At 42.6% G+C, this 53,342-nt stretch carries 44 protein-coding genes; 16 read left to right on the forward strand and 28 right to left on the reverse strand.

The genetic code is table 11. The features are described from left to right. Window positions 1-385: 385 nt before the first annotated feature. From OSCI_RS27365 to OSCI_RS27385, 5 genes are all read left to right on the forward strand, one after another. Window positions 386-1,411: an ABC transporter permease gene (locus OSCI_RS27365; RefSeq protein WP_007358494.1), complete on the forward strand. Its 1,026-nt coding sequence runs from the start codon at window positions 386-388 to the stop codon at window positions 1,409-1,411. 169 nt (window positions 1,412-1,580) lie between these two features. After that, on the forward strand, window positions 1,581-2,153 hold the full coding sequence (locus OSCI_RS27370; RefSeq protein ID WP_007358495.1) for a hypothetical protein: 573 nt from the start codon (window positions 1,581-1,583) through the stop codon (window positions 2,151-2,153). Between the two features lie 222 nt (window positions 2,154-2,375). Next, window positions 2,376-3,419 (forward strand): hypothetical protein, encoded by a 1,044-nt coding sequence (locus OSCI_RS27375; RefSeq protein WP_007358496.1) that lies wholly within the window; start codon window positions 2,376-2,378, stop codon window positions 3,417-3,419. Between the two features lie 195 nt (window positions 3,420-3,614). Further along, window positions 3,615-4,388, forward strand: coding sequence for an ABC transporter permease (locus tag OSCI_RS27380; RefSeq protein WP_026103712.1), 774 nt, complete (start codon window positions 3,615-3,617; stop codon window positions 4,386-4,388). Window positions 4,389-4,454: 66 nt separating this feature from the next. After that, the gene (locus tag OSCI_RS27385) at window positions 4,455-5,369 is read left to right on the forward strand and encodes an ABC transporter ATP-binding protein (protein WP_007358498.1); all 915 of its coding nucleotides are present in this window, start codon (window positions 4,455-4,457) and stop codon (window positions 5,367-5,369) included. A 143-nt stretch (window positions 5,370-5,512) separates the two neighbouring features. On the opposite strand, the gene OSCI_RS27390 is transcribed toward OSCI_RS27385, so the two are convergent. After that, the gene (locus tag OSCI_RS27390) at window positions 5,513-6,469 is read right to left on the reverse strand and encodes a GNAT family N-acetyltransferase (RefSeq protein ID WP_007358499.1); all 957 of its coding nucleotides are present in this window, start codon (window positions 6,467-6,469) and stop codon (window positions 5,513-5,515) included. 1,091 nt (window positions 6,470-7,560) lie between these two features. On the opposite strand from OSCI_RS27390, the gene pap reads away from it, so the two are divergent. Together pap and OSCI_RS27400 are read left to right on the forward strand one after the other, a co-directional pair. Next, window positions 7,561-9,048, forward strand: a complete 1,488-nt coding sequence (pap, locus tag OSCI_RS27395) for a polyphosphate:AMP phosphotransferase (protein WP_007358501.1) — start codon at window positions 7,561-7,563, stop codon at window positions 9,046-9,048. 68 nt (window positions 9,049-9,116) lie between these two features. Then, window positions 9,117-10,172, forward strand: a complete 1,056-nt coding sequence (locus OSCI_RS27400) for a YdcF family protein (RefSeq protein WP_007358502.1) — start codon at window positions 9,117-9,119, stop codon at window positions 10,170-10,172. 36 nt (window positions 10,173-10,208) lie between these two features. Here the strand turns inward: OSCI_RS27400 and OSCI_RS27405 are convergent, their stop codons facing one another. Beyond that, window positions 10,209-10,517 (reverse strand): hypothetical protein, encoded by a 309-nt coding sequence (locus OSCI_RS27405; RefSeq protein ID WP_007358503.1) that lies wholly within the window; start codon window positions 10,515-10,517, stop codon window positions 10,209-10,211. Window positions 10,518-10,792: 275 nt separating this feature from the next. On the opposite strand from OSCI_RS27405, the gene OSCI_RS27410 reads away from it, so the two are divergent. Next, entirely contained in the window at window positions 10,793-12,541 is a 1,749-nt protein-coding gene (locus OSCI_RS27410; RefSeq protein WP_007358504.1) for an ABC transporter ATP-binding protein, read from the forward strand. A 128-nt stretch (window positions 12,542-12,669) separates the two neighbouring features. Here the strand turns inward: OSCI_RS27410 and OSCI_RS27415 are convergent, their stop codons facing one another. From OSCI_RS27415 to OSCI_RS27425, 3 genes are all read right to left on the reverse strand, one after another. After that, window positions 12,670-13,647, reverse strand: coding sequence for an ABC transporter ATP-binding protein (locus OSCI_RS27415; RefSeq protein ID WP_007358505.1), 978 nt, complete (start codon window positions 13,645-13,647; stop codon window positions 12,670-12,672). 96 nt (window positions 13,648-13,743) lie between these two features. Then, a complete protein-coding gene (locus OSCI_RS27420) occupies window positions 13,744-14,115 on the reverse strand; it encodes a DUF5615 family PIN-like protein (RefSeq protein ID WP_007358506.1) in 372 nt (123 codons plus the stop codon). Next, window positions 14,112-14,405 carry a DUF433 domain-containing protein gene (locus tag OSCI_RS27425; protein WP_007358507.1) on the reverse strand — a complete coding sequence of 98 codons (294 nt, stop codon included), beginning with the start codon at window positions 14,403-14,405 and terminating at the stop codon, window positions 14,112-14,114. The genes OSCI_RS27420 and OSCI_RS27425 overlap by 4 nt, the downstream gene beginning before the upstream one ends. A 112-nt stretch (window positions 14,406-14,517) precedes the next feature. Here OSCI_RS27425 and OSCI_RS27430 point away from each other — a divergent pair, with 112 nt between their 5' ends. After that, window positions 14,518-14,688 (forward strand): hypothetical protein, encoded by a 171-nt coding sequence (locus tag OSCI_RS27430; RefSeq protein WP_007358508.1) that lies wholly within the window; start codon window positions 14,518-14,520, stop codon window positions 14,686-14,688. Further along, a complete protein-coding gene (locus tag OSCI_RS27435) occupies window positions 14,685-15,266 on the forward strand; it encodes an ARC6/PARC6 family protein (protein WP_007358509.1) in 582 nt (193 codons plus the stop codon). Before OSCI_RS27430 ends, OSCI_RS27435 begins: the two co-directional genes overlap by 4 nt. Window positions 15,267-15,769: 503 nt before the next feature. Here the strand turns inward: OSCI_RS27435 and OSCI_RS27440 are convergent. From OSCI_RS27440 to OSCI_RS27505, 16 genes are all read right to left on the reverse strand, one after another. Then, window positions 15,770-16,699: a phosphoribulokinase gene (locus OSCI_RS27440; RefSeq protein WP_007358510.1), complete on the reverse strand. Its 930-nt coding sequence runs from the start codon at window positions 16,697-16,699 to the stop codon at window positions 15,770-15,772. 414 nt (window positions 16,700-17,113) lie between these two features. After that, complete coding sequence (locus tag OSCI_RS27445) at window positions 17,114-17,995, reverse strand: GNAT family N-acetyltransferase (RefSeq protein ID WP_007358511.1); 882 nt, start codon at window positions 17,993-17,995, stop codon at window positions 17,114-17,116. A 373-nt stretch (window positions 17,996-18,368) separates the two neighbouring features. Continuing rightward, window positions 18,369-18,707, reverse strand: a complete 339-nt coding sequence (locus OSCI_RS27450) for an NHLP leader peptide family RiPP precursor (protein WP_007358513.1) — start codon at window positions 18,705-18,707, stop codon at window positions 18,369-18,371. 244 nt (window positions 18,708-18,951) lie between these two features. Beyond that, a complete protein-coding gene (locus OSCI_RS27455; RefSeq protein ID WP_007358514.1) occupies window positions 18,952-22,239 on the reverse strand; it encodes a type 2 lanthipeptide synthetase LanM family protein in 3,288 nt (1,095 codons plus the stop codon). A gap of 116 nt (window positions 22,240-22,355) precedes the next feature. After that, complete coding sequence (locus tag OSCI_RS27460) at window positions 22,356-23,279, reverse strand: UPF0489 family protein (RefSeq protein WP_007358515.1); 924 nt, start codon at window positions 23,277-23,279, stop codon at window positions 22,356-22,358. Between the two features lie 124 nt (window positions 23,280-23,403). Further along, entirely contained in the window at window positions 23,404-25,035 is a 1,632-nt protein-coding gene (locus OSCI_RS27465; protein WP_019487244.1) for a YcjF family protein, read from the reverse strand. 493 nt (window positions 25,036-25,528) lie between these two features. Beyond that, window positions 25,529-25,723, reverse strand: coding sequence for a hypothetical protein (locus OSCI_RS27470; RefSeq protein ID WP_007358517.1), 195 nt, complete (start codon window positions 25,721-25,723; stop codon window positions 25,529-25,531). 344 nt (window positions 25,724-26,067) lie between these two features. Continuing rightward, a complete protein-coding gene (locus OSCI_RS32180) occupies window positions 26,068-26,193 on the reverse strand; it encodes a hypothetical protein (RefSeq protein WP_007358518.1) in 126 nt (41 codons plus the stop codon). Window positions 26,194-26,690: 497 nt separating this feature from the next. Beyond that, window positions 26,691-26,858 (reverse strand): photosystem II assembly protein Psb34, encoded by a 168-nt coding sequence (gene psb34, locus OSCI_RS30500; protein ID WP_019487245.1) that lies wholly within the window; start codon window positions 26,856-26,858, stop codon window positions 26,691-26,693. A gap of 71 nt (window positions 26,859-26,929) precedes the next feature. Then, a complete protein-coding gene (locus tag OSCI_RS27475; RefSeq protein WP_019487246.1) occupies window positions 26,930-27,760 on the reverse strand; it encodes a thiazole synthase in 831 nt (276 codons plus the stop codon). A gap of 20 nt (window positions 27,761-27,780) precedes the next feature. After that, on the reverse strand, window positions 27,781-28,008 hold the full coding sequence (locus tag OSCI_RS27480; RefSeq protein ID WP_007358520.1) for a hypothetical protein: 228 nt from the start codon (window positions 28,006-28,008) through the stop codon (window positions 27,781-27,783). Then, entirely contained in the window at window positions 27,992-28,510 is a 519-nt protein-coding gene (locus tag OSCI_RS27485; protein ID WP_007358521.1) for a hypothetical protein, read from the reverse strand. Before OSCI_RS27485 ends, OSCI_RS27480 begins: the two co-directional genes overlap by 17 nt. 137 nt (window positions 28,511-28,647) lie before the next feature. Then, the gene (locus OSCI_RS27490; protein WP_007358522.1) at window positions 28,648-29,853 is read right to left on the reverse strand and encodes an adenylate/guanylate cyclase domain-containing protein; all 1,206 of its coding nucleotides are present in this window, start codon (window positions 29,851-29,853) and stop codon (window positions 28,648-28,650) included. A 21-nt stretch (window positions 29,854-29,874) separates the two neighbouring features. Next, on the reverse strand, window positions 29,875-30,417 hold the full coding sequence (locus tag OSCI_RS27495; RefSeq protein ID WP_007358523.1) for a carboxymuconolactone decarboxylase family protein: 543 nt from the start codon (window positions 30,415-30,417) through the stop codon (window positions 29,875-29,877). 130 nt (window positions 30,418-30,547) lie between these two features. After that, window positions 30,548-31,726, reverse strand: a complete 1,179-nt coding sequence (thiO, locus tag OSCI_RS27500; RefSeq protein WP_234708840.1) for a glycine oxidase ThiO — start codon at window positions 31,724-31,726, stop codon at window positions 30,548-30,550. A 182-nt stretch (window positions 31,727-31,908) separates the two neighbouring features. Next, a complete protein-coding gene (locus tag OSCI_RS27505) occupies window positions 31,909-32,247 on the reverse strand; it encodes a 2Fe-2S iron-sulfur cluster-binding protein (protein ID WP_007358524.1) in 339 nt (112 codons plus the stop codon). A gap of 277 nt (window positions 32,248-32,524) precedes the next feature. On the opposite strand from OSCI_RS27505, the gene cimA reads away from it, so the two are divergent. Further along, the gene (gene cimA / locus OSCI_RS27510; RefSeq protein ID WP_007358525.1) at window positions 32,525-34,162 is read left to right on the forward strand and encodes a citramalate synthase; all 1,638 of its coding nucleotides are present in this window, start codon (window positions 32,525-32,527) and stop codon (window positions 34,160-34,162) included. 427 nt (window positions 34,163-34,589) lie between these two features. Then, entirely contained in the window at window positions 34,590-37,433 is a 2,844-nt protein-coding gene (locus OSCI_RS27515) for a PAS domain S-box protein (protein ID WP_007358526.1), read from the forward strand. Between the two features lie 168 nt (window positions 37,434-37,601). Here the strand turns inward: OSCI_RS27515 and pipX are convergent, their stop codons facing one another. The 3 genes from pipX to der all read right to left on the reverse strand — a co-directional run bounded on the left by pipX (window position 37,602) and on the right by der (window position 41,105). Further along, window positions 37,602-37,871 carry a transcriptional coactivator PipX gene (gene pipX, locus OSCI_RS27520; RefSeq protein WP_007358527.1) on the reverse strand — a complete coding sequence of 90 codons (270 nt, stop codon included), beginning with the start codon at window positions 37,869-37,871 and terminating at the stop codon, window positions 37,602-37,604. 493 nt (window positions 37,872-38,364) lie between these two features. After that, window positions 38,365-39,360: an energy-coupling factor transporter transmembrane component T family protein gene (locus OSCI_RS27525; RefSeq protein WP_007358529.1), complete on the reverse strand. Its 996-nt coding sequence runs from the start codon at window positions 39,358-39,360 to the stop codon at window positions 38,365-38,367. A 380-nt stretch (window positions 39,361-39,740) separates the two neighbouring features. Beyond that, on the reverse strand, window positions 39,741-41,105 hold the full coding sequence (gene der, locus OSCI_RS27530; RefSeq protein WP_007358531.1) for a ribosome biogenesis GTPase Der: 1,365 nt from the start codon (window positions 41,103-41,105) through the stop codon (window positions 39,741-39,743). A 102-nt stretch (window positions 41,106-41,207) separates the two neighbouring features. Here der and OSCI_RS27535 point away from each other — a divergent pair, with 102 nt between their 5' ends. Further along, window positions 41,208-42,416 (forward strand): NupC/NupG family nucleoside CNT transporter, encoded by a 1,209-nt coding sequence (locus OSCI_RS27535; protein ID WP_007358532.1) that lies wholly within the window; start codon window positions 41,208-41,210, stop codon window positions 42,414-42,416. 393 nt (window positions 42,417-42,809) lie between these two features. Here the strand turns inward: OSCI_RS27535 and OSCI_RS27545 are convergent, their stop codons facing one another. Further along, the gene (locus OSCI_RS27545; protein ID WP_007358533.1) at window positions 42,810-43,046 is read right to left on the reverse strand and encodes a hypothetical protein; all 237 of its coding nucleotides are present in this window, start codon (window positions 43,044-43,046) and stop codon (window positions 42,810-42,812) included. Between the two features lie 57 nt (window positions 43,047-43,103). After that, on the reverse strand, window positions 43,104-43,319 hold the full coding sequence (locus OSCI_RS27550; protein ID WP_007358534.1) for a chlorophyll a/b-binding protein: 216 nt from the start codon (window positions 43,317-43,319) through the stop codon (window positions 43,104-43,106). A 500-nt stretch (window positions 43,320-43,819) separates the two neighbouring features. Between OSCI_RS27550 and OSCI_RS27555 the strand changes: the two genes are divergently transcribed. Further along, entirely contained in the window at window positions 43,820-45,691 is a 1,872-nt protein-coding gene (locus tag OSCI_RS27555; protein WP_007358535.1) for an ArsA family ATPase, read from the forward strand. A 171-nt stretch (window positions 45,692-45,862) separates the two neighbouring features. On the opposite strand, the gene OSCI_RS27560 is transcribed toward OSCI_RS27555, so the two are convergent. Both OSCI_RS27560 and OSCI_RS27565 read right to left on the reverse strand, forming a co-directional pair. Then, window positions 45,863-46,615, reverse strand: coding sequence for a class I SAM-dependent methyltransferase (locus OSCI_RS27560; RefSeq protein WP_007358536.1), 753 nt, complete (start codon window positions 46,613-46,615; stop codon window positions 45,863-45,865). 234 nt (window positions 46,616-46,849) lie between these two features. Continuing rightward, window positions 46,850-47,863, reverse strand: coding sequence for a S66 peptidase family protein (locus OSCI_RS27565; protein WP_007358537.1), 1,014 nt, complete (start codon window positions 47,861-47,863; stop codon window positions 46,850-46,852). 654 nt (window positions 47,864-48,517) lie between these two features. On the opposite strand from OSCI_RS27565, the gene OSCI_RS27570 reads away from it, so the two are divergent. Together OSCI_RS27570 and OSCI_RS27575 are read left to right on the forward strand one after the other, a co-directional pair. Further along, a complete protein-coding gene (locus tag OSCI_RS27570; RefSeq protein WP_007358538.1) occupies window positions 48,518-50,842 on the forward strand; it encodes a tetratricopeptide repeat protein in 2,325 nt (774 codons plus the stop codon). Between the two features lie 173 nt (window positions 50,843-51,015). After that, window positions 51,016-53,223 (forward strand): serine/threonine-protein kinase, encoded by a 2,208-nt coding sequence (locus OSCI_RS27575; protein ID WP_007358539.1) that lies wholly within the window; start codon window positions 51,016-51,018, stop codon window positions 53,221-53,223. Window positions 53,224-53,342: the final 119 nt, after the last annotated feature.

A 53,342-nucleotide genomic window follows, 5' to 3' on the forward strand; every position in this document is an offset into this window, starting at 1 on the left:
GAATCTTGGCCTAGAAACCGGGTTTTTGAGAGAATCTGTGGGTAACAACGAAGTATTTTCGTAAAAAACCCGGTTTCTTTGGTTAGGTGCGTAAGTCCTGTTAGTAAAAAAACCGGTTTCTTCGATCGCAGTAGTAAGTCCCATCCTAATTGCACCACCAACACCCAACTATGCAACTATGGGGAGAGGCATTAGGTTAAGGGAGATTGCTCTCGGCCTAACGGGTAGGCTACGCCAACGTTGCACTCGCAATGACAGATAATATATTATGTTCATCTACACTTAGCAATTAGCAATTAGCAATTAGCAATTACCAATTAGCAATTACCAATTACCAATTAGCAATTACCAATTACCAATTACCAATTACCAATTACCAAATATTATGTCCCGTTCTAAAGCCCTGCAATATTATATTTTCAGTCGTTTAATGCTGGCACCATTGATGCTGTGGACTATTACCACAGTAGTATTTTTACTGCTGCGAGCTACCCCCGGCGACCCAGTAGATGCAATTTTGGGGCCGCGAGCTCCGGCCAGCGTGAAAGAAGCTTTGCGATCGCAACTTGGTTTAGGCGACCCCCTGTGGCAACAATACCTCAACTACATGAAAGACTTACTAAGTTTTAACTTAGGAACCTCAATCACCAGTCGCGGCCAAACCGTGTGGCAAATTATCCAAGATAATTTCCCCGCAACAGTCGAACTAGCAGTATTTAGCATGGCCATAGCCGTAATAGTCGGTGTCACCGTCGGTTCCCTAGCAGCATCCCACCCCAACACCATCCTCGATGCCGGAGGCCGTTTATTTGGCATCATCACTTACTCCATACCCGCTTTTTGGGCAGGTATGGTATTACAATTAATTTTCGCAGTCCAGTTAGGTTGGTTTCCCTTGGGAACCAGATTTCCTGTCACTTTCCCCCCTCCACAAAACCTCACCGGACTATATGCTATTGACAGCCTTCTCAGCGGCAATATTAGCCAATTTTTCACAACTTTACACTATTTAGCACTCCCTAGCATGACGCTAGGAATTCTCCTCAGCGGCATTTTCGAGCGCATTGTGCGAGTTAACCTCAAGCAAACTTTGCAAGCGGATTATGTAGAAGCAGCTAGAGCTAGAGGTATTCCCGAATTACGGATTTTATGGTCTCATGCTCTGAAAAATGCCTTAATTCCAGTCATCACAGTTTTAGGATTAACTTTTGCCGCACTTTTAGGCGGTGCAATCTTAACAGAAGTAACATTTTCTTGGCCTGGGTTAGCCAATCGACTCTATCAGGCGATTTCAGATCGAGATTACCCAACAGTGCAGGGAATAGTCGTATTTTTTGCAGCAATTGTCGTGGTTGCTAGTATTGCGATCGATCTTTTAAATGCCTATATCGACCCGCGAATTAGGTACTAAAATCTATTGGTAGTACCGCCGTCTTGGTAGCATTCTTTATCACCAAGATGGCGGCGTTACGAAGGGTGATACGTCAATCTACTTACTTATCCGCTTTGAGAATGAGGACATCTTAATATTTTCTAGGTAATACTAGAAATAACAGATTTGAATTCTTGAGGAAATACTAATGAAAATATGGCATAGCATGGTGGCTTTATCGGCTGTCTTCACTCCATTTATGGCGGAGGCTGCTTTCAGCCAGCCTTTAAATTCCGAGTTTCCCAGAGTATCAAACCCGGAAGTTTACGTACCGATTTGCTATATCGAAACTACAAATGGCGCAACTCTGGATTTAAGAACCTTGTGCGGCTCCAATGCTGCCAGCACTAGGACTGCTCCCGTGAGTAACAATCGCAATAATTCAGACAATAGAACCAATCCAGGCAATCCCCAAACTAATCCAACGAATAACCCTAATACTCCTAATACTCCTGATACTAGCGAAAGAATAAGTGTCCCTACACCTAATAATCAGGGTAGGAATACAGGTGGCAATCCTAACCCCGGAAATATTGGAAACCCGACATTTGGTAATCCCAATGGCAGTCAATCTCCTGCTAATGGAACTAATACCGATGATGGCGTAGACTTTCCAGATAATACTGGGATTAATCTGCCAAGAGTTCCTTCGAGTGCTTTTGGGCCGGGAGGAACTGCACCAACTAGGGATAGTATTAACGGCCCTCAAAATCAGCAGTAATGAAAGTCTGTAGATGATATAGCGGTTTTCATTTGCATAAGAACAGGGTAATTGCTCATGGCTAATTGCTAATTCAGAGCAGTAGCTACACCATTGAAAACTGCTATATAAAACCCTCAAGGTTGGGATTTTAAAAAAAGTGTAATTCCTGTTGGCGTGTTGGCGGTGGAAGTGCCAAGATAAGTTAAGCCAAAACTTTATTGCTAGGAGCGAACAACTCTCATGTCAAACTTAGTTCAGCACTTAGACATCACCGCTCATCCCCGACTAGAGCAATCGTTAGGCTATCAAGGAGACAGCCGTTGGGTAGCTTGGCACTGGGAGCCGGAAATCCAACAGCTTATGTACTCTGATGGCAAAAACTTTGGAACTGGCAAGAATATGGCATGGCAGATTTTCTTGCAACATCGGCTCGTTAATCCTTCTATAAAAGACTATCAGTTAGTCGAAAGCGATCGCAACTGGTTGCTTTTAGACAGACAAAGCCGAAATATCTATGTCGGCGAAGGAAAAACCGTCCAAAGTTTGCTCGAACAGCCAGAAAGTTTAGCTTTACTTGCCTGTCTCGATGGTAATAACAATCCCATCAAAGAAACTGCTGAATCCGTACAACAGACACTAGGAAAATTTAGAACTTCAGACACTTTCCGCCATCTGACCAATTTTGTGCCCCTCGGCATTGCAGTGGGTTTAATAGTTGCTTTAGGTGCGGGAACTAAGTTGTGGGTAGTGCCAACTGTTCAACAACAATTAGCGGAAAAAATTCCTGTTTCGCCAGTTAGTCCAGATGCGAACTGTGGCATCGGCAGTTCTAATGATTTTTCTGCTTATGTGGCTTTTTCGACGGGAGATACTGAGCTTCATGTGATTGGTGTGTATGAAGCAGGAACAGATAATAGTAGTGGGAATCATCCCCCTGGCACGATTGATGTAAGAGTAGAACGTCAAAATAAGCGCATCGTTCTTGCACTTTCAGCTTACGAACCAGTCCGCTGGAATATTATCGCAGAACCAGGGGCAGAAATTGAAAAAATCATCGTCAATGGATACTACGAACAAACTATTTCTGGTGTTGGAGGAATTCCCATCGAACAGTATACCTATAACGGAAATGGAAGTTACCTCGGCAATTTTACTTACCAATGGGGTTCTCCTTCTGAAAGTATTAATACGCCGTCACTTGTCGATGTCCTCGAACAGCTCAATAACACAAATATAACTTCTTTTCAGGGATGCTACCGAGGCACAAGTTTTTCGATTAAATGAGGAGTATAGCTAGGGACTAGGGGCTAGGGACTAGGGACTAGGGACTATAGGAAAAGAGGGGTTAGGGGAAGAAGGGAAGAGAATCTATGGTGGCAGGAAATCAGAGTGTGTTAAATGCCTTGGCGGTTGCTATAAAATAGTAGAGTTGGCATGGCCAGCTCTACTGGATTTATCTCTTCCCAAATTTCCCCTTTTATGAAATACTGGCACGAAACGCTGGCAGTAGCGCAGCGCATTTTAACTGAATTATTGCGGCGGCGACGAAGCTTGGTTTTCTGGAGTATTTTTCCAATTTCTGTGTTACTTCTCAACGGATTTATTTTGGCAGAACGTGCTAAGCTCACAACTGCTAAAGCTTTTGAAAGTGCTGCTCCCGCAACTTTGGTAGGTGCGGCGCTATTTTTTAGTTGTTTAGGTGGTAGTGTGGCAACGGTGGTAGCAGAGCGAGAACAACAAACTCTTAAACGTTTGTTTATTTCACCCCTCAGTGGCACGTCTTACTTTTTAGGAATTTTTGTTGCTCACAGTTGTATTGGCATTGGTCAGACACTTTTAGTATATGCGATCGCGGCATTTTTAGGCGCACAATTTCAAGGTTCTATTCCTTTGGGATGTTTGATTATCTTATTAAGCATTATTTCTTATGTTGGCGTTGGCTTCATCCTGGGTACGCAATTTGCACGACGCACTGAAGATGTTAACTCGTTGGTAGCGGCTTTTGGCGTTCCTCTATTAATTTTAGGTGGTGCATTCTTGCCAGCTTCGCTATTTCCCAAAAATCTACTAGAACTTGCTAAATACAATCCGATTTATCACATGAATGAGGCCTTGATAGGTGTCTGGGCAAACGGTAAAGAGTTGTCTGATATTGGATATAACTTCTGGTTTTTATCTGTATTTGCTGTTTTAATGGTAGGAGGCGGTTGGCTGTCTTATCGGCGGATGTTGAGCGTAGAGAGAAGACTTTAAGGGAGTTTTAATTGCCCGTAACGCGGCCCTCTGGGAAGCGTTACGATAATTTGAGGTATAGAAAAAATGCTACAAATTGATAAGTTAAGTAAGTCTTATGGTAATCGTCCAGTGCTTGAAGATTTAACACTCCATATTCTAAGTGGAGAAATTTACGGTTTACTGGGGCCTAATGGTGCTGGCAAAACTACTACTATCAATATTTTATGCAATTTATTGAGAGCGGATAGCGGGAAAATTACAATCAATAATTTCCCTATCTCTGAGGCTACTAAATCTTTAATAGGCGTTGCACCGCAAGAAAATTTGCTTTACAAAAGCCTTAGTTGCGAAGAAAATTTAAATTTTTTTGCTCAAATTTATGGGCTAGATAGTAAGCTCCGTCGGTATCAGGTGCGGCAATGTTTAAAAGCCGTAAATTTGATCGACAGGGCAAATAGTTCAGTAGAAACTCTCAGCGGTGGAATGCAGCGAAGATTGAATATTGCTGTGGCTTTGGTACATCAACCTAAGTTGGTAATTTTAGATGAACCGACTACGGGTTTAGATATTGAAGCGCGTTATGAAATTTGGGATTTAATTCTACGTTTGAAAGCACAAGGAATTACTATCTTATTAACTACTCATTTGTTAGATGAAGCTGAGCGTCTTTGCGAGCGAATTGGGATTCTTAAAAATGGGAAAATTTTGGCTGAGGGCAGTTTGGAAGAGTTGCGAAAATTGATTCCAGCGCAAGAAGTAATCCTTGTCAAAACGCGGGAGGAAGAGAAAGCGATCGCGCGTGCTCGAGAATGCGGTTTCACCCCCCGCCGCTACGGTAGTGACTTAGCTTTTTGGTTGCCAGAACCTCTAGAATTAAAGGAGATTTTGTTGCGCTTTGACAGCATTTCTATTGACTCAATTGCCCGTCATCCGGTGCGGTTGGAGCATATTTATGTGGAGGTGACGCAACAAGAGGAAAGAGGAAAAACGCAAAAATAATACAAAATAATATCATGTCCGGCAAATTACTTACTATCTGTCATTGTTCGCTGTGCTCCGCAGATGATATAACAAAATAAAACGGGAAAGCAACTGATTACTTTCCCGCGATTTAAACTTTTACAAGCGATCAGAGTTAAGACTTACAATGGTTTTACCCAGGAAAGCCAAGTTTCCACAGGGCGGAAACCAACAGATGTGTACAACTTCGTTGCATTTGTTAAGCTTTCGGCATCGACACTGAGTTTAGCGGTATCTGCACCTGCGGCTTTTAAGTGATGCAATCCTGCGAGTAATACTGCTTTTCCTAAACCCATTTGTCGGAAACCGCGCCGCGTACCTAAAAACTCGATCCAGCCGTCGTTACTGCGGTTAAGGGCATTTTCTTCTGCTTTGATTTGGCAGTCGCAGAAAGCGGCAAAAGTACCATCGGGTGCGATCGCTACTAAGTCTAATTCTGGCTGATAACTGGTATCTTTCATCCACTGACGTACAGTTTCAACTGTTAAATCGTGGTGGTTCCAGTGATCGATAAATGACTCGTTGAACATCTCTACCCAAGGTTGAGCGTCTTTTTCGCCTGAGAGGTGAGATAATTTGAATTCTGCTGGAAATTCGGGTGTAGGAATTGCTTCCGATAGCGATCGCGCCATTGTTAAAAAGTAGCGATCGCTCGCGAAACCTTGTTTTTCTAACAAGCGGATTACTAAACTATTATTTTCGCGGGTGTAGGTACGCAATTTAACTGGCAATTTGCGCTCTATTCCTACTTCCTTCAACCGCTTTTCGCTCCAGTTAATTATGTCCTGTTCTAAACCTGCGTCACGCATTGAAGGATGGACATAAAACCAGAGATAACCGTCGATATCAATTTTTGATTCAGGGATATCTAACAGTGCTAAAGCTGTGAGTTTACCCCTAGTTTCCCACAATTGTACGTCGCGGGATTTGTCGAGGTAAGGTGCATTAAGTTTGAGTTTGAGTTCGCAAGCGGTTGCTTCTTCGTCTAATTGTTCGGCGGTTTGGCAAGCGTTTACTAAGTCTGCGATCGCCCGCCAGTCGCTTTCGCCCCTGTAGGAGCGCATGGTTAAAGTAGTCATAAAAAACTTGCAATCCGGTAATTCGGACTGTTCCTCTTAGTGGGTATTGCAAAATAAGTACAGCAGTACAGCGATTTAGGTCTGTGGTGTTATCGCAACCGCCAAGGCGGTTAGGGGTTAGGGGCTAGGGGCTAGGGGCTAGGGGCTAGGGGAAGAAGGAGAAGAAGAGAATTGAATCTGAATTCAGAACGTCCTAACCGACGAAAGCGGTTGCTATATCGCCAACAAACCTATTAATTCCTAATCAGGCAAATGTTAGATCTAGCGGTTTTCAGTTGTATGAGAATGGGCTAATTGCTAATTGCTAATTGCTAATTGCTAATTGGGAAAAAAGCTTCCCCTCCTCCAGAGATCCCCTGCTCCCCTCTCTTTCCCTAGCCCCTAGCCCCTAGCCCCTAGTCCCTTCTTTAATTTAGTTATGGAAAAATTGGGAATTTTTAACAGCCGCCTCGGAAGACAGCTATTAGTATTTGAGAATGTTCTTGATAAAGTCACGAAACCTCTTTTTGTCACTGAGGCTTTCATACTTTATCGAATTATGCACTCATAAAAAAATTTTGCCCTTTTGGGGTAGTTTGGTGTGTAATTTGTATGTCAGTATCAGGCTGGATTTACGCCCAATCTTCGTAGATGGCGTTTCAAACTGTCACCAAACCTGCTGTTTAAGTAACGGTGATTTGATTGTAAAGCTGCTCAGAAAAGCTAAGTAAAGAAATTTTTCACCCCCGGTGAAGTCTTTGGTTTTTACTTTTGCTCTGTTTTATATTACATCTTTTCTCAGGGATTTTCGCTTCCTCCCCTTGAGTGACCCGCTAGGGTGAGGGAGAAATCGAACTTGTTTAAAAGTACCCTAATATTACTATAACAGCAGCCACTTTTTTTGGCAAGTTTTTAGGTTGGGAAGTTATGGGTGGGGTGTGGACTGTGACAGATTGTGGGCCAGTTGCGATCGCACATAACTTTTTTGTGAAATTTTAGAGTTTAAACTTAGACAGGCGTTAGACTGGGGTTTTAATTTCCCATCCCGCAGAATCTCACCTACCACTCCTCAAAACTTCCGCCTGCGTTCCCTCATTCTCAAAAATAAGCTGATGTTAGACAACCTCGATTTGAATTTATCCCTGGATAAAGAAACCTACGATTCTAAGATCGAAGTTTTGATGAAGCAGTTGCGATCGCTGCAAAAAGCCTGCTGGGAAAAAAAATTACCCGTAATTCTCGTGCTCGAAGGTTGGGCCGCTGCGGGAAAAGGTGCCCTCGTCAAAAAAATGGTAGGATACATCGACCCGCGCGGGTTTACAGTTCATCCCATTTGGCCTGCAACAGATGAAGAGCGCAGCTATCCCTTCCTGTGGCGGTTTTGGCAGAAACTTCCCGCTCGCGGACAAATGAGTTTTTTCTATCACAGTTGGTACACCCACGTCTTAGAAGATCGATTATTTGAGCGCGTTTCCGATGCTCAAGTACCGATGGTAATGCGGCAAATTAACGCTTTTGAGCGACAAATGGTAGATGACGGCGCTGCGATCGCCAAATTCTGGATACACCTGAGCAAAAAAGAACTTAAAGGCCGACTCAAAAAATTAGAAAGCGACAAATTGCAAGCATGGCGCGTGCGGCCAGAAGATTGGCATCAAGCCAAAAATTACGACAAATATAGAACCTTTGCCGAAGAAATGGTCGTACAAACCAGCACGGGCCCCGCACCTTGGACATTAGTAGAAGGAGATTGTCAACGCTGGGCCAGAGTCAAAGTTTTAACCCAAATGGCCGCCACAATTACAGAAGCGCTCGATCGCCTCCATCTGCAAAGTCCTCCCCTAGCAGTGACAATTCAAAACCGCCTCGAACCCACAGAACCAGATTTTCTCGCCCAAGTTAATCTTTCTCAAGTATTAACATCTGAAGAATACAAACAAAAACTCCGTCAAGAACAGGTACGTCTCGGCAAATTGCAACAGAGTCTTCATCAACAAAAAATGTCAGTATTAATCTTATTTGAAGGCTGGGATGCTGCCGGAAAAGGAGGAGCAATTAAACGCTTAACCGACATTTTAGACCCTCGGAGTTATGTAGTAAATGCCTTTGCCGCACCAACAGATGAAGAAAAAGCCCATCACTACCTGTGGAGGTTCTGGCGCAAGTTACCAAATGCCGAAAAAATAGCAATTTTTGACCGGAGTTGGTATGGTCGAGTAATGGTTGAGCGCGTTGAAGGATTTGCTACGGAAACCGAATGGCGACGTGCTTATCAAGAGATTAATGAGTTTGAAGAACAATTGACTTCTGCCGGCTGCGTTTTAATTAAATTCTGGCTGCACATCAGCCAAGAAGAGCAATTAAAGCGGTTTACAGATCGCCAGGAAAATCCTTTTAAGCAATACAAACTCACCGATGAAGATTGGCGGAATCGAGAGAAGTGGCCGTTCTACGATGTAGCAGTAAATCAAATGATTCAGCGCACGAGTACACCTGCGGCTCCCTGGACTTTGATACCTGCTAATGACAAATATTATGCTCGCGTTAATGTAATTGAAACTGTGGTGCAAGCCATTCGGAATGAGTTAAAACGTAGATAATAGCTAGGGGAAGAAGGGGCTAGGGGCTAGGGGCTAGGGGCTAGGGTAAGAAGGGTAAGAAGAGGAAGATGGGGAGGGATTATTACCAATTACCAATTACCAATTACCAATTATCAATTACCAAAGATATTATGATTCGAGCAATTTTAATACTTTTAGTATTTATTTATATTATATATTCCAATATACTGGCTCCAATATTGCCGGACGAAAAGGATAAAAATAAGTACGAATCATTAGTCGTACTCTTAATGGTATCCCTAATCGTAACATTGGCAATAATAGGAATTTTTACACCTAATAGTCAGTTAGCATCGGCGGTGCGAAGCGGTTTGCTCGTTTTACTGACGACACCTCTAGGATTAGCAGTTTTACTTTTAATTTTCGCAACAACAGGCATAGTCAGCGGAGGTGTCAGAAACCCAGCCCCGAAAAGAATTATATCAGCTTTGCTACTATTAATTGTTGCTAGCAACCCATTAGTTGCTTTGTCACTAGCTGAGCAAGCAGAAAGAGAAGCTATACAACTAGTTCAAATTGAAACCTGCTGTCAAAATAAAGTAGGAGCAATAGTATTAGTTGGTCAGGGAACAACCGAGCCTAAAATCCCCTACCGCACTCAAATTCAACTAACTGATGCTGGCGATCGCATTGCCTATGCAGCTAGGTTATACCGACATGGTTTAGCCCCCTATCTGATTGTCAGCGCAGGTTATAGGCCGGATCTAGAGGGTCATGTTCTTGAAGCTGCTGATGTTAAGAGACTACTGGTAAAAATGGGTGTACTACCAGAAGATATTATCCTAGAAACCAAGTCCAAAAACTTGCATGAAAGTGCGATTCAAACTAGAATAATATTAAATAATAAAGGTCTTGGGGATAGAATCATCCTTGTGACCTCTGCAATTCAAATGGGCCGCGCTACCCGAACATTTATTAAGGAAAAAATGAGGGTTTCTCCGGCTCCCACAGATTTCTACACCTTTGAGCTAAATGCTAAACCCAGGCGTAGATTAATGGTAGTAGACTTTTTTCCGAGCGCCCAAGCACTATCTATTACTACGCGAATCATCCAGGAAGACTTCGCATATTTATACTATTTTGTGCGGGGCTGGTTGGGTTAGATTATTTCAAATTTAACCAACTTAAAGAAACCTCTCCTATTCGCGATCGCGAGTTGATTCTACCAAAGTACCCCGATCCAGAAAATTCTGACCATCCGATTCCTCTAACACTTGAGAGGCCTCTTCAGGAGAGCGAGAATCGCTAAATTCTCCCCTATTAACGATCAGAACATTAATCCCCAACGCTAACAGTAGTAAAATCACAAGAGAACCAAATCCAGATCCTTCTCCTCTCCGAAATTGCCCAGAATCAAGGTTAATCGTACCCTCAATCTCCTTTCCTTTCAAACGCCCATTCAGGCAAAAGCCGCGAAATCTGATTTGATTGTCTTCTAGTCTCGACATAATGATACCCCTATGTGGCAGATGCTAGTCCCCTGCTCTATTCGGCGGCGATCGCGCGTTTTCGGGAAAGATTGGCTGGGGTATTCTCCCCCTTTAGATAGAAAAATAAACAAGCTGAAGGTATTAGGTTAATATAGGAGAGGGGTAAGATGGGATGTAATTTGGGATTTTAGATGGCGGAATTGAAATTATTTCTGTATCCGAGCTTTATCCTGCTGCTGTACCGCACCTGACACCCAATTTAAAATTTCAATTCTAAATTCTAAACTCGATAGATGGCTGATTCTCGACGACTGCAAAAACTAATTGCCTACCTGCGCCCCCACTGGAAAAACGCATCCTGGGGCGTTTTATCTCTGTTGGTTGTTAATGCTGTAGGGGTTTACATTCCCTTGCTGATTCGCAATGGAATTGACGAGCTCCAAGTTGCGGTTAAATTCGACCGAATTTTACACTATTCGTTGCTAATTTTTGTGCTCGCTTCCATCATGTGGGCAATTCGGATGTTATCGCGGATCTTACTATTTGGGGTGGGTCGTCAGGTAGAATTTGACCTCAAACAAAAGATTTTTAATCGTCTTTTGACATTGGAACCATCCTATTTTGCTGGTAACACAGTTGGAGATTTAATTAATCGCGCTACTTCTGATGTGGAGAATATCCGCCGCTTAGTGGGTTTTGCGGTTTTGAGTTTAGCTAATACAGCATTTGCTTACGCCTTGACTTTACCTGTGATGTTAGGGATTAATGTGAAGTTAACTATCTTAGCCATTAGCGTTTATCCTTTAATGTTAGTTTTGGTGCAATTATTCAGCGATAAGCTTCGCATCCAGCAGTTAAATGTACAAGAGGAACTTTCCAGTATTAGCGATTTGATTCAGGAGGATATGAGCGGCATTTCTTTGATTAAGATTTACGCTCAAGAACAGAACGAAAGAAAAGCCTTTCGCGATTCTACTAAGCAGTTATTGGGGGCTAATTTAGAATTAGCTCAAACTCGGAATTTACTATTTCCTATACTCGGCGGTTTAGCCAGTTTAAGTTTGCTGGTAGTGCTCTCTGTAGGTGCTGGTGCGATCGCCAGTGGTGAAATCAGTATCGGTGATTTTGTTGCTCTACTTTTGTTCGTGGAACGTTTAGTTTTCCCGACTGCACTGCTGGGATTTACAATCACAGCTTACCAACGAGGAGAAGTCAGTATCGATCGCATTGAGTCAATTCTCATAGTTGAGCCAAAAATTAAAGATGCTGCTACTCCCGTCGAATTACCAAAACCAATCAAAGGTTGGCTAAGTGCACGTAACTTGAGCTATACTTACCCTGAAGCTAAAACGCCGGCTCTCAAGGATGTCAACTTCACAATTAAACCCGGAGAAACTGTTTCTATTGTCGGGCAAATTGGCTCTGGGAAGTCAACTTTAGCTAATGCTTTACCGCGTTTGTTAGATATTGGAATCGACCAATTGTTTTTAGATGGTAAAGATATTACACAACTGCGGTTAGTAGATTTGCGGGGCGCGATTGCCTACGTCCCTCAAGAAAGTTTCCTATTTAGTACCACCATCAAAAATAATATTCGCTACGGCAATCCTTTAGCAGAGCAACCAGAGATTGAAGAGGCGGCGAAACAAGCACAAATGCACTCGGAAATCCTGAATTTTCCCCAGCAATATAAAACAGTAGTTGGGGAACGTGGAATTATGCTATCAGGCGGACAGAGGCAGCGAATGGCATTAGCTAGAGCGTTGTTAATTGATGCACCAGTCTTGATTTTGGATGATGCTTTATCTAGTGTTGACAATCAAACTGCTACGGATATTTTAAAAAATTTGGCAACTGGAACTCAGCGCAAAACTGTGATTTTTATTTCTCATCAAATGTCAGCGGCTGCTACTGCTGACCGCATTTTTGTTATGGATAGCGGTGCAATTATCCAGACAGGAACTCATGGAGAACTTGTGCAGGAAAAAGGGCTTTACCAGTCCTTATGGAATCAGCAAAAGTTAGAGGAATTATTGCGTTAGGCAGGAGGCAGGAGGCAGGAGGCAGAACGAAGTATTTTCGTCAAAAAACCAGGTTTCTGTGGTTGGTTGCGTAAGTCCTGTAAGTGCTAACAATAAAATTGTCAAGAGTTATGATGGCGGTTCCCAGATCAACTACTGGAATGGATACCACGCTGTTGTAACTGCTGAAGAAAAAACTCTTCTAAACTAGGTCTAGCTAGGTTCATACCTATCAATTGTGCTCCCATCAGAGTGAGAGTAGCGATAAAATCTTGGGGACTAGCTTGCAAATGACCGTACCAGACCTCACCCTCCAGTTCTAAATCGGGTACCCATTTTTTAAGTACGTTTAAATGGCCACCTTTACCTTTAACATGGTAGGTTTCAGTTGTTCCCAACAGTTCATTAAGGTTGCCAATACAGATTAACTCGCCTTGGGCGAGGATACCGATGCGATCGCAGATTTGTTCCACATCTGAGAGGACGTGGCTATTAAAAAAAATTGTCTTCTTCTGGGCTTTGAGAGATAAAATAATCTCGCGCATTTGATAGCGTCCCATCGGATCGAGGCCCGACATCGGCTCATCGAGAAATACTAACACTGGATCGTTAATCAGTGCTTGAGCCATGCCAATCCTTTGCAGCATTCCTTTAGAATATTGGCGCAACTGTTTTTTGATTGCTGCTGACTTAGCTAGCCCCACCAAGTCTAACAAATCGGGAATGCGCTGGCGCTGCACGGAGGCTGGAATTTGGAACAATCCAGCGGTAAACTGTAAGAATTCCCAGCCAGTGAGATAATCGTAGAAATAGGGATTTTCTGGGAGGTAGCCGACTCGCTGTTTGACAGTGCGATCGCCCAATGGTTGACCCAAAAGCAGCCCCCACCCAGATGTAGGCCGCACGATACCTAGCAGCGTTTTCAGCAGGGTAGTTTTTCCCGCACCGTTTTGGCCCAAAAGTCCGAAAGTTTCCCCCTGAAAGACGGTCAGAGTGCAGCTTTTGAGAGATTCAATTTTTTGATTCATCCAAAAACCAGTGCGGTATAGCTTGCCAAGTTGAGAGGTTTCTACCGCTGGAGTTGGTTCTGGCTTGTTGATGGGGATTAAATCTACAGCAGTATCCATAGAGGGCGTTAGTCTGTGCTTTTAATACTGATTCTAATCTGGTTTGAGGCGCGATCGCTTGCGGCAAGCAGGGAAAATTCCCAATAGTTTACATTTCTAATCATCGCCCATATAATCCCTCAGAAACACCAGTTGACCGATCATTTCCTCTGCTGACTTTACAGCTATTAATCTCATGACCCCACGCAACTGAGTACCTACAGAGTATTGCTGTTGCGCTCCGATAATGATGCCTGCATGAGAGTTCTCTACTGCCATAAATGTACTGTGCAAACGGCAGAAATCTCCCACATTAAAAGTGTATATGACTCTGCCTAGCTCACTTGCTAATACCAGATGTATTTCATCGCTAGTCCCTGTTATTTCAAGCTCACCAACGGTAATCGCATCTACACCCCGCACCCGCAAAGCTTGGACGAGTTGCCGATCCATTGCATCCTCATCCATGTATAAACGAATCTGACTCATAGCTGCTTGCCAACTCCATAAATAGAGTGAAAATGCTCATAATCTGCTTGTTCGGCAGCTAGATACGCTTCTATTTCGTCTTTATTGGTGTGATAATAAGTGAGAGCTGCATAAATTTGTCCTAAAGTCAAATGTCCAATCCGGTTAGCGATTTCCTCTGCATTCCATCCCATTTTGTACCAACCTGCAATTCTCTGAACAGAAACCCTACTTCCCTCAATTCGGGGACGACCCCCGCAGGTTCCGGGCGTAGAAACAATCAGCGTCCCGATGTCAATAGCCGTTGACATATTTACCTCTGTTGTATATTATCTCTGATTCTAATCTGGTTCGAGGCGCGATCGCGAATCCTCCCAATTTGAGATAGTATAGACATATAGATGTGCCTACATATTGCTGGACATGGATCGATCGAAGATTATTGCTATTGTCACTGGTGCGATTTCTGTATTTTTAGCGATCGCCTACCTCATCCTCGTCCAACTATTAGACTTCCGAGGCGAAATGCTACCTGCACCCCAAAGTCAACTAACGCCATCAGTGGAAATTGCCTATTTTCCCGCACAAAAATGAAACTGAGAATTTTCGCGATCGCAGCATTCTTAATTCCTCTGAACTCAGTAACGCCAATTCAAGCTACTACCTTCCCCATTTTTAAGGAAAATTGGCCAACTCTCAACTCTCCTCTAATTAAGGAGAATCCAGAGATATCTTTGAGCACTGCTTCCCCAACAAAAGGTATAATTCTTACTCAAGCTAACACCAACAGTGCAGCCCTTACTTTAGGACAAGCTGCCGATATCATTAGTCGGTGGCTGGATGTCAAGCAAAAAGTATTTGCTCCCCCCTTCGATCGTGAAAGCCTTGCTAGCCTGACTACAGGTATTTTGTATGCCGACACTGTTAAAGCCATTGAGTATTTGAAAAATAACAAGGCTTACTATCGCTACGGCGTGCAAAAAGTTGAATCCGTCGAACGGTTTGCAGCATCGGGAAACAAAGCAACTATAGAAGTTAGAGTTACCGAAGATGTCACCCTTTATCAAAATGGTCAAGTCGAGAATAGTAGTTTTAATACCAAACTGGTTCGCTACAGTTTAGAGTATTGGGATGGCGTGTGGAAAATAGCTGATGCCCAAGTAATTTATTAAATGAAGGAAGAAGGAAGAAGGAAGAAGGAAGAGGGATGAAGGAAGAGGGATGAAGGGAGAGAAAAAATTAGCTATCTTAGAGATCGGAAAACTTTACTGTAACTTTATATAACTAGAAAACAACCTCGATTTTTTAAAGAGTTGGTAAAGTTCCCCTAAAACTCCTTGTGCTGTTAAGCACAACATCTTATCCTACTTAATGAAACCAATAAGAAATTATAGTAGCTTTTATTTGCATGAGGAACAATCTGCTAATTGTTAACTGTTAACTGCTAATTGTTAATTGTTAACTGTTAACTGTTAACTGTTAACTGTTAACTGTTAATTGGGGAAATTTTCTCCCCATCCTCCCCATCCTCCCCATCCTCCCCATCTCCCCATCTCCCTCTCCTTCTTCCCTAGCCCCTAGCCCCTAGCCCCTAGCCCCTTCTTCAAAAGCATAAAAAAGTTTCCCCGAAATATAGCCAAAAAACCCAGTTTCTTCAAGAAACCGGGTTTTTTTCTTAATAAGCTTGCGTTGCCTTAATCATGTGATAAGCAATAAGCAATTGCGTCAAAGCTAGGGGATAACTCTGAAGCACTTCCCCAGTTGTACCCACAAGTTTGCCAATTTCAGGGTTGCCTTCCATGCTGCAAAATCCGCGCAAGTGAGGCATTTCATTACAGAGAATCTTCTCTAATTCATTCACCTGTGCGCTAGTGGCGTGAGAATCCACTTCTAAAACATCAACAGGTTTACCCATATCCCGATCCAATCCCAAGCGAATTGCGGGTTTAAAACTGGGACTACCTCGATCTAAAATCTCGGTAAAGTTAGGATGAGGAATAGTTGGTCTGAGTACCAAGCGCACGTTAAGATTAGAAGCATCTTTCTCATCGGGCGGGTAAAATGTAACCACTACATCTGCTGCTTTCCTTTGAGGACGGATGAACTCTTCAGAATCAGGCTCGCGTTTTTCTAGTTCTGCTCGCACTTGTTCTTCCGTGTAGCCCCGTTTCATAGTATCGCGCTTGATCTTCCACTGGGCGCGTAGTGACTCAGGGGGAGCCAGGTAAACTTTAACATCGTAGGATTCCCTCACTCCGCGAGTAGCATAACCGAGTAACCCTTCCATGATCACAAATTTACTCGGCTTAATATACTCCGGGGGATCGAAAGCACCCGTCGTGTGGTTATAAATTGGTTTGAGGATGGGTTGTCCGGTTCGCAGCAGAGTTAGGTGTTGCTGCATGATATCCAAGTGGTTGCAGTCGGGGTGCAAAGCTGTGATCCCGATTTCGGCCCTCTGTTTTCTGTCGTATCGGTGATAGTCATCTGTACAGATGACGGTAACGCTATCCTCTCCCAATATTTGAGCAATACCTCGCGTCAGAGTTGTTTTGCCCGCCGCACTATCACCAACAATACCGAGCATAATTGGACGTTGATTCATAATTTTCACCCCGCCGTACTATAGTAAGTTAGTTGTAAACTTTATACTGTATCAAATTTACGCTCATTAGAATAGAGGGGAGCGCTTGGAGTTGGGTAACTGATTCTACTTTGCCAGGCGGAGCAAGTGAGGGTGGTAAAGGGGAGTTGGTCGGAATTAGGCATTGGTAAAATAATAAAGTTCTATAAATTTTTGTGACGTTAAAATGCGGATGCCTGTAAATCCTCTGAGGATTAGTAAATCGCGATCGCCAGTAATAAGTGCCTTAGTATTGGCAGATAAATCACTCAGCGATACTTCATAGGCTATAACGAAATTATACTAATTTTCACAAGTTATCCAGCAGGTCGAACCCCTGTAACTTCCCTTAAATAGAAATTTATGTTAAGTGGATTTACTTACTATCCTCATTTTTTAGACCAACACTTTATAAGCCCCTTTAGTTTCAACGATCTCAGTCATGTAGGGCAGCATACGCCGTTGCATAAAACTTACCATAGGAGTATTGTCTTGTTGCACAGTCCAAATACCATAGGGAATTCCACTATCGTAATGATACTTAATTGCTTGAGTTAATAAACAAATAGCACGCCCCATCTTTTGCAATTCTTTCTTGACAAACAATCTACTATATCTAATTGTGTCTGGTGCTAAACGATGAGTAATCATCCATCCTACCACTTCTCCTTGATAACGAAGACCTAAACTATTGAGCGGTTCGATAATTTTTTCTTCGGAAAAAGGGGAGAGAATGTCTGGATACCAAGGCTCGGCTTGCTGTTTTTTTAATATTTCTCTTCGTTCACCTTCAGTTAAATCGCGCCAAAAAAATGTAGTGAACGAGTCAGGGAGTCTACATCGAGAGATCCAATCTGCTGATAGCATCTGCTTTGGCGTAGCTTTACAAATAAACATTCTTGACTGGGGAGAACTCCAATTAGATTTGATCAGCAGGCGTTCTATGGCAGGTGTTGTTGTTTTGTCTGTTGTATAGCTCAAGTTGGCGGTAGTACAGCCTTCCTTAACTAATTCTTGTTCTAATTGAGCTAACATTGCTGTACCAATTCCCTGACAGCGATGTTTGGAATCAACGAAAATAGAAAGGACTTCAGCATTATGTTCATCGGGTAAAATTTCAGCTAGTACCAAACCCACAGGCTGGTCATCGGTGTTAGCACCAATCGCCACAAATGGGCTTTTACCATTTAATAATTTTAAATAATTTCTATAGGCAGGATAGGTCATACCTACATAATTTCCTGCTGTAAAAAGATTGAGTTTATTTATTGAATACATTGATATTCATTCTTTAGTAAAAAGGGAAAGAGTGAGGACACTTATAGTATTCCTCACCGGCATAAAGCTCCTTGGTACAATTAGTAGGGTGCGTCAGTAGCATCACCTTGATTCTTTCGCTAGAAACTACAGTCTGACGCACCCTACAAGTTAATAGAAACCCGGTTTCTAGTTTTATACTTCGCTTATTCCCAATAATTTTAGGAAATAAACCGGTTTCTAGACAATTGCGTAAGTCCTGTCTCAGAAATACAGAAGGAAGTAAATTTGGGTGTGCTAATTGTCTAAATTGAATACAGAGACGGGCAGGATGCCCATCCCACAATAATTGTAGAAAAATTGACTGTCAAATTAGATGCGTAGCAGCTTAGTACTAATTGCAACCAGGCACGCCTGGGGTGTTGGTAATCACCCGGCTACTCCCACCCCTGCGACGACCACCTGCGATAGCTTCCAATTCCGCATCAGAAAGTTCTTCGGTGTCATCCGTTGGTTTAGATGGCAACACTAGGTAATAGGTAGTAGGGGTTTCTTCTACTATCTGGATGGTGATTCCAGGGATATTATCCACACCCATTTCCTTAGCAATGACTGCTGTGGGGTTACTGAGTAGTTCTTGCTTAAATGACTCGTCCTGCCAAGCTTTGGCAATCAGTTTGGCTTGTAGTTCTTCACGAGTCATTGGTTCCGGTTGAGATGTTGATGAAGTCATGGGAAAAAACCTCTATTTAGATGTTGTACATGACTGAGGTGGCATGAGAAAGCTACCTCAAATTTAGTGTGGTTTTAGGGTAACACTGGTTACAGCCCTTGATCGCGATCGTTACAAGTTTGTAATATTTTCAGAGTGATTTGGACAAATACTCTCTTGGCATTGAATTCATTAATGTTGTTTCTAAGTATTAAAGCTAACTAAAAAATAGAGAGTTAGGGAGTAATAACCAAGTTATTCTGGATTAGTTCCACAATAATACAGAAGGAAGTAAATTTGGGTGTGCTAATCGTAATAGTTGATAGCCAATCCCCGCCGTACCGCGAAAGAAACTTGGACTGTAAAAATCTCCTTCAATTTGGGGATACAGAGAAAAATGACCTAAATGTTTTGCTCTAGCTATTAGATAGGAAGTTTGTTTTTGGGCAAGTTCCCATAAGTCTGAACGCGATAGTTTTTGTGCAGCCACCATTAGCAATTCTATTCTGCCAAAGTTGCCACAGCATAGATGATCTATACTTTGTAAACCAAACTGCTGAGTTGTGTCTGCTGCGTCGGCGATTTCTTGCAAAATTTGGGCAGTTTCCAGAATCTCTAAGCTACCTAAACGAGCTAAACCAATACCAGGAGCACCATGACACCAGCTTGTCATAAAACTAGGTTGCTGTTCGTTTGGGTTAAAAGATCGGAAGTCTGGCCAATTTTTAGCGCTAGCAGAAAAGACGCTGGCTTCATAGGCTTGTGCTTCCTGTGCAGCTTTGAGAAACACCGGATCGGAGGTGGATTTGTACAGCCGAAGCAAAGCATAGGCAATGCCTGCTGCACCATGAGAAAATCCTGTTAATAATTTTGATTCGATACTTTGTCCAGCTTTCAAGCCAGACTGAGTGCAAGCAGTACGGTGATTTAGCAAGTGATAACCGCAGGCGATCGCAGTATCTAAAACAATAGGTTCTTTGATGACGGAATGTAAACTTAGTAATCCTAGTATGGCTCCGGCTGCACCTGCCAAAACGTCAAAAGTGCGATCGCGCGCGATCGCTTCCGGGGTAATCAAAGAAGCAACAACTTTACTCAAATCCAGCAATTCAGGTGCATCCAAAAATTGGCTAACCCGTACTAGAGCATAAACAATCGAGCCTAATCCGCTAGCACCACCAATGCCAATTTCTTTAACCATTCTAGACACGAATTGCGATTTTTCATCTTGCAATATCTGTCCCAGGGGTTGCAACGCTGCCAGGGCTAAATCGCGATATTGTGCTTCACCTGTCACCTTTGCCAGTGCTGCCAAAAATAAAGCTATCCCGCTCGTACCGTCGTATAAGCCATATTCTAAAGATTGAAGTTGCAACCGTTGAGCATTGGGGATGTATTCTAAACTAATCCAAGTAGCAGAACCGTTAGCACCCCGAATCGCCCGTTGTGCTATTTCTTTACCAATCGCGATCGCTTCCTCCACTATTATCGCTTCCTCCACTATTTCTGCTGATGTCAGCAAAGGAAATTCATCCCCATCCAAACTAAAAGTGACTTCATCAGTTGCCGCATTACTACCCATGTTGCCCCCAACCCGCGAGTAGAAAGCAGCCCGAATTAAACCAATTTGTTCTGCTAAGTCTGCATCGCTGAGTTGGTGTAATTGAGATATCGCTTGCTGATAACTTGCTGCTTTGAAGTAGTTCTCAATCATCAACTCAGAGCTAAGCATAAAATTGGTACTATCAGCAGCAGTCGAGAAATAAGGAAAATCCATTTGTTCAACAGATTGGATTTCTATTTGTTTAATCGCCCAAGCTGCTGGCTTAGTATCAACCATCAAAAATGCTCGACTCAATACATCTAATTCTATGCTGCGATCGACACCACTTTGCAAAAATTTAGGCTGCAATGTCTTTCGCATCAATTGATTATATATTTCCGTATTCCGAAGCGTCACCCGTACTTGGCGATCGCCTAAAGTAGCTAAAGGAGAATCAGTTGCCAACAGCGCTTGTCGCCATTGCATCAAAAACTGATACATTTGTTGGCAACCATTTACAATCTCATTAATATAATCATTAGCTACCAAAATCCTGCCATTGAGCGAAACAGTATTGGCTCCAACTACAGAGATATATTCAGAGAAACCTACCATATTGTCAGTATTGATATTTTTCCACTTTCGCACCTTAAAAAAATTTCCGTCTTGGGCAGATCCTCCCAACGCACTAATATCATAAGCGATATTTCTATCTGCCTTAAATACCCACGTTGGTAGTAATCTACTTCGCAGTACAGATCGCCCAATTTGCTGATTCGCTAAAAATTCTGCTGCTAGTTCTTGCCCATCTTCTACAAATTCGGAGACATCTGGATGTATTAGAGTTTCCGTATCTATCAAAACAGGGTGTTCTCCACTCGCAATCAAATTTTCATAATGGCCATCAGTTTCCCCTAATATGTACAACAGACATATCAGCATTCCTGCCCGTTGGTAGTAGCGTTGTGCTTCTGATTCCGACTCACAGGGCAAATGTTCTACATACTCTACCCAGCCATAGGTATTGCAGTTAATGACTTTAAGTAACTTGAATGGTAAAGGACAATTGTGTTGATTAAACCAAGCCAGCAAATCAAAATAAACCACTTCTAAACCTAAGCTTCTAGGTTTGTATATTAATTTTTCTCCAGGATTAAAAGTAATTTCAATGACAGCCCTCCCTTGATTATGAGCATCGGAAATACCAAGCTTGATTTCTACAACTGAAGTAAATTTTTTGGAGAAAGTGGAGTTAATTATTGGTAAATCTGAAGCCAAGCGATTAATAAATTCTGCTGTTGCGTCTACCCAAAATTCTAACTTTATTGCTAAAATTCGCGCTAAAACATTGTATTTTTTTAAGCAAGATAATAAACCTTCATCTGTGACTGTTTTAATAAAATTTTGATAATGTGTTTTAGCCGAACTCCCTTGAGCTTGGGCGAATAAGCGAATCAATCCAGATTGCTTTATGGCAGAAAACAGAGAAAATTCAAATTCTAGAGTTGGCTCACATAGTAATCTTAATTCTTTTAATAAATTCTGCTCTAAATTAATTTGAGCGGCTGGTGAAAGTAAGTTATAATTATCAGCTACGCGATCGATCAATTTTTGTATTCCTACTTGTATAAAAGGCAAATAAAATTCTTCAAATGGTACGGGATTTTCAGCCTCTAAATATCGATAAATACTCGGATCTTCTCTTGAAACATTAGTTTGCAGAACTTCTCTAAGAGTTTCTGCCCAAGAGGGGAGACATTTCTCGTCAGCAAGTTTAACAGCACCTAAAACCTGACGCACTTGATTGATATCTAAATTATCCCAGGCGAGGCGTTTAGAAAATTTATCCCAATCACCTTGAGTACACAAAAGACACCAATGCTCTAGGGTTAGATCGATACTTTTATCATTGGGTTGTAACGGATCTGGGATAAAGCTATCGCTTAAACGATCGTTTATTGTACTAGCTCTTTCTACGATGCTAATTAAATCTTGTTGAGTAACTTTCATTACCTCATTAACTAGGGGCGACCTTAAACAATCACTTTTTTACCGTAGCACTACGACAGCATTTAAGCGCGATCGTTACAAATTTGTAATTTTTGTAGAGGATGCTCTTGGCTCTGCTAGTATGATTTAAGTTTCTCTTCTCGTAAAACTTCTTGAAGATGATTTAACTGTAGCGGATAGAGACTACTTAATTTCTCCAAAAGATTTTTTTCAATAAATTCACATTGGTCTTCGGGGGTAAAACCACTTAGTCTAGAACGACAAATGTCTATCATAGCAGGCTGCACTTGGTTGTTTTTCAAAAAATCTATAAATCGAACGATTCTGTCCAGAATCTCATCCTCGGAAACTTTTAGCTTGCTGTTCATTCCTTCTAGTTCTGGGGAACTGAAAATCAAATAATACTTGCCATTTTCGACTTTACATTTTATCCCGCTTCCTAGTGAAAATCGTAAAAAGTGATGCTCGTTACCATTAAATGAATTGAATTCTTGTTCAGTTATTTCTACTTTACCTTGATAGTAAAGATGAGCTGGATTACAAGAAAAATAATCTAAATCAATGTCTAATACAACTGATGAGCTATTAATAAAATTATCGTTTGTCTGTAGAGTTTTCATCACCAGCTTTTTGAAACCTGGCTTAAAGAAAATCATAGGATCTTCTTGACAGTTGGTGTTAATTCTCATCATTGTACCTGCTCCTTTGTACGAATGAACGGCCATTAAACGTTCTGTTTCCTTGCCTTCATTGTTACTTTGATATAGCCAATCAACTCGGTCAAATATTCCCTGATAAACGGCTGGTACGATAAAATTAGCAATCGTAAGTTCGTTGCAGGTAAAATCGTATATATCCCTTAAATTACTATTGAGTGAATGAATGGAGTAATTAAATAAGGGAATGCTAAAATCTGAATGTTCATCTATGTGTAGTAAGGTATTATTATTTTTAGGAATAAGTTTATTGAGTAGGGAATAATGCCAAACGAAAAAGGCTTCGTGATGTTCTTCAAAAAGAAATACAGGAATGGCTGTCATGGTTGCTTATTTCTTAAAGTTTTATGTCAACAACCATTGGTTCTAACACAAGCTAGTCTATCTGTCAACGAGATAATTCAAAAATATATAAAACCTCTTTTTTATATTAAGAAAAATTTAGCTATTACCACTCTTCATTCCTATTTTGGCTATTGCTTTCCCAATCGTCTTGAGGAGGTTTAACAATTGGTTCTGGTTGTGGTTGTGGTCGCTCTTCTAGTTGACATTCATATTCTGGTTCTGGTTGAACTGTCAGCGGTTCTACAACTCGCGCGATCGCATCTTTTACGAAGGCTTTCATAAACTCCCCGCGCCGATTTAACTGAAACTGTCGCTGTACTACCTCGGCCATCCCACCATCACCCCAATCTTGATCGTGGCGAAAATATTCAATAAAACTCTTACCAGCAATCCGCGTCAAATAAGCAGCACTTACCCCTTGAATTGCCTTACCTACTAGAAAAGTGGCAATATTAAGCTGAAGGGCCGTTGTCACTAATTTAATCGCGCCTGCAACAATTCCTAAACTTGCTAAAGTTTTTGCTAGGGACATCGCCAATTCTCGCCCGCGCTCTATATTTAATTCAGTCCCGTAAATCTTGCCAATTTCTATTACCATTTGGGCATTCACGGCTGCTGTGGCTAATAAATCCACTACTGGCAAGGGCGTTACTGCAATTACTCCCGCACCGATCCACTGAAACCGCTCTACTACTTTATCCGCTTGTCGTCGCCGCTGGGCATCTATTAATTTGTGGGCTTCTTCTCCTAAACGCTGAGATTGTAGGAGAATGTTATCAGCAATTAAGTCTTTGCCTTCGGCTCGTAATAAAGCAGCCATGCGCCGAATTAATGGCATGATATCGGGTTCTGGTTTAAATCGGTCGCCGGATTCGAGGGTAATTTCTTGGGGGTTAGCTGCGATCGCGACTACATCCATGCTGCTGACGATGCCTTTCACCCGCTGCCTTAGCCGTGCGATAATGGTTTCTTTATCGCTATCAGGATAAAGGTCAGTTTTGTTGAAAACTACGAGCGATCGCTTGCCAATTTCTGCCAAAGTCCGCAGCGGTTCGTACTCAGATTTTCGCAAGTCGTTGTCTAAGACAAACAGTAATAAATCTGCTTCTGTCGCCAGTTGTCGCGCTAATTCTTCTCTCTGAGTTCCTGCAATTCCTGCTTCTAGAATTCCTGGCGTATCTGCGATTAAAATTTCTCTATCTAATCCTTTCAGCTTCAGGATATAAGTTTCTCCGACTTCCGTAGTGCCCATTGGTGCGCCTACTTGTCCCGCCATCCGGCCCACCAGTGCGTTAATTAGAGAGGTTTTGCCGGCGGAACCCGTGCCGAAAACTACTACTTCCACATTACCACGAGACAAACTGGCTTCGATTTCGCGCGATCGCGAAATTAAAGCTTGACGCGCTACCTCATCCTGAATTTGAGTCACCTGTTGGCGGAGAGCCCTCAAGGTTTCCTCAGCCGCCTCAACTTTAGCAGCCGGAACTTTTGGCTTTAACTGCGGTTTTGCTTGATTTTTCTTAGGGCGTTGTAGCAGCCTCCAGTAGTAGAATAAGGCAAAAATTAACATCCCCAAGAGGAAGATTAGCAGCAATAGCAGTAAATTCGCCAAAAATGGCGGCGCAGACCACGCAACTTGGCTATAAAGCCCAGTTAAGGACGTAATCAGCCAGATCATTAGCCCCAAGATGAGGCAAAAACCAGTAATAAGTATGAGGAGGCGAGACAAGGCCATGAACGGCTAGGACGAATAAAAGGCAGATGCTTTTAATTTTGGCATTCTTTAAGGGAAAGAGCGATGCCGAATGCTGGCTTCGCCTACGCACTTGGGGATAGTTACTTTAAACATAGCAAATGCTAGACCGTTATTGTTGGCGCGGTCGTCACCAAAATTTAACAGTGTCTGGAAACTCTAAAATATAGTTATTTTCTGTTTTAATTGGTAATTGGTAATTGCTAAACGTAAGGTGGGCGCTCGCCGCAAAAATCTTGTAACTGATGACTAATATGGTTTCGGCGAGCGCCCACCCTACTGTTGCATTGTAATTGTAATTATTAATTGTTGATTTTTATCAAGCTTGATTTTTCCCTGACTACCGACGATCGGGTTAAACATCAATCATCAAATTTTAACCGTACTAACGCTTAACCACACAATCCTAAACAATTAGAATACCGAGCGGCAGCTTTATATTAATATAAATATATTTGAGAATAATTCAAATAATTTAAGCAGCTACAGTTTCGATATGAGATTCAAGGTGTTTTTCAAAAGATTTGATGCTAATATTGGAAACAAACCTATATTTCCCCAAATCTGTTTCCTTCTTTTCCTCCTGATTAACTACAACCCACTTACCCGTTTTAGGATCGCGATAAGTTGTGAAGGGATTAGACTTTAATGGTTTATCGCAAGGCTTCATAATTTTTACCTCGATTCCTAGTTGAGAGCAATTTTTAGAAGTAGAACGTTATATTTTTAATAATCGCTTATTTGCTTTCGCTACTGCTGCGACACTTATCATAAACTTAAGTGATATTAATCCGTTATTTATGTGATTTATACCAATTCATATAGTGACGAAAATCACATCTACAAATAGAATTATATAGCCAGAAAAAAGCAGCCGATTAGGACTGCATCTAGGAGAAAACCTTGATATTAAAATTGGATAAAAATTGGGAATTAGTAATAGACCATCTTAACACCAATAGATCGCCTATTTGTTAGAAATATCAGAGAATTTGTTAGTCAACAAGTAAGTAGTTAGGCTAATCGCATCAAAATCTCTAAAGTGCTGATTTGTTGTATTTTGTGTTGAGTTGTTTTGTTTTGAGGTACTAGAGTAAAGCGAATTGCGGTAGTTTGGGCGGGGTAGATGATTAATTCCATGATGGCTGCTCCTGAACTTTATGTTTTAAATTTACCCCCTTGTTCAGTAGCAAAGACTTAGAAGCGTGTCAGTATCTTAACTTGTACATTGATTGTCCGGGTTAGGGGGTGAAGCCATTAGGTAGAACTCTAAGCCTTACGCAGCAAGTAAAAAACATCCTATTGGCAGTGCAGTCAGAACAGGATCGAGAGTAGGACAGTTGAGCAACTGGCACTCCAAATCTATAGCAGGAGGCAGAAGGCAGAAGGCAGAAGGCAGGAGGAAAATACAATAGTAGACATGGTTTGGGCGATCGATAATGTCCTAACCGTACCCTTCTTCCGTCTTCCTGAGCATCGTAGCCCCTAGCCCCTAGTCCCTCTTAAACCGCCTTGGCGGTTGCTATATTTGGTTTGAGTGGCACACAAAAACCATGTTTCCGTCCGTTTGGAAACATGGTTTTTTAAGGAATTATTTAAAATTGCACTTCTCAACAGTCTTAAACTACGATCTTAATTTAGACAGTGGAGGCAACGAAGATTAGAACGCCTACTAGAACTGCGCCTACGATCGCTTGGATGATGTAGTTCCGCTGTTGACTCTTGTTTGGAGCCTCAGCTTGGTACATCTTCGGTTCTTTCGCAAAGTTGTTCAGTCGTCCACCTTCTTCTTCGATATAGGGCATGAGTAAAAATCCTTAGTTCTTGATATCCCTCAACTTTAACAAAAATGTGTACAGCAGAGGGATTTTTTAGCTTACTTAGAGGCGATCGTACCAGTGAGGGGGGAAGAGGCGATCGCATAATCTTTAACTGGCATTCTGCCCGCTAAATAGGCCAAACGCCCTGCTTCTGCGGCCATTCCCATCGCTTTCGCCATTGCGGGGGCATTTTTTGCTAATGCGATCGCAGAATTGATCAGCAACGCCCCAGCCCCCATCTCCATCGCCAAAGCCGCCTCACTTGGGGCTCCAATTCCGGCATCCACTACCACAGGAATCTTCACTGTGTCAATAATTATCTGAATGTTCGCAGCATTTTTTATCCCCTGTCCCGAACCAATTGGGGAACCCAAAGGCATCACTGTCACGCAGCCAACTTCTTCTAAACGTTTTGCCAACAATGGGTCAGCATTAATGTATGGTAATACCGCAAAACCTTCTTTCACCAATTGCTCTGCTGCTTCTAGCGTACCGATGGGATCTGGTAGCAGATATTTAGCATCGGGGATCACTTCCAATTTAACAAAATTATTGTCTTCTTGACCCAGAAGTTTTGCCATTTCTCGCCCTAATCGAGCTACTCGAATTGCATCTTCAGCAGTTTGACAACCCGCCGTATTTGGCAACATCCAAATTTTACTCCAATCTAATGCCTCTGCCAACCCTTCATGTCCAGGTGCTTTAGTTTGCACTCGCCGCACTGCGACGGTGACAATTTCACAACCAGAAGCGGCAATACTTTGCTGCATTTCCTCAATACTGCGATATTTGCCAGTACCCGTCATTAAGCGCGATTTGAAAGTCTTTCCTGCAATAACTAGGGGATTGTCGAGAGTGTAGGTAATTGATTTTTCTAATGTTTGCATTTGTGTATCTCCTAAGATTTTTAACTTGGGGCAACAGTCTCTTGTGCATCACCAAAAATGGCATATTCTAGTGCATTTTCATGTTGCTGTCTCCCTCCGAGCATCTTCTCTAATTCCCATCCTTCCTCTATCGTTAAATCCTCTCTTTCAACAGCATAGATAATTTGCCCCAATATAATTAACTTTGCTTCTAGAGGCATCTTATTATTTAATCCTTTTTGAATGAGATATTCAAAATCTTTCAACACGCTTTCCATCCATCCACTCCTGTCTGCTTATTGTTTGTGTTTCTCCACTTCTGTCGATCCACATCATACTTTGAATTTGATAGTTTACATCCCACTCTAATGCTCTTTGAATCCCAGCATTGATTTTTTTAACATCGTACTCATCTCGGTTAATATGGTATACAACTACCATTGCTCCTTTACGCCTTGCATCTCTCAAACCATCTTGAACTCTATCCTTAAGATTTGCGGTCTCCTGCGTTAACTCCTTAAACTCCCAGACTTCTCCATCAATATTAGCATCTGGGGTCTTTACCCCCTCTGCTGCTCGTTCGCTCAAGAGTATAACCCTCTTCCCCATTTTAGCCAAAACTTCAGCAACAAATCTTTCCGAATCATTAAGATTATGTTCTGAGTGAACCAGCACAAACCCACCAGCGCCCTCATCAAAATAATACCGCTGATATTCTAATTCTGCATTATAATAGATTTCTTTACTTTGCTCAATATACTCTAAGTTCATATTACCAAAGAAGGGACTACGATGCTCAGTACTAGGGACTAGGGAAAGAGGAAGAAAGGAAGAGATGGGGAAGGTACCAAATACCAAATACCAATTACCAATTACCAATTACCAATTACCAATTACCAATTACCAAATTATTTAAGATTGCGAATCAAATACATATCAAGTTCACCTTTATTTTTAGCAGAAATCTTACCTCGATATTCGCATTCACAAAAATCTTTAACTAACTCAAACGTTGCACTAGAAATATTGATATTTCCAGGTATCCCCGAAGATTCCATTCGAGAAGCAGTATTAACCGTATCTCCCCAGACATCATAGGCAAACTTCTTATTACCAATTACCCCAGCCAATAAAGGCCCTGAATGAATGCCAATACGGATTGACCAATAAGAAATATTTTGTTGAGACTTCTGCATTTTTCGTAACTCCATAAACTGTTGAATTTCTAAGGCCGCAAGCACGGCATCAAAAGCGTGATTTGGGTTCGGCTTGGGAATTCCTGCTGCACACATATAACTGTCACCAATTGTCTTCAATTTTTCCAGAGAGTATTTATCCACCACGCGATCGAAATAAGAAAAACAATAGTCAAGTTCATCAACCAACTCTCGTGGAGTCATTTTTTCAGATAACTGAGTAAAGCCTTTAAAATCAGTAAATAAAACCGAGACGCATTCATAATAAACTGGTTCCACTTTACCGTTATTTTTGAGTTCATCGGCAATGTCAACTGGTAGCACATTTAAGAGTAATTGGTCAGACTTACGCTTTTCTGCCTCAAGTTCAGAATATAGCCTATTAATCTCTTTAAATCGTTCCGCATTGCGGATAGCTGATGATAGTTGTAACGCTAAAAGATAGCCAATTCGTAAATCTTCTTGAGTATAAGCTCGTGGAGTAGTTGTAGCAAAGTTAATGGTTCCTAAAACCTTACCTTCACTTTCTAAAGGAATGATAATTTGGGAAGCATAGTCAGATAAAATAGAAGTAAGACATTTTTCCTGAATTAATTGAGATTGACCTGTTTTAAAAGCTTTTTTGATCGGGCCACCTTCTGGGAGTTCAGTAATATCTACATTTATAGGCTTACCAAATAAAGTGGTACAACTATGAGTGCTCTGTAGGCAAACACTACAGTGTTCAAAGTCTAGCAACCATTTGGCTTGCTTGCCTACTACTCGCAAAATCTGACCTATATCGAGAGTACGATTAATGGCAGTAGCAATTTCATTAACTGCGGAAATACGGATCGAAAGCGCTTGAGCTTCTGCTAACAGGCGGCGGGCTGTTAGCAGAAGTTCTTCTCTGTCTTGATCTTCTAGCCGCTCACCCATAATAAGGGTATAAGATATAGATTATAAAGCATCTATTTCTAGGGCAATGGCATCAGTATATCGGTTGACAAAGCTAAATAGATCTGCTGTGGCAATAATCTCAAAGATTTCGGCATCATCTAGCCCTAAATCCCGTAAGTTTTGGTAATCAGCTTCTGTCATTTCCTGGGGTTTAGTAGCAGCTTGCAAACCAAAGCTAATTAAGGCTTTATCGCGTTTGGGTAAAGGGCAATTAGCAAAGTCAGAAACCAGGGTTCGCAGGATTTCTTCGCTCATTCCTAAAGCTGATAGTCCGTGCAGGTGTACTTTGAGGGCGTATTGACTATTATTGGCTTGGGAAATAGCAACACCTACCATTTCTTTAAGCGTCCGGGGTAAGTCTCCTTCCAAGATTGTCGCCCGGAACTTTTTCCAATTTGCTTCTAAGATATCAGGGTTGATTGCCATAGACTTGAAGAGGTTAGGAATAATTCCGAATCCTAATTCTGCCAATATTTCTTCGTAAACTGCCTTAGCTTTTGGATCGGTAAGTTGGTCGTACTCTATGATTGGAAAATGTGCCATGAGGGTTGTAAGTTTTACTACAGTTAATTTTGATTAGGGCTTACAGCATTTCTTCTGTAACGCCGCCCTCTGGGCGGTTTCTTGACCGCCCAGAGGGCGGCGTTACAAGCAATATTAGCTTTAGCCCTATTTAATGATGAGGCGCACCACTGTCAGCAAATCGTGAATAGTGAAAATGACTGAGTAGCGGATCTGATTTGTGCTGCTCAATCCAATCTGCAATCATTATAGCAGTTACTGGAGCCAATAATATACCGTTGCGGTAATGGCCAGTTGCTAATGTTAGATTATCCCAAGCACTATAACCAAGAATCGGCAATTCATCAGGTGTTGCAGGGCGAAATCCCCACCAAAACTCTTGAATTAGATAGTGTTGTAATTCAGGATAAAGCCGGATAGCTCTGCTTAGTAAAGCTTGGATTCCCCAAGGTGTATTACCAGGAGTGAAATTTACGTTTTCGCTAGTTGCTCCAATGATAATTTGACCATCTTTACGCGGAACAATGTAACTTTCATCACCAAATAAAACCATCTGAAGCTGCTGAATGATAGGAGGAGTTTCTGGTGGGGGACATACTGAAAGCATTTGTCCCTTTTTAGGATAAACAGGTACAGGTAATAACTGATTTGACCAAGCACCTGTTGCTAAAATATAATGATTAGCTTGTAATTCTCCGCTGGATGTTTTAACTCCTAAAACTTTAGTGCCACTGCGAATTATTTCTTCTACCCTTTCTTGGGAAATGTCAATTTTTAATTTCTTGGCTGCTATCTGGAGTGTCTGAAATAAAGCACGGTTATCGACTTGAGCATCATTAGGATACCACCAACCCCCAATTATTTCATTGCTTAATCCAGGTTGGTGTTGATGAATTGCATCTTTGTCTAACCATTGACTGTTAAGTGTTAACTGTTTGTTGTAAGTTACTTCCGGTTGTTCATAAACTGGTGATAAAATTCCACAAGGCCAGTATCCAGTTGTTAACCCAGTAATTGTTTCTAGTTTACCAATCCATTCTGGGTATAATGCCCGACTTTGCAAACACAAATCCAGCATTGGACTTGGGGGGATATTTTCAGCTTGCGGTGCTAGCATTCCAGCAGCAGCAGTTGCAGCCGCTTGGTGTGATTCGCTGCTGAGAATAGTGACTTGAGCCCCTCGCAATTTTAATTCTATGGCTAGCGAGAGACCAATTATGCCACCACCAATAATTAGAATGTCAGTAAGTATTTCGCCCAAAATTTCCTCAAAAAAGTTATGATAATCTATGTAAAATGATGCAGCCAAGGGTAAAGAGGACTTACGCACTCCGACCAAAAAAACTAGATTTTCGATCGAATCTGGGATGTTCTAACGAAGTATTTTCGTGAAAAACTCTTGGTTGAGCGAAGTCGCAACCCGGTTTCTGATCCCATGAGCGTAAGTCCAGTAAATTTCAAGAGATTTTTTGCTGAGCTACACACCTTGTCGGATCTCCCTAAGAGATAAGTCTATCCTTGGGCTGTCCACACGGTGCCAGAACCTTGGCCCCATAAGCCGTCATATTTTGTCACCTTAATGTCACCTAAAACTTGAGTTTGGCAGGATAAGCGGCGATTAGACGTGGGAGAATGAGGAGGGAGTGAGAGCCTGGTTTTTTCGCGCCAAGAGGGTTCGGAAACTTCTCCCTCTACCTCGACGGCGCAAGTACCGCAGGTACCCAGTCCGTGACAGTTGACGATCGCAGCCTTGCCATTGTAGACGGCGATGTCATTTTTCAGTAACACCTGACGCAGATTAGCTCCGCGATCGCACTCTATCGTTTTCCCTTGAGCTCGTACTGTTACCATACAGATTCACCAAAATAGACCTATATGTTAATTTTCCTACATTTTGTTACAGTTATTTAAAATATGGCTAATAGCTAATGGCTAATGGCTAATGGCTAATGGCTAATGGCTAGTGGCTAATTGCTAATGGCTATAGGACTTACGCAAAGAAACCGGGTTTTTATGAAAAATCAAGATTTGAAAACTAGAGATATAAGAAGAAACCCGGTTTCTGATCTCAGTTAACAGTTAACAACCAACAACTAACAACTAACAACTAACAACTAACAACTACCCAATGACACAAAATACTTCTAACAAACTGTGGATATACGATACTACTCTGCGAGATGGGGCTCAGCGAGAAGGCTTATCTCTTTCTCTTGAAGATAAACTGCGAATTGCTCATCAGTTAGACGCTTTAGGAATTCCCTTCATTGAAGGTGGATGGCCGGGGGCAAATCCTAAAGATGTACAATTTTTCTGGCGGCTCAAAGAACAACCCCTGACTCAAGCAGAAGTGGTTGCATTTTGCTCTACTAGAAGACCCGGAACAAAGGCCTCTGAAGATGAATTATTCCAGCCAATTCTATCCGCAGGTACGCGCTGGGTAACGATTTTTGGAAAATCTTGGGATCTTCACGTTACTGAAGGTCTAAAAACTACTTTAGAAGAAAATTTGGCGATGATTCAGGACTCCATCGAGTTCCTTCGCTCTCAAGGTCGTCGCGTTATTTACGATGCCGAACACTGGTTTGATGGCTATAAACATAATCCTAATTATGCTCTTAAAACCTTACGAGCAGCGGCTTTGGCTGGGGCTGAATGGCTCGTACTCTGCGATACCAATGGCGGTACTTTACCCGATGAAGTTAGCTCTGTTGTGGAGAATGTTGTCAAGGCTTTCCCGGAACTAGGGATTGAAGAAGATTTTCATCAAGGCAAAATCCAATTAGGAATTCACACTCACAATGACTCAGGAGTTGCTGTTGCTAATGCTTTAGCGGCTGTGAGATCGGGAGCGCGGATGGTGCAGGGAACTATTAACGGTTACGGGGAACGCTGCGGGAATGCTAATCTCTGCTCGTTAATTCCTAATTTTCAGCTAAAAATGGGTTATTCTTGTATTCAAAATGAGCAACTGAAAAAACTAACTCAAGCTAGCCGTTGGATTAGTGAAATTGTCAATCTTGCTCCTGACGATCACGCACCTTTTGTAGGTCTTTCTGCCTTTGCACATAAAGGTGGAATTCATGTTTCTGCTGTTGAACGTAACCCTCTAACTTATGAGCATATTCAGCCAGAACAAGTAGGTAATTTGCGACGGATCGTGATTTCCGATCAGGCGGGTTTAAGTAATGTTTTAGCTAAAGCTCGCAGTTTTGGGATTGAACTAGACCGCAAAAATCCCGCTTGTCGCCAAATTTTAGACCGTTTGAAAGAGTTAGAAAATCAGGGTTATCAGTTTGAGAGTGCTGAGGCTTCTTTTGAGTTGCTAATGCGCCAAGCTTTGGGAAAGCGGCCCCACTTATTTGAAATTAAAGGCTTTCAAGTTCACTGCGATAAGGGGGTGGGAGATGTTGTCAATTCCTTGGCTACAGTTAAAGTTGCTGTTAAGGGTGAAGATATTTTGGCGGCGGCTGAGGGAAATGGCCCCGTTTCGGCTTTAGATGCGGCTTTGCGTAAGGCGCTGACGAATTTTTACCCTGCGATCGCACAATTTCACCTCGCAGATTATAAAGTCCGGATTCTTGATGGCGGTGCAGGTACATCTGCTAAAACCCGTGTTTTAGTCGAGTCTAGCAATGGTCAAACTCGCTGGATGACTGTAGGGGTGTCCACGAATATCCTTGATGCTTCCTATCTGGCAGTAGTTGAGGGTTTGGAGTATGGTTTGCTGTTGGATAGTCAGGCGATCGCTTGCCATACGACATGATCGAGGGGAATGGGAGATGGGGGGGAATGGGGAGGATGAGGGAGATGGGGAGATAGGGGAGATGGGGAGATGGGGAGGATGGGGGAGATGGGGGAGGATGGGAGATTTATCTCTGTTCTCCCTATTCTGATTCTTGATTTCTCAATTATTATTCAATTAGGAATTAGCAATTAACAGGATATGTCTTGATTTAACTGAAAAACTCTATAATCAGGGATTACCATTTTTACTGTCATCTACAATTGGTAATCTTAAATTAAAAATTAAAAATAGCGCCTTCTGATGCCATTTTTAATTTTTAATTTTTTTTAAAGTACACCAAAGGGGTGCAACTTTTCCTACATTTACGTTCAAAGAAGAGTAGAAGAGGAGAGCAAGAGAATTTCTCCTTGTTCCTTGTTTCTTGTTCCTTTGGCTAAGGTCTATCATGTTGACTTATTCTGCAATTCAGGCTATCGATCGCCATCCCTTAACTGCGTCGCCTTCCACGCCAACTCAAATGGCGATCGCGATGATGGCTCAAACTCAGGCTAGTTGTGTGTTAGTCGTAGAACCAGTAGGAGAGGATTGGAAATTACTAGGAATATTCACGGAACGGGATGTCGTGCGAATAGCGGCGGCTGGATTAGTAGAATCTACTCTGGCAAGTGCAATCGATCGAACTCTAGTTACTATTAAAGAATCGGAATTACCCGATATTTTTGCGGTACTAAACTTGATGGCTAGCCATCAGATTTTTCATTTGCCAATACTAGATGATGCAGGTTTTTTGGTAGGTGCGATCGAACAATCAAATTTGCTGAAACTTTTAGGATCTGAAGATTATTTAACTGCTAAAGAGGCACAGAGAAAAAGTGAAGAACACAATTTATTAATTTTAAATGCACTCCCAGATTTAATATTTATGGTGAGTGCCGATGGTACTTATTTAGATGTCAAATCAGGAAAAGATGAAGATTTGCTGTTGCCGAGACAAGAGTTAATTGGCAAGAAAGTTGAGGCAGTATTACCATCGGCACTAGCTACTATGGTAATGGCATCAATACAGCAAGCAATTAGCACAAGTCAGGAACAAAATTGTGAATATGAACTGATACTTAATAGTAAAAAGTACAATTTTGAATCACGGATTTTAGCGACTAATGAAGCAGAAGTTTTAATCATTATCCGCAATATTACAGAGCGTAAGCAAGCAGAGTTAGAACGGGATCGCTTTTTTACTATCGATATTGATTTACTTTGCATCGCTGGGAGAGATGGTTATTTCAAACGAGTGAATTCAGCTTTTGAAAAAGCTCTGGGATACAGCATAGAAGAATTACTAAAAACGCCTTTTATTGAATTAGTTCACCCTGAAGATAGAACTAGCACCCTTGTAGAAGTAGAAAAATTAATGAATGGGATTGTGAATGCACGCTTTGAGAACCGCTACCGCTGTAAAGATGGTTCATACAAGTGGCTTTCGTGGAATTCTACACCTTTTAGAGAAGAAGGATTGATTTATGCGATCGCGCGAGATATTACTGATAGTAAACAAGTTCAGGATGTCATTACTGAAGAAAGAGAACGGTTTCGGCAAATGGCAGAAACTATCGATCAAGTCTTTTGGATGACCGATCCCCAGAAAAATCAGTTTCTCTACGTTAGTCCCGCTTTCGAGCAAATTTGGGGAATTACTTGTTTAGAAGTTTATGAAAATCCGCAATTGTTTTTTGAGTTTATTCATCCAGAAGATCGCGATCGCGCTATCGGCGCAGTAGAAACACAGATTCAGGGTGAATACGATCGAGAATACCGGATTATCAGGCGGGATGGGTCAGTACGCTGGATTCACGATCGCGCTTTTCCGATTAGAAATTCCTTGGGAGAAGTCTACCGCATTGTGGGGGTTGCAGATGATATTACCGATCGCCACTATGCCAAAGTAGCTTTATACGAACGCGAACAACAATTTCGCGTTACCTTTGAACAAGCAGCAGTTGGCATCGCTCATGGAGGTTTAGACGGTGAAATGCTGCTGGTTAATCAAAAATATTGCGATATTTTGGGGTATCCCCATGAAGAAATGATAACGAAGAGTTACCTGGAAATTACCCACCCAGATGACCTCCATCTTGACAATGATTATATGCGACAGTTAATCGCAGGCGAAATCCCCTATTTTTCGCTGGAAAAGCGTTACATTCGCAAAGATGGGAGTTGTGTCTGGGCGAATCTAACTGTGTCACTATTGCGATCGCCCGATGGTACGCCACAATACAATATGGCCGTAATTGAAGATATTAGCGATCGCAAACAAGCCGAAGCTGCTTTGCAAGCAAGCGAAGAACGTTGGCAATTAGCACTTAAAGGTAGTAATGATGGTATTTGGGATTGGGAGATAAAAACTGGTGAAGTATTTTACTCCCCGCGCTGGAATGAGATATTAGAAGATCCCGACGGTGCGATCGCTAACAACTTAGATGAATGGTCAAACCGCGTCCATCCTGATGATATTGATGCAGTTCGGAGCGCGATCGCCGACCACTTTGCCAAAAAAACATCCTTTTACATCACAGAACACCGCATACAGTGCAAAAACGGTAATTATAAATGGATTCTACACCGAGGTCGCGCTACCTGGGACGAAGCCGGAAACCCATTAAGAATGGTAGGTTCCGCCACTGACATCACCGATCGCAAACAAGCCGAACAACAGCGCAGCGAATTAATCGCCTCACTCCAAGAAGCCAGAGATGCCGCAGAAGCCGCAACTCGCGCTAAGAGCGAATTCTTAGCCAATATGAGCCACGAAATCCGTACCCCCATGAACGCCGTCATCGGCATGACCAGCTTACTACTAGACACGCCACTCACACCCGAACAGCGCGATTTTGTCGAAACAGTACGCACCAGTGGCGACGCATTACTGGCACTGATTAACGATATTCTCGACTTCTCCAAAATTGAAGCCGGTAAGTTGGAATTAGAAGAGCAACCCTTTGACCTTCGCGACTGCATCGAGGCCTCGCTTGATTTACTTGCTCCCAAAGCCGCTGAAAAAGGTTTAGACCTAGCCTACATCATTGACGGCGACGTTCCCAGCACCATCGTGGGAGACATCAGCCGACTACGCCAAATCTTAGTTAATTTGCTCAGCAACGCCGTGAAATTCACAGCAAAAGGCGAGGTAGTGGTTTCTGTAACTGCCAGAAATGGGGGAGCGGGGGGAGATGGGGAGCGGGGAGGGATGGGGAGGATGGGGGAGATGGGGGAGCGGGGGGAGAATTAGCAATTACAGGATTTACTTAGTCTCGACGTAATCTAGGGCTTGAGATTGCTTCACAACCTCACGCGCTACGCGCAGGCTACGCCAACACAATGACAGAAAATCATAGCAAAATGCGTAAGTCCTGAATTAGCAATTAGCAATTAGCCATTAGCAATTAGCAATTAGCCATTACTGAAATGTACGCTGATGTATTAGCTGTAACTGTTCGTAATCCTGAGATTTTCCGCTGCGGCGGAGGGTACGCAAGCGAATTTCTACCATGAGGCGAGCGTCAGAGCGGCTGATTGGTTCAAATCTCAGACCGGTTGGGCCGTTTGTTACCAAGAAAAATAGGCGCTGGGCGTATAGGGTAGTAAATAATTCCTGGCTGTCTTCAACCTGGCATACCCTGAAGAGGAGGCCAAAATTTGGGTGATTCAGGTAAGTTTCGATACTCATTCAGCCTCAAAGTCAGCAGATAATAGCAAGGGTTTCAAGTGTTTGTGTCGATAGCGGTTGTTTATGGCTGGTGCAAAGAGCGATCGCGGCTGAGGTGTAACTGCTGGCTGCAATTTTCTCAACTCTCAAGCTAGAGGTTGCTGCTGCGTGAATACCATTTTGATATGCGCCGCTAGAAAAGCGTGAATATCTACATTTATATAGCGTATTCCGCGCCAACCTGTTGTTAGTACCTTAGCAATAGTTTCTTTGGTAGCCCTGAAGACCGCTCGTCGGTTGTACAAGACAGGATTAATTCTACCTTGCGTTGTTCCTAATAAGATTTTAAATTAACAGGACTTCCATAACTCTATGCTAGGGGCTGTTTTCTGTGGCGATCGCTACCTAGAACTGATACCCATTTTACGTAACGCCGCCCTCTGGGCGGTAAAGTCACCGCCCAGAGGGCGGCGTTACGGAATTTTTGTGTAAAAAATCCGAGAATAAAATATCCTCAAGTTTGCCAACCCCACAACAGGCGAGCGCCCCAGAGGAGGCCCAGAAAGCCAAGAGCTAACCAGTCGCGAAGTTTGAAGCGCAACTGATGCCACTCTACACGATGTTTGTCGGGACTGGTGAAGCCGCGTACTTTCATGGCGCTGGCGATTTGGGTGGCTCGTAGCAGTAAGTTTTCTAGGAGTCTTTCAGCTACCATTAACCAAACTTGGGCCGCGCGGCGAAAACCAAGTTTTTTCCAGTTAATCGCTCTGGTGCTCACCGATCGCACTAAGTTTTGTATTTCTTCTAGAACTAGGGGCAGAAATCGCAAGGATAAAGTTAATGTTAGGGCGATTTCGGTGACGGGCAACCGCAACCGTCGTAAGGGTTGCATTAAGTTTTCGAGCGCGGCGGTGATTTCTTCGCTGGCGGTGGTTAAAAGATATAGGTTGGTGCTGTAAACTATGGTAAAAAATAGGGTGCTGATCCGAATTCCTAATTCTAGAGAACGCCTGCTAATTTTGATCGGCCCTGAGTTGAACAGGATATAAGTGTAGTCTGTGGGCTGTGGTAACGATGTTAAGGTAGGCGCTACGGGTGAGGCTTGGGGAGTGGGTTTAGAGCCAAAACCAAAGGGATTATACCAGGGTTTTGATGGCGCTGGAGAGAGGATTGCTGGCTGTTGAGCAAAGGTGAGTTCGTCGGCGGGGAGACGGGGTTGATGATTGGTAGGGAGTCCGTCGGGGGCGATCGCGCTTAGTGCAAATACAAAGAAGCTGAATGTCAACAGAAACCCCATTTGCTGTTTCCACACCCGCAGGGGAATTGAGGCTGCGATTGTCACCACGATTAGCAATCCTACTAGCATCAAACGCCAAAAGGGATTAGCTAGAACGGGTGCAATTAGGAATGTCATTAACCAAGCTAATTTTACCCTGGAGTCTAGATGATGCAGCCAGGTTACGGGCTGTTCTAAGTAGAGTCCTAAAGGTAGCGATCGCAGTAAATCCATATAACTAGGGGCTAGGGGCTAGGGGCTAGGGGCTAGGGGGAAGAAGGGAAGAAGGGATTAGATAGGATGAAGGGTTTGAGGAATTTAGAAGGTTCTAACCGCCGAGAATATTGTTATAGATATAGCAGGACTTACGCATATACTACGATTTTCTGTCATTGCGAGATTTCCGAAGCTTTTCCCTTAACCTTGCTATACGGTTATAGTGCGTAATTCCTGAATCTCCAACCTTATATTTCACGTCAAGACTGCGTAAGTCTTAACGCAGAAACCGGGTTTCTGAAAGAAGAATCAGGATTTTCTCCGCAAAATCTGGATGGTAAACCCGGTTTGTTGAGTCTTCTAGGATTGCTATATCTGCTAAAATGTTTAGCTCTCGATCATTTGACGCGAATGGCTCTATTTGTCCGACTTTTTTCTAGATCGCGCGGTTTTTTACCTCGCCAAACTAACCGCATTGGTGTCCCAATAAAACCTAATTGTTTGCGAAATTGGGTTTCGATGTAGCGGCGGTAATTCTCGTTAAACCGCAGGGGATCGTTGACAAACAAGGCGATCGTGGGTGGTTGAGCTCTAACTTGCGTACCGTAATAAATCTTACCTTGCCGTCCTTGGCGGGTAACGGGGGGAGAGTGCCAGCTAGTTGCTTCTTCTATCACTTCATTAATTACCGCAGTCGTAACGCGGCGCTGGTGTGCTGTGGCGGCTGTATCCACTAATTCTAAGATTTTTTCAACTCTTTGACCTGTGGTAGCGCTGACGAATATCATTTCTGCCCAATCGACAAAATAAAGGCGAGTTTTTACTTCCTTTTCGTAATCGTAAATCGTGGTAGAATCTTTTTCGATCGCATCCCATTTGTTGACTACAATTACGCAGGCTCTACCTTCTTCACTAATCCGGTCTGCAAGTTTTTGGTCTTGGTCGGTAACGCCATCAACGGCATCAATTACTAATAATACAACATCGGCGCGACGGATGGCTTTAAAGGCGCGGTTGATGCCGAAAAATTCGGGGCCGTATTCGACGTTTTTCTTTTTACGAATCCCGGCTGTATCTATTAGGCGATAAGTTGTACCGTTGCGTTCCACTACGGTATCAATGGCATCGCGAGTAGTACCGGAAATCGGGCTAACTATGGCGCGAGTTTCGCCAAGAAAGGCATTTAATAAACTAGATTTCCCAACATTGGGACGACCAACAATGGCAACTTTTGTTTCCTCAATTTCTGGCAATTCTCCTACTGCTGGTAAATGGCTAATTAATTCATCGAGTAATTCGCCAGTACCGTTACCATGAATGCCAGAAATGGGGAAGGGTTCGCCTAAGCCTAATTCCCAAAATTGGGCAGCTTGAGTGAGGCCTTCGGTTTCCGATTCGCATTTGTTGACTGCTAGGAGGACGGGAACTCGTTGTTGACGCAGCCATTCTGCGATCGCTTCGTCGCCCCCAGTCAGTCCGATTTGTCCGTCTACAACGAAAATAGCGGCGCTGGCTTCAGCCAAGGCGGCCATTGCTTGTTCGCGGATTAAAGGTAAAAATTCGGTGTTATCGTCAAAAACTAAGCCACCAGTGTCTACGACTTGAAATTCGCGATCGCCCCAGTAAGCATTTTTGTAAGTGCGATCGCGCGTCATCCCCGGTTGGTCGTGGACAATTGAATCTTGACTCTCCGCGAAACGGTTAACAATTGTGGATTTACCGACATTTGGCCGTCCAATAATAGCAACTATAGGTAGAGGCATAATCTGGTGCTTGCAGCTTTAGGAGTTTTATGATTTCTCTCCATTGTAACCAACAAGCGCTTAAAATCTAACAATCTTAATTTTAAATTCTAAAATTGCTTAATGGAAAGACTAATTTCCGTCTTGGGGCTGGCTGTTTTCGTGGGTTTGTCCTACGCCTTTTCTGTAAATCGGCGTGCTGTACGCTGGACACCTGTTTTGTGGGGGATTGCTTTACAGTTAATTTTAGCGGTGTTGATTATTAGAACTCAGCCGGGTTTTATACTATTTCAGTTTCTTGGCGATGTGATGCAGCAGTTACTAAACTTTTCCGATGCTGGGGCTAAGTTTGTTTTCGGAGAAAAGTTTCAAGAACAATTTGTCGCTTTTAAGATTTTACCAACCATCATCTTTTTCTCTTCTTTTGTTAGTGTTTTGTATCATTATAATATTTTACAGCAGTTGGTACGGGGGATGGCTTGGGTGATGTTAAAAACCATGAAAATATCGGGGGCAGAGTCACTTTCCTGTGCTGGAAATGTATTTTTAGGCCCAACGGAAGCGGCGTTATTAATTAAGCCTTATGTGGGAAAAATGACAGTTTCAGAGTTACATTCAGTGATGACTGTGGGTTTTGGCACGATTGCCGGGGGAGTGATGGGGGCATATCTTTCCTTTGGAGTTCCTGCGAGTCATTTGTTAGCAGCTTCGGTGATGTCTGCGCCAGCTTCGATGGCAATTTCTAAGTTGTTTTACCCGGAAATGGAGGAACCTCTAACGGCTGGCAAGATGGATGTGGAAATGAAAACTAATTATACTAATGCGATCGAGGCGGCGACGGATGGGGCTTTTCAGGGGGGAAAGTTGGCGTTTAGTGTGGGAGTGATGCTGATTGCTTTTTTGGGATTATTGGCAACTGCAAATGGGCTGCTGCATTGGGTAGGAACGATGGTAGGTTTGCCCTTATTATCTTTAGAATGGTTGCTGTCTTTTGTGATGTTTCCGGTGGCTTGGTTGATGGGTGTACCTTGGGCTGATTGTGGGCAAGTGGGGATTTTGTTGGGGAAGAAAACGATTTTAAATGATTTTATTGCTTATCTGGATTTGAAGCAGTTGATGGATAGTAAGGCGATTTCAGAAAGGGCGATTGTAATTGCTACTTATGCGATTTGTGGGTTTGCTAATATTGGTTCGATTGGGATTACGATTGGGGGGATTGGGGGGTTGGCACCGGAAAGGCAGAAGGATTTGGCGAGGTGGGGTGTGAGGGCGATGATTGCGGGGGCGATCGCTAATTTTATGACGGCTTGTATTGCGGGTATGTTGTTATGACTAGCATAAATATTCCGTAACGCCGCCATCCTGGCGGTATCTTTATCGTGTAGAGAGTGAGGTTATGTAAGTTATTAAAGATAGAGCTTACACTCATAGACCAGAAACCAGTTTTTTTATGCAAATACTTTGTGCCGCGTTTCTGTTTATTAAGTACGTGGACATAATTAAAGGTAGGGTGGGCGATCGCCGCAAAAAATCTGTAACTCATAGAAGAAGATGGTTGCGGCGAGCGCCCACATTACAATTTATAGCGTTTATTTATGTCCACCTACTTATCAAGAATACCGCCGGGACGGCGGCGTTACGTAAGGACATGGATAAATAAAAAACAAGCCCTCGACATAAGTCGAAGGCGATCGCAACAAGTAAATTCATTCTATAATGTTGTCCTTAGAAGGAGCGGAAAATGGAAGCCCAAATCACGCCTGTGACAACGGTTGCGATTAAGCTGTAAGTAAAGAATCGACCTGTTTCTGCATTAAATCCCAAGGCTTTGTCTTCCCGGCTGGCGGTGAAGAATAGCGACCAAGCTTGATTGGCGTTAATTGCCTTAAAGCTATTGAAATCGGGTCGGAAAACAACGGGGCCAAATAAATCGCGATCGCCATAGTCAAAATCAGTTTTCATTTCTTATTCTCCTAAGATTTTGCAAGAATTGATGGATTTACAGTCGATACAAGCTTTTTAGCCTAAAACATCCTTCAGAAAACCCAGAAAGCCGTGTCCGGTCAAAACTTCGATCGCTAGCAGCGAGACAAAGCCGATCATCGCAAACCGTCCGTTCATCTTCTCGGCGTAAGGGGTAAAACCAGTGCTAACGCTCTCATCTACATACATCTTGGGCTCGATCGCGAAGTTGTTGAGAAGTCCTTGGTCGTCGATGTAGTTACGTGCGTTCATGTCTTTTTCCTTTGTTGTTTGTGTCCTTATGTAAATTAATGTAACGGATTGTTAAGATATGTTTTGTGATTTGGCTCAGCTAAGTAGATGATCGTAATCACCGTTAGCGGATATTGTCCAAAATATAAAAGCCATAAGCCTTGCTAGATAAGGCTTTTAAGCATTTTAGAACTTATGCCAAACTGTTTATAACGCCACCCTCTAGGCGGTAAAGATACCCCTGGGACGGCGGCGTTACGTAAACAGTGCATAACTTCTATACTTGAAGTTAAAATACTAGGTATAGCAACCGCCAAGACCATTAGGGCATTCTAAATTTATGGAATCGTTCGGCTGAGCGATCGCACCGAAGCTCTTACTTTTATTCTCTTTCCCTTCTTTCCCTAGCCCCTAACCCCTTCTTTCCCTTCTTTCCCTAGCCCCTAGCCCCTAGCCCCTAGCCCCTAACCGCCGAAAGCGGTTGCTATATAATTTAAAGTTTGGCTAAACCATCCAAGAATATGAACCAGTACGACTCACTCCACCTAGCAATGTTCAGCGGTAAAGGCGGAGTAGGGAAAACAACCCTTTCCTGCGGGTTTGCGCGTCGCTGGGCCAAGCTATTTCCCCACGAAAACATCCTATTAATATCCACAGATCCCGCCCATTCCTTGGGGGATGTGTTGCAGATGGAAGTTGAAGACGCACCCAAAGCGATCGCAGATTTGCCTAACTTAAGCGTGCGAGCCCTCGACTCTCAGAAAATATTGCAGGAATTTAAAGCCAAATACGGAGAAGTTTTAGAACTATTAGTAGAGCGCGGAAGCTTTGTAGAAGGAGGAGACTTAACCCCCGTTTGGGACTTGAGTTGGCCCGGTTTAGACGAACTTATGGGGTTTCTAGAAATTCAAAAGTTGCTAACAGAAAAAGCCGCCGATCGTGTAGTAGTAGATATGGCTCCCTCCGGGCACACTGTAAATCTCTTCGGCCTCAAAGACTTTCTCGATGTCATGTTAGCTTCCCTCGAATTATTTCAACAGAAACATCGCGTAGTCAGCGAAACTTTAGCAGGGCGCTACACCACTGATGAAGCGGATCGCTTTTTAACAGACATGAAATCGGAACTAGCCGAAGGTAGAAACCTACTTGAGGATACTGATTTCAGTGCTTGTAATGTAGTCGCGATCGCAGAACCCATGAGCCTCCTAGAAACACAACGCTTTCTAGATAGTTTGCACAAACTAGAAATTCCCTGCGGCGGGTTATTTGTCAACCATATTATCACAAATACTGATACAAATGCCGATCGCTACAGCGAACAACAGCAATTATTACAAAAATTCCTACAACTGCCCGGCAATCATCATATTTTTACCGTACCGCAACAAAACTCAGAACCCCTTGGTGCAGAAGCATTAGACCATTTGATAGCTCAAATAGAAAAAATTGAAACAGTAGAATTAGCCCCTCCACCAATTATCGAATGGCCGACAAAAATCCCTCCCAGTTTCAGCGATTTTATCGCCGAAGAGCGGCAATTAATCCTAGTAGGTGGTAAAGGCGGAGTTGGTAAAACAACAGTTGCCGCCGCGATGGGATGGGCGATGGCAAATCGCTATCCAGACAAAAAGATTCGGATAATTTCTATCGATCCCGCCCATTCTTTAGGAGATGCTTTTGGGCAACAATTGACACACGAACCACAACAGCTAAGCGATAATTTGAGCGCCCAAGAAATTGATGCTGAAATCGTACTCGACCAATTTCGCGAAGATTATCTGTGGGAATTAGCAGAAATGATTAGCGGCGAAAGTAGCGAAGCGGATGCCGTAAAAATGGCTTATAGTCCTGAAGCTTGGCGGCAAATTGTGGCTCAAGCATTACCAGGAATTGATGAGATGTTATCTCTTGTGGCTGTGATGAATTTATTAGATAGTAAACAAGAGGATTTAATTATTTTAGATACTGCACCGACTGGTCATTTGCTCCGTTTCTTAGAAATGCCAACAGCTTTAGGAGACTGGCTAGCTTGGATTTTTAAACTGTGGATGAAGTATCAAAATGTTTTGGGCAGAGTAGATTTGATGGGAAGATTGCGGAAATTGCGGCAGCAAGTAGTACAATCGCAAAAGAAGTTAAAAGATCCATCTCATACTGAATTTATCGGAGTTTTTCAGGCTCAAGCTGCAATTGTTGCTGAACAAGTCAGATTAGCAGAATCTCTTAAAACTATGGGCGTACAGCAGCGCTATGCGGTACATAATTGCTACCAACCTGGAGTAGATATTGATGGGGATTTATTGCCTGAGCAAACTATTATTCGCTTGCCAATGTTACCCCGTTCTGTAGCACCTATAGCGCGGATTGAAGCAGCAGCGAATTTGCTCTTTTGACCCGATACGGAACTTATGACAATCGAGATTCCGTAAAGAGTGGGTAAATACCAAATCCAGGTTTACTAGCCCCTTTATCGTCATTGCGAGCGAAGCGAAGCAATCGCAGAGACTAGGCGATTGCTTCGCTTCGCTCGCAATGACAGTATTTAACCGGATTTGGTATAAGTTCTATTTTACTTTCTCAAATACCATCAAATGCTGCTGAGGCAATAAATCCTTTGTTTCCTTCCAAACTAAACCCACCGCCGCCATTTCTTTTTTAACTTGCCTTTGAGTCATTTTGTGTAATCCTTTAATCATAACGAGCGGATTTTCACCCCGGTATTCAACTAAAACCGCACGACCTCCTGGTTTAAGACCTTTGACAATTCCTAACATCATTTCTCTAGGATATTCAAATTCGTGATAAGCATCGACCATCAGGGCTAAGTCTACACTTTCTTCCGGTAATTTAGGGTCAGCTACGGTAGTTAAAATCGTCTCGATGTTGGTAATATTTCGCTCTTTTTTTAAATCTTCGATAATATCAATCATTTCTGGTTGAATATCGGTAGCCAGCACTTTTCCTTCGGGAACTAAGGGAGCCATACGAAAACTAAAATAACCAGTACCAGCTCCAATATCCGCTATAATATCTGTCGGCTTTAACTCTAAAGCTTTGACTAATCTACTAGGTCTTTCTTCCATTCCACGAGATGGACGCTCCAACCAACTAGCTCCCTGATGTCCCATGACTTGGGCAATTTCTCGACCCATATAAAATTTGCCAATTCCGTCAGGGTTATGAAATTTTTGGTACTGATAAATGGTTGTGTTTTTTTCGCCTATTAATTGCCCTGGATTGAGAAAAACCAAACAGATAGTTGCAAAGATAATTATTAATAAAGGTTTAACAAGTTGTTGATAATTTTTGGGGTTCATGGTGATTGAATTCCTAAATATGATATTCCTGAGACTGGGTTTTACTTCCTTTTACCCAACCTACTCTTGTTATTGTTACATGACTTTTCAAAATTGGGATTATTTGAATATAAGTAGGTGGGCATAAATAAACGTAAGGTGGGCGCTCGCAGAAACTATAATAGCTACTCCTGACAAGATTTTGGCAGCGAGCGCCCACCCTACAACTTGAGATTATGTGAATATAGTTTGCTATTAAGTTACGGCAGGTTCTAACAATTTAATAGTACCAGCAACGGCATCTATTTCAACTTCTGTGCCGATAGGTAGAGTAAATATATCGCGAATATGACCAATCATTGAACCATACCACGCAGGAATATTCAAGGGACGGATGTGTTCAAATAAAACTTGTTCTAAGGTTAATGATTCCTGGGGTTGTTCTGGTTCACACTTGTTACACTGACCGAAAATAAAACCAGAAATTACATTCAAAATTCCTGCTAGCTTCAGTTGTGTTAGCATCCGGTCTATGCGATAAACTTCTTCTCCAACTTCCTCGACAAATAAGATGCTATTTTTCCAATCTGGCAGGTAATCAGAACCTACCATTGCAGCTAATACTGATAAATTACCGCCGACTAATTTACCTTGGTTTTTACCTGGAGTAATAGTTTGTACTCTAATTTGACTAGAGTTTTGCAAGGTAATTGTTTGGGGATTGAATAAAACTTGCTTGAGGGAATCTACTGTAAATTGGCTCCAAGTTGATATGCCTACGGGGCCATGAAAAGTAACAACCCCGCTTCTGGCATAAATAGCTAATAGCAAAGAAGTAATATCGCTGAATCCCATGATAATTTTAGGATGATTTCTGATTAATTGGTAGTCTAGCAATGGTAAAATGCGATTGCAGCCCCATCCACCTTGTACTGTGAGAATTGCCTGGACTGATGAATCGGCAAACATGGCATTGACATCGGCGGCGCGATCGGGATCTTTTCCTCCTAAATAACCGTAACGATCAAAAATATGCGTTCCTAATTTAACTTTTAATCCTAGTTGAGATAAAATTTGCTTAATCGGTTCGATTTCTTGAGGGTAACTGAAAGCGGCGGGATTTATCAATCCTACAGTATCGTTGATATTGAGGCGAGGCGGTTTGATAAGGGATGGTAAATAGGAGTTAGTTTGGGCGGCAGATGGTAACTGAGTAGCAATTGCAGCCAGTCCAAAATTTGCGATTAATTGGCGGCGAGATATTGACATAACGATTAAAAATTAATGTTTTAAGGAGAAGGAAGAAGGAAGAAGGAAGAGGGAAGAAGGAAGAAAAATTTAGTTATCTAGGAGAGAAGGAAGAATATTTATACGATCAGCTTTTTAGCCATTCTTATCTGATGTTTAATTAGGTGATTTACTTAATACTAAAACAAAAAATGTAGCACTTTTTAATTAGCCAGAACTTACGCACGATCGCAGTACGGCCACCCGCCAAGCAAGATGGCGGCGTTACTGAGTCCTGTTAACTGTTATAATATTTATTCAATCTGAGTTTCAGACCTGGTTGTGATTATGTTAGTTGACTTCGATCGCGCCAAATTCGTCAAGCTCTTCAGGGGTAGCGATCGCACAGGCAAGGGTGAAGCGATAGCAACCCCAAGGCTTAAAGAAGGTTTTCAATTGCTGAAACCATTGATTTTACTGCATTTTCCTTCTATCCTAGATAGAATAAAGCCTTCTTACCTCTTCCTTCTTCCTTCTTCCCTCTTCCTTCTTCCTTCCGATCGCGATCGCCCATCCCTATTTGAGCAACTGCCATTTTCCGCCTTTCCCATCCAAAGCTTAAAACTCCCTAGCTTTTTGCCCCTGCTAGCCTCATTCTGTGCCACAATCAAGCATTAATAGGGCTGGGGGTATGACATGATTGGCCAACTTGTAGATAGACGTTACCGCATTATTAAAGTCATTGGCTCAAATAGCTTGGGGAAAACTTATCTGGCGGCGGATACTCGCCGGCCAGGTTATCCCCAATGTGTCGTCAGAGAGCTCCGAATTCCCGGTAAGACTGCGGAAACGCCCCAAATTATCAAAGTCATATTTCAAAGAAAAGCAGAAATCATCGAAAAACTGGGAAAAAATGACAAAATCCCGTCATTATTAGCTTATTTTGAAGAGAATCAAAATTTATATTTAGTTGAAGAACTGATTGTCGGAGAACCTCTAACTCGCGAACTAACACCGGGTAAACCTTGGACGGAAGAACAAGCGATCGCTGTTTTGGAAGAAGTGTTAGAGATTTTAACCTTTGTACACGAGAACGGGGTCATCCACCGCAACATTCAACCCGACCATTTAATCCGGCGACAGTCTGATGGCAAGTTAGTTTTAATTGGTTTTCGGTTAGACAAAGAAATTAATCCCTTGTCTAATTCCGTACCAGTACCCGAAACCTCTGTCTCTGTCACCTCCAACTCAAATGGCGATCGCCACGCCAAATTGTCTTCCTCCCTTACCAAGCAGGAAGAGGAGAGTCCTCAGACAGAAGAGGAGGAAAGCAGGGTTATCCTTACCCAGAAAGAGAAGAAAATTACCGATACCAAGGGGGAACGACGGCGATCGGGTAGTGAAGTTTCTATTTACATACCTAACGAACAGTCCCAAGGCAACCCGCACTTTAACACTGATATTTATAGTCTGGGGATGATTGCGATCCAAGGACTAATGGGATTGTCTGTAGAAGAATTGAAAAAGCGAAAATCCGAGGTCGGTACTGATAAAATCCTCGATCGCGATTGCATCTCTTGCTCTGGGGCCCTAGCAGACATCCTCGATAAAACGATCTTACCTGTTAGCGATCGCTATCAATCTGCCGCCGAAGTATTATCTGCCCTCAAAGAGATTATTTCGCCCTCTCCAGTTTCTCCTCCACCCCAAACAATGGCTAGTCCTGCTATGAGTCAACCAGTACAGAAGCAACCCCAGAAAAATATTTACTTCGTGCTAGCTGGTATCGCAGGCGCTTTAATCCTAGCTGCAATTATAATTTACTTCTGGCAGCGCCAAGCTCCCGCCAGAGCAAAAGAGTTTTACGAACGCGCCGTTCAAAAAGCAAAGCAAGGCGATAAAGCAGGTGCGATCGCAGATTACACCCAAGCAATAGGACTCAATTCTCGCGATGCAGAGGCTTATTACAAACGGGCCAATACTCACTACGATTTAGGAGCATACCAACAAGCAATTCAGGATTACACCCAAGCAATTCAAGTCGATCCTAACAACGTTAAAGCTTACTATAACAGAGGTCTAGCCTACACTGATATCGAAGATAGACGTAGCGCCGTTCAGGATTTTACCCAAGTAATTCGGCTCAACCCCAACGATGCAGAGGCATATTACCAACGAGCTTTAGGTTATTATGAATTGGGAGATTACAAAACTGCGATTGAAGATTACACCCAAGCAATTCGCCTCAATCCTAACGATGCTAAATCTTACAGTAACCGAGGCTTAGCTCGTTCAGCCGCTGGCGATAAACAAGGCGCAATGTCAGATTTTACCCAAGCAATTGAACTTAACCCCAAACAAGCCAGCGTTTACTACAGCCGAGGTCGAGCCAGGTTTAATCTGGCAGATTATAAAGGAGCAATGGAAGATTACAGCCAAGCAATTGTATTAGACCCCAACCAAGCTGATGCCTATACCAACCGTTGCAGCGCTTATTTAAATCTGGCAACTTACGATAAAGCCATTGAAGATTGTACTCAGGCAATTGCCCTCGATCCCAAAAATGCTGAGGCTTACAATAATCGGTGCATTGCTCGTTTGAATTTAGGAGATTATCAGAAAGCCTCTGAAGATTGCAGCTTGACTATTGGGATTACTGGCAACAATCCTAAAGCTTTCAGCAATCGAGGTTTGGCTCGTTCTGCCATTGGAGATAAACAAGGAGCCATTGAAGATTTCTCTCAAGCAATTCGGCTTAATCCTAGCGACGCAGTTGCTTATAGCAATCGCGGGATTGTCTACTCGGAAATCAAAAATTATGGTTCTGCAATTGAAGATTTTGCTCAGTCAATCCGTCTGAGCCCTAATAATGCTACTGCTTATTATAGCCGGGGAATCATCCGCCGGGAACTGAAAGATCGCTTAGGAGCAAATGAAGATTTTCAGAAGGCTGCAACGCTATTTCTGGAGCAAGGTAGGGCCGATGCTTACAAAAATGCACAGGCACAAATTAGCCCATAATATTGTTAACGGTTAACGGTTAACGGTTAACTGTTAACTGTTAACGGTTAACTGATAACTGATAACTGTTAAGCCATCAATCAGTTAAATCCATTGCCGAATCCGTTGTCAAATTAGCAATTAGCAATTAGCAATTAGCAATTCCCCATTACCCATTATCCTTATTTATGAACATGATTGGTCAACTTTTGGATGGACGTTACCGTGTTGTTCAAATTCTTAGTTCAGGGGCTTTTGGACAGACTTATCTGGCGGCGGATACTCGTCGGCCCGGCCATCCTCAATGTGTGGTCAAGCAACTGCGACCTCCTAGCAATACTTCTACTATTCTTAAAACTGCTCAGCGCTTATTTAAACAAGAGGCAGAAATTTTAGAAAAGTTGGGAAAACATAATCAAATTCCATTTTTATTAGCTTACTTTGAAGAGGGAAATCAGTTTTACTTAGTTGAAGAATTTATTCCCGGTCATCCGCTAACAAAGGAAATTTTGCCCGGTCGTCCTTGGCCGGAAGAGCGAGTGTTGTCTTTGTTGGAAGAGATCTTAGAAATTTTGATTTTTGTTCACGATCAAGGTGTGATTCATCGAGATGTTAATCCCTCGAATTTAATTCGGCGTAAACCTGATAGTAAGTTAGTTTTAATTGACTTCGGATCTGTTAAAGAAGTTAGCACTCAAATTGCTAATTTTTCAGGAGAAATCCCCCGGACAATTGCGACTGGTACTCCTTCTTATATGCCGATCGAACAATTCCAAGGCAATCCTCAATTTAATAGCGATCTTTATGCAGTGGGGATGATGGCTATTCAAGCGATTACGGGTTTACCAGGTACAGATTTACCGAAATTGCAAGATCCTCATCCTTCTCATACAGGGGGTATGATTTGGCGAAATCGCGCTCAATGTTCTACAGCATTAGCGAATATTTTAGATAAAATGGTTCATCACCATTTCGGAAAGCGGTATCAGTCGGCGGCGGAGGTGTTGGCGGCGCTGAGAAAACTCAACAATCGTTCAGATGCTAGAGATGGGGAACAACAGGCTAGTTTTACTACAAAAATGGGGATGTCTGGCGGGCGATCGCTACCTCGCCTCAACTCTCGGCTATGGTTGGTGTTGTTAGGAATTGGGGCGGCGATCGCACTGGTATGTTTGCTCATTTTTTTTAACCGTCCTAATCCGGTAAAAGCTAAGGAATATTTCGATCGCGGTGTGGAAAAATCGCAGGTGGGAGATGCAGCGGGGGCGATCGCGGCTTTTAACAAGTCGATTCAGCTAAATCCACAGAGTGCCGAGGTTTTTTACAAGCGGGCAAATGCTAATTATGACTTGAAAAACTACGAAGCTGCGATCGCGGATTACACCCAAGCGATCGCTCTCGATCCTAACTATGTTAAGGCTTATTTTAACAGAGGCTTAACCCGTTTCGAGATTAAGGATCTCCGAGGGGCGATCGAAGACTATACTCAGCTCTTGAAACTCCAACCTAACGATCCTGATGCTTATTATGAGCGCGGGCTTGCTTATTTTGGCTTACAAGATTATCCAGTTGCGATTAAAGATTTTACTCAGGTAATTCGGTTACAGCCTAGTCTTGCTAAAGCTCACCATGCGCGGGGAATGGCACGGGCTGCTGGTGCTGATTTGCAGGGAGCTATGGGCGATTATACGGAAGCAATTCGTCTGGAACCTAGCAATGTTGACGCTTATTATAGTCGAGGGAGAGCTCGTTTTCATTTAGGTGATTATAAAGGTGCGTTGGCAGATTACTCTCAGGTAATTCGGATTGATTCTAAGAGCGTGGATGCTTATGCTAATCGGTGCAGTACGCAGTTAAATTTAGGAGCGCATCAGGCAGCGATTGATGATTGCACTCAGGCGATCGCACTCAATTCTCAAGATTCTGTTCCTTATAATAATCGCTGTATTGCTTATTTGAACTTGAAGGATTATCAGAAGGCAATTGACGATTGTTCTCAGGCGATCAAGGTGAATCCTAAAAATGACAGTGCTTACAGTAACCGAGGTTTAGCTCACTCTGCGGCGGGAGATCGGGAGGGCGCGGTTGCAGATTATACGGCGGCGATTGGGCTTAATCCTAATGATTATGAAGCTTATTCTAATCGAGCTAAGATTCACTACGATCTGAAAAATTATGAGGATGCTCTCGCGGATTACGTGCAAGCAATTCGCCTCAATCCTAATTTCGCGGCTGCTTATGTAGGTAGAGGAAATGTACGCCGTATTTTGGGAGATAAACCAGGGGCAATTAGTGATTTTGAAAAAGCTGGCAAACTCTATTTAGATCAAGGGCGATCCGGGGGTTATCGGGATGCACAGTTTCAGATCGAGCAGCTTAAACAAGGGAGTGATGCTAAATAATAAGTAGAAGGAAGAAAGGATGCGGTCGATCTTATGAAGTTAACTCAACAATGCAGATTGTTAATTTGGAGAATTGGTATTAAGTCGCTCCACCTAATTAAACATAAGATAAGGATAGC

This window comes from Kamptonema sp. PCC 6506, from assembly GCF_000180455.1.
Classification (GTDB): Bacteria; Cyanobacteriota; Cyanobacteriia; order Cyanobacteriales; family Microcoleaceae; genus Kamptonema; species Kamptonema formosum.

Bases quoted from the DNA above. Each gene is read 5' to 3' on its own strand.
- OSCI_RS27535 (WP_007358532.1), top strand. From the start codon at position 41,208: ATGGAAAGACTAATTTCCGTCTTGGGGCTGGCTGTTTTCGTGGGTTTG.
- OSCI_RS27565 (WP_007358537.1), bottom strand. From the start codon at position 47,863: ATGTCAATATCTCGCCGCCAATTAATCGCAAATTTTGGACTGGCTGCA.
- OSCI_RS27425 (WP_007358507.1), bottom strand. From the start codon at position 14,405: ATGTCAACGGCTATTGACATCGGGACGCTGATTGTTTCTACGCCCGGA.
- OSCI_RS27495 (WP_007358523.1), bottom strand. From the start codon at position 30,417: ATGGCACATTTTCCAATCATAGAGTACGACCAACTTACCGATCCAAAA.
- OSCI_RS27450 (WP_007358513.1), bottom strand. From the start codon at position 18,707: ATGACTTCATCAACATCTCAACCGGAACCAATGACTCGTGAAGAACTA.
- OSCI_RS27415 (WP_007358505.1), bottom strand. From the start codon at position 13,647: ATGGATACTGCTGTAGATTTAATCCCCATCAACAAGCCAGAACCAACT.
- OSCI_RS27555 (WP_007358535.1), top strand. From the start codon at position 43,820: ATGAACCAGTACGACTCACTCCACCTAGCAATGTTCAGCGGTAAAGGC.
- OSCI_RS27435 (WP_007358509.1), top strand. From the start codon at position 14,685: ATGAAACTGAGAATTTTCGCGATCGCAGCATTCTTAATTCCTCTGAAC.
- OSCI_RS32180 (WP_007358518.1), bottom strand. From the start codon at position 26,193: ATGGAATTAATCATCTACCCCGCCCAAACTACCGCAATTCGCTTTACT.
- OSCI_RS27430 (WP_007358508.1), top strand. From the start codon at position 14,518: ATGGATCGATCGAAGATTATTGCTATTGTCACTGGTGCGATTTCTGTA.
- OSCI_RS27455 (WP_007358514.1), bottom strand. From the start codon at position 22,239: ATGAAAGTTACTCAACAAGATTTAATTAGCATCGTAGAAAGAGCTAGT.
- OSCI_RS27560 (WP_007358536.1), bottom strand. From the start codon at position 46,615: ATGAACCCCAAAAATTATCAACAACTTGTTAAACCTTTATTAATAATT.
- cimA (WP_007358525.1), top strand. From the start codon at position 32,525: ATGACACAAAATACTTCTAACAAACTGTGGATATACGATACTACTCTG.
- OSCI_RS27390 (WP_007358499.1), bottom strand. From the start codon at position 6,469: ATGACTACTTTAACCATGCGCTCCTACAGGGGCGAAAGCGACTGGCGG.
- OSCI_RS27525 (WP_007358529.1), bottom strand. From the start codon at position 39,360: ATGGATTTACTGCGATCGCTACCTTTAGGACTCTACTTAGAACAGCCC.
- der (WP_007358531.1), bottom strand. From the start codon at position 41,105: ATGCCTCTACCTATAGTTGCTATTATTGGACGGCCAAATGTCGGTAAA.
- OSCI_RS27550 (WP_007358534.1), bottom strand. From the start codon at position 43,319: ATGAACGCACGTAACTACATCGACGACCAAGGACTTCTCAACAACTTC.
- OSCI_RS27515 (WP_007358526.1), top strand. From the start codon at position 34,590: ATGTTGACTTATTCTGCAATTCAGGCTATCGATCGCCATCCCTTAACT.
- OSCI_RS27365 (WP_007358494.1), top strand. From the start codon at position 386: ATGTCCCGTTCTAAAGCCCTGCAATATTATATTTTCAGTCGTTTAATG.
- OSCI_RS27445 (WP_007358511.1), bottom strand. From the start codon at position 17,995: ATGTATTCAATAAATAAACTCAATCTTTTTACAGCAGGAAATTATGTA.
- OSCI_RS27370 (WP_007358495.1), top strand. From the start codon at position 1,581: ATGAAAATATGGCATAGCATGGTGGCTTTATCGGCTGTCTTCACTCCA.
- pipX (WP_007358527.1), bottom strand. From the start codon at position 37,871: ATGAGTATCGAAACTTACCTGAATCACCCAAATTTTGGCCTCCTCTTC.
- OSCI_RS27400 (WP_007358502.1), top strand. From the start codon at position 9,117: ATGGGGAGGGATTATTACCAATTACCAATTACCAATTACCAATTATCA.
- OSCI_RS27475 (WP_019487246.1), bottom strand. From the start codon at position 27,760: ATGCAAACATTAGAAAAATCAATTACCTACACTCTCGACAATCCCCTA.
- OSCI_RS27460 (WP_007358515.1), bottom strand. From the start codon at position 23,279: ATGACAGCCATTCCTGTATTTCTTTTTGAAGAACATCACGAAGCCTTT.
- pap (WP_007358501.1), top strand. From the start codon at position 7,561: ATGTTAGACAACCTCGATTTGAATTTATCCCTGGATAAAGAAACCTAC.
- OSCI_RS27465 (WP_019487244.1), bottom strand. From the start codon at position 25,035: ATGGCCTTGTCTCGCCTCCTCATACTTATTACTGGTTTTTGCCTCATC.
- psb34 (WP_019487245.1), bottom strand. From the start codon at position 26,858: ATGCCCTATATCGAAGAAGAAGGTGGACGACTGAACAACTTTGCGAAA.
- OSCI_RS27440 (WP_007358510.1), bottom strand. From the start codon at position 16,699: ATGAATCAACGTCCAATTATGCTCGGTATTGTTGGTGATAGTGCGGCG.
- OSCI_RS27485 (WP_007358521.1), bottom strand. From the start codon at position 28,510: ATGAACTTAGAGTATATTGAGCAAAGTAAAGAAATCTATTATAATGCA.
- OSCI_RS27420 (WP_007358506.1), bottom strand. From the start codon at position 14,115: ATGAGTCAGATTCGTTTATACATGGATGAGGATGCAATGGATCGGCAA.
- OSCI_RS27405 (WP_007358503.1), bottom strand. From the start codon at position 10,517: ATGTCGAGACTAGAAGACAATCAAATCAGATTTCGCGGCTTTTGCCTG.
- OSCI_RS27380 (WP_026103712.1), top strand. From the start codon at position 3,615: ATGAAATACTGGCACGAAACGCTGGCAGTAGCGCAGCGCATTTTAACT.
- OSCI_RS27575 (WP_007358539.1), top strand. From the start codon at position 51,016: ATGATTGGTCAACTTTTGGATGGACGTTACCGTGTTGTTCAAATTCTT.
- OSCI_RS27375 (WP_007358496.1), top strand. From the start codon at position 2,376: ATGTCAAACTTAGTTCAGCACTTAGACATCACCGCTCATCCCCGACTA.
- OSCI_RS27505 (WP_007358524.1), bottom strand. From the start codon at position 32,247: ATGGTAACAGTACGAGCTCAAGGGAAAACGATAGAGTGCGATCGCGGA.
- OSCI_RS27470 (WP_007358517.1), bottom strand. From the start codon at position 25,723: ATGAAGCCTTGCGATAAACCATTAAAGTCTAATCCCTTCACAACTTAT.
- OSCI_RS27410 (WP_007358504.1), top strand. From the start codon at position 10,793: ATGGCTGATTCTCGACGACTGCAAAAACTAATTGCCTACCTGCGCCCC.
- OSCI_RS27570 (WP_007358538.1), top strand. From the start codon at position 48,518: ATGATTGGCCAACTTGTAGATAGACGTTACCGCATTATTAAAGTCATT.
- OSCI_RS27545 (WP_007358533.1), bottom strand. From the start codon at position 43,046: ATGAAAACTGATTTTGACTATGGCGATCGCGATTTATTTGGCCCCGTT.
- OSCI_RS27490 (WP_007358522.1), bottom strand. From the start codon at position 29,853: ATGGGTGAGCGGCTAGAAGATCAAGACAGAGAAGAACTTCTGCTAACA.
- OSCI_RS27385 (WP_007358498.1), top strand. From the start codon at position 4,455: ATGCTACAAATTGATAAGTTAAGTAAGTCTTATGGTAATCGTCCAGTG.